Raw genomic sequence first — 56,485 nt, 5'->3', positions numbered from 1 at the left:
GACCTCCTCAGGGTGCGCGAGGAGCCGCCGATAGAGCGGATTGACCTCCAGCTCCGCCACGGTCGTCCGCAGAAACCGGCGCAGCGAGTCCCGGGTGTCCTCGCCCCGGCTCAGCCCTTCGTCGATCACCCGCCGCCTGACCTGCTCGCCCTGCCGGAGCATGGCCTCCAGGTAGAGGTCCTCCTTGGAGTCGAAGAAGGCGTACAGGGACGTCTTGGCGATTCCGGCGGGCTCGGTGAGCTCCTGCAGGGACGTCTTGCGCAGTCCTTGGGCCGCGAACAGCCGCGTAGCCGCCTCCAGTAGCTGCTCGGTGATCCGTGCCCGCTCACGCTGGTTGAATGCCGGCGGCATGCGCAGCGCCTCCTGTGAACAAAAGTCCGTATCGTTCACAGCGTACCGCGCCACCGCCCCGACGACCGCACACCCCCGCGCCGGCCACAACGCACCGTTCCAACAAGATCGACTACGCGACTCACACAGGGCAGAGCGCGATCCGGCAGGCCCGCGGACGCCCGTACCTGATAAGGGTCGTCCATGGGCTCCTCACTGATCAACATCACCCCGCTGCTGCCCGTCGCGCTCGCCCTGCTGGTCGCCGCGGGCGCGACGGTCGCCTGGCTGGGGCGCCTGGGCCACGGTCCCGCCGTGGTGACCGCCTGCGCGCGAGCCGCCGTCCAGCTCGGCGCGGTCTCCGTCGTGATCACCTGGGTGCTGACACTGCCGGCCGCGACAGCCGCGTTCGTCCTGCTCATGTACGGCGTGGCCGCCTTCACCGCCGGCCGCCGCATCACCGGCGGCCAGGGCGGCTGGTGGTGGGCCGGCGTCCCGATCGCCGCCGGCACCGTGCCCGTCCTGGCCCTCCTGATGGCCTGCCAGGTGATCTCCACCGACGGCCTCGTCGTCATCCCGATCGCCGGAATCCTGCTGGGCGGCTGCATGACCGCCACCACCCTGGCCGGCAAACGCGCCCGGGACGAACTGGCCCAACGCCACGGCGAGGTCGAAGCCGCCCTGTCCATCGGCCTGCTCCCCAGAAGCGCCCGGCTGGAGATCTGCCGACCCGCCGCCGCACAGTCCCTGGTCCCGGCCCTGGACCAGACCCGCACCGTCGGCCTGGTCACCCTGCCCGGCGCCTTCGTCGGCATGCTGCTGGGCGGCGCCACCCCACTGGCAGCCGGGCTGGTCCAGCTGGTGGTCCTCATAGCCCTGCTCGCCGCCGAGGCCGTCGCCTGCGTCACCACCATCGAACTGGCCGCCCGCGACACCTGGCCCCGATCGTCAGCTCACCAAGAGTAACGACCGGCTCCCTCGCAAATCACTTCCCCCCAAAACCACACATCGCCACAAAGCGACTACCTTTGGCGCCGTTCGGGCACATAAATGCATATATGTCCGATTAGCTGAGGAGGCCCGCCGTGCGACGTCTAACGGGAACCATCGTGGCCACCGCGGTCATCACCGTGGCCTCATGGGCAGCCCCTCCCGTCGACGCCCGAACGCTCAGCGCACACTGCGACACGGTGACAGCCACCTCCACCGCCCAAGGCGAAGCCCACCAAGCCAAACGCTGCCAGTAACCCGAACCCCCGAATCAGCCCACTCCACCACCGCGCGGCGCCGGAAAGCACCGGGGTGCACCGGCCGGGCACGCATCTCGGAGGCCCCCGGCGCTCACCACGGGGGCGGAAGGAGGAGGGCGTCCTGGTAACGCGGAGGCCCCGCACCCCCACAAGGGGTACGGGGCCTGCGAAAACCAGCTGACTAGTCCAGGTAGTCCCGCAGGACCTGGGACCGCGACGGGTGTCGCAGCTTGGACATCGTCTTCGACTCGATCTGGCGGATCCGCTCCCGGGTCACGCCGTAGACCTTGCCGATCTCGTCCAGCGTCTTCGGCTGCCCGTCGGTCAACCCGAAGCGCATCGACACGACGCCCGCCTCTCGCTCCGACAAGGTGTCGAGAACGGAGTGCAGCTGCTCCTGCAGCAGCGTGAAGCTGACGGCGTCGGCCGGAACGATGGCCTCGGAGTCCTCGATGAGGTCACCGAACTCGCTGTCGCCCTCCTCGCCCAGCGGCGTGTGGAGGGAGATCGGCTCGCGGCCGTACTTCTGGACCTCGACGACCTTCTCGGGCGTCATGTCCAGCTCACGGGCGAGCTCTTCCGGCGTGGGCTCGCGGCCGAGGTCCTGCAGCATCTGCCGCTGGACCCGGGCCAGCTTGTTGATCACTTCGACCATGTGGACCGGGATGCGGATGGTCCGCGCCTGGTCGGCCATGGCGCGGGTGATCGCCTGCCGGATCCACCACGTGGCGTACGTGGAGAACTTGTAGCCCTTGGTGTAGTCGAACTTCTCGACGGCGCGGATCAGGCCCAGGTTGCCCTCCTGGATCAGGTCCAGGAAGAGCATGCCGCGGCCGGTGTAGCGCTTGGCCAGCGAGACCACCAGGCGGAGGTTGGCCTCCAGGAGGTGGTTCTTGGCGCGGCGGCCGTCCTCGGCGATCCACTCCAGCTCCGCCCGCACGTCGACGGGCAGGTTGTCGACCTCGCCGCCGAGCTGCTCCTCGGCGAACAGGCCGGCCTCGATGCGCTTGGCCAGCTCGACCTCCTGCTCCGCGTTGAGCAGGGGGACCTTGCCGATCTGCTTGAGGTAGTCCTTGACCGGGTCGGCGGTGGCTCCCGCGGCGGCCACCTGGGCGACCGGGGCGTCATCGTCGTCGTCGGAGAGGATGAGGACTTCTTCCTCGTTCTTCTCCGGCACCGCGGCGGCGGCCGCGGCTTCGGCCTTGGGCTCTTCCTCGGCGTCGTCGTCGGACTCTTCGCCCTCGGTCTCGGCCTCGGCGACGATCTCCTCGTCGTCGACCTCGATGTCCTCGAGGTCTTCGAGATCGACATCGCCCTCAAGGTCGATGTCCTCGTCGTCGGCGCCTTCCTGGGCCTTGGGCTTGGTGTCGGCCGGGCCGGTGTTGTTGTTCTCCGGCTTGTCGGCCTTCTTGGCAGGTGCGGCCTTCTTGGCCGCCGGGGCGGCCTTCTTGGCAGGAGCAGCCTTCTTGACGGGCTCGGCTTCAGCCGCGCCCACGACCGCGGTCACGGTCTCGGGCTGCTGCTCCTTGGCGGCCGCTGCGGTCTTCGTCTTGACGGGGGCAGCGGTGCGGCGCTTTGCTGGACCACGAGACTTCTTCGGTGCCGCCGAATCCGCGGCGGTCACCACCACGGTCACGCCCTCTTTACTGAGGTTCCGCAAGAACGCGGCGGCGTGCGACATCGGGATGTCCGCCTCCTCGAAGGCTTGGCGGACATCCTCAGACTCGAGGAAACCCTGCGAGCGCCCACGCTCGAGCAGTCGCTGAATGACGGGCTCGTTCAGCTCTTGTGGCTTCGAGCGAGTCGAACTTGCAGGCGACACGAACACCTCTCGAACGAACGCGTGGCGACAATGGACCCAGATCCCCGCTGGGGGGCTATGCCTCTCTAGGAGTACGGCGAGGCCGTGCGAAGCGCAAACGGACCATCCAGCATTCTGGCATGACCCAGCACTTCATACGGCCACCTCCCGGCGGTTGACCTCCACCCTAGGCCGACCCGGACAGTAGTGCGTACGTAAGGGCGGCACTGATACCCGAAAGCAACCCTTATGACTGTTTCATTCAGTCACTCTTCGTGGCCGGCGGAACATGAATGGCCAGCGCGGTAACGTCATCATCCTGTTCATATCCCGACAACATCCGGTCTACCAGGAAGTCCAGCAGCATATGCGGACTACTGACCACCTCGGGCGGAGCTTCGGTCACAACAGAGCAAAGTTCCGCGAGACCGGCGTCCAGCCCGCGCTTCCTGTTTTCCACCAGACCGTCGGAGTAGAGCACGGCCGTATGGCCAGGCGGCACCACGAACCGGAACTGCCTTCGGCTGGTCGGCCAGCCTAGCGGAGTACCGGGCTCGGCGTCGCACAGAATCGCCGTACCCTGCGGTGAAACCAGCACGGGCGGCGGGTGACCGGCCAGCGCCAGCGTCCCCTCACCCGTCACCGGCTCGACCACCATGTACGCCAATGTCGTGACCTGCTCCTCCTCTTCGGTGGCCTCGAAGACCCGGTCGAGACCGGTCAGCACGGCCGCCGGAGGCGGGTTGGTCAGCGCCAGCGCGCGCATGGCGTTGCGGATCCGGCCCATGCCCGCGGCGGCCTTGACGCCCTTGCCCATGACGTCGCCGACCACCGCGGCCACCCGGCCGTCCTGGAGCACGAAGGCGTCGTACCAGTCGCCGCCGACCTGCACGTGGCGGCTTCCGGAACGGAAGCGCTGCGCCAGCACCAGCCCCTTGACCACGGGCAGCCGGTCGGGCAGCAGGCTGCGCTGCAACGTCTCGGCGGTGCGGTGCTCGCGCTCGAACAGCGTGGCCCGCTCGACGGCGAGCGCGCACTGCCCGGCCAGCGCCTCCAGGAAGACGCCGTCCTCCTGTGAGATCTTCTGCGGCCGCGTGAAGGAGAAGCGCAGCGCGCCCAGCGCCCGGCCCGCGGCCAGCAGCGGCAGGCCCACCCAGGCCCGCTCGTCGCTGTGCTTGAGGTAGGCCGACAGGACCTCCTCGCTGCCGCCGGCTTCCAGCAGCTGCGACTTGAGGCTCTCCGGCGACTCGGCGAAGACCGGCCTGCGGCTGTTGACCGCGATCGTCATCACGCTGGTGTGGGCGAGCGGGATCTCCTCGCCCGCCGCCCCCGGCACCTCGGGCACGCCCTCGCCGTTGATCAGCTGCAGCATGGCGCGGTCGGGATCGAGCAGCGCCACCGCGGAGCGGTCGGCGGCCAGCGCGGTGCGTCCGACGTCGATGATGACCTGGACCACGTGCTCGACCGTCAGCGCCTCGGCGAGCAGCGCGGTCGCGCCCTGCAGCCTGGCCGTGCGCAGCGCGGCGGCGCCCAGCTGGTCGGTCAGCCTGCCGCGCATCTCCTCGGCCTCGCGCTGCGGGGTCACGTCGGTGTTGGCGCCGACCCACTCGACCACCCGGCCATGCCTGATGATCGGTACGGCCCGCACCTCGAAGTGCCGGTAGCCGCTGGCCCGGGTGCGCACCCGGTAGTTCCACTCGAACATGGTCCGCCCGCGCAGGGCCTCGCGCCAGGCCTCCTCGGTCTGCTGGCGCTCGTCGGGATGGACCGCGTCGAGCCAGCCCTGCCCCAGGTACTCCTCCAGGCCCTGGCCGGTGATGGCGCGCCACTGGGGCGCGTCCTCGACCACCGCGCCCGTGGGCGAGGTGATCCACACCAGCTGCGACTGCGCCTCGACCAGCGAGCGGTAGCGCTCCTCGCTGCGGCGCAGCTCCTCCTCGGTCTGGCGGCTCTCGGTCACGTCGAGCCCGACCAGCGCGACGGCACGCAGCTCGCCGCCCTCGTCGTGGATCGGCGAGAACGACAGCGACCAGTGCCGCGAGTCACCCTCGGCCGAGCGTACGCGCACCCGGCTCTCCGTGACGGGCCCGTCGCTCTCGATCACGGCCTGCACGGCATGCGTGATCAGCTGGCTGAGGTCGGCGGTGAGCGTCTCGACCGGCGGCTTTCCGATCAGCTTGTCCGCGGGCACGCTGACGACGTCGGTGAACACGTCGTTGACCCGCTGGACGCGGCCTTCGACGTCGAAGAAGGCGAAGGCGAACTCCGCCTCGGAAAGCAGGCCCTTGAACAGGCCGGAGTCTGAGATGTCCACATCCGACTCCCGGGGACGGGGAACGGAGGTCTCGGCGCTCATGGTCGGCACCTCCGTCGCGTGCCAGGGTCTCCCACGCGGCACATCTCCATAACTGTGTATCGGCGTAGCGCAGCTCCGGGCGACCGGATTCTGCTGTACATCATCGGCGATGGGTGTGCGCGGACGGAAGCCCCCGCCACCCGCGGGTCTCCACTATGGACAACGCATCCTGTCAAAATCGCTCCACATTACGCAGCAAGATCAGGCTACTTGGCCTTCGCCGCCCTTTTGGCCTCTTGCTTGGTTGCCCTGACCTTGCCCAGGCTCTCCGGGTCGGTGACGTCGGCCACCGACCTGTGGGAACCCTCCTCGCCGTAAAGTCCGGCCGCCTCGCGCCAGCCGGGTGGCCGCACGCCGAGCTGCTTGCCGAGCAGGGCCAGAAAAATCTGTGCCTTCTGCTTGCCGTAGCCCGGAAGATCTTGCAGTCGCTTGAGCAAGTCCTTGCCGTCCGCGGCGTCGGCCCAGATCCGCTCGGGCTCGCCCTCGTAGCGTTCCACGAGGTAGGCGGCGAGCTGCTGGACGCGGCCGGCCATCGCCTTCGGATAGCGGTGCACGGCGGGTTTCTCGGCCAGCAGCGCGGCGAACGCCTCGGGGTCGTAGGAGGCGATCTCCCCGGCCGTGAGGTCGTGCCCGAGCCGCTCCGAGATGGTGTGCGGGCCGGTGAACGCCCACTCCATCGGGATCTGCTGATCGAGCAGCATGCCGACGAGCAGGGCGAGCGGGCTGCGGCCGAGCAGCTCGTCGGCCTCCGTCCGCTGGGCGAGCTGGATGCGCATGGCACCAGCTTCGCACGAAAGGGTCTCTCACGTTCGGTGGTCGGCATCGGTGGACCTACAGCTAGGCGAGAACGTCTAGTAAACGTAGGGAACACAGTCGGCCTGGAGGCTTGACACCGGCCCGAGAACAGATGAAATGAGAGCGCAAGTCGCCCGCGTCCGTCTCCGGGGGGTTTGCCCTCGGGCTTGCAGAGGAATCTCACGACTATGCTCGCTCTGGCCACACGCATGCTCAAAGAGCCAGTTAGTCATCGGCTGGCCGAAGAGTTTCTCACCGTGCCTGTCGACACGATCGACCGATGTGTGGCCGATGTGTGCGCCTGCGCGGAGCACCTCGGCATCGAGGCGACTCCCCAGATCGTGGAGCGCATCGCGCGCGAGCACCTGCTCGCCATCGTGAACTCCGCGCCCCCGCCCCGTAGCGCCCGATAACATCGGGGTCACCAGGCTGCGTGAAACGCGCCGTTTGTGCCTGGAATGCGAGAGAGTGAGGGCGTGCGCCGACATCGAACCGATCCTGATGAAGTCTTCCAGGAGATGCTGCAGGCGGCGCGCGAACTTCTCGCCGTACGGACGCCGCTCGACGCGGAGCTGATGGTCTCCGACATGATCGGCGCCTGGTGGGGAAAGCGCGTCAAGGGCGGCGACGTCGAGCAGGTGCTCGGCGAGGGGCTGGTCGACTACGCGGCCAAGGCCGGCACGCCCGCCTCGCTGACGTTGCTCATCTGCCTGGCCTACCTCGGCACCGCGCGTCAGGGCGCCAAGGCCGAGGGCGCGGCGCTGGCGATGATGGAGGGCGGCGTGGCCAGGCCCGGCTGGGCCGACCGGGTGGGCGCGGTCAAGCCCACCGGCTGTTACGTCTCCCGCGACGCCTACGGCGACCAGGACACCGTGATCTGCACCTTCGCCTACCGGTGGGGCGAGGCCGCCGCCGACCGCCCTCAGGACCGGCACGCGCTGGTCATGGTCGTCGACCACAACATGAACGGCATGGCACGCGACGCCTGGGTCTCCTCCCACGTGGAGAAGCTCCTGGACCAGGCCAGGGCCGAGGCGGAGGCCGACCCGATGCTGCTGTTCGAGGAGATCGAGCCGCAGCAGGCGCGGGCGCTGCTGGAGTCGGCGATGAAGGCCACCGGCGGAGCGCAGGAGCTCGACGGGAGAGAGCGAGGCACGAGCCAGCGAGCGGCGAAGCGGGCGCGACCATCACACACCGTGCCCAAGACGCCGCCGCCGGTCAGCGACAGCTACAGCGCCTACCACGCCTTCGCCCGCTCCCGGCTGAAGGCGCTGCCGCCCGGCCGCAAGCGCCCGGCGCCGCTGCACATCGAGGCGCCCTACAGCCGCGAACGGCGGGCCATGCTGGCCGCGGAGTTCCTGTCCTCCGACGCCGCCGAGCACCTGTCGGACCCGTCGGCGGCCTCGCGCTGCGCCGACCACATCATCGACTACGGCTGCGAGCGGGACTTCAACCGGCCGATGCGGGTCAGCCCGGTCAAGTGCGAGACGTTCCTGCTGGACTGGCTGCCGCGCAAGGTGATGCTGAGCCGGGCCGAGCAGGAGGCGATGCCGCACGTGCTGTCGGCGTGGGTGCGTTTCGCGGCGGGCCGTACCGGACTGCCGGAGCGTGGACTGCGCGCGACGCAGGACGCGGTGTGGGAGGCGACGGCGAAGTTCCCCGAGGCCTACCGCGACCCGACCTCCTTCGGCCTGGACCTGCCGCTGCTGGAGCGGCTGCTGCCGGACGGCGACCTGTCGGCGCTGGCCAGGCGGGTCTTCGCCTTCCCGTTCCTGCAGGGCGTGCACGGTGACATCGACCTCGACAAGCTGGATCCCGCCGACCAGGCCGACCGGCGCACGCTGCTGCGCTTCGACCACGTGGGCGAGATCGACGAGGAGCACCTGGCCTGGCACGAGGAGATCGCGACCAGGCTGTGGGACGGCGACCCGCCGCAACTGTGGGAGGCCGCCCAGCGCCTGCTCGACCTGGGGCACGACCGCCACGACGTGCTGCACGTGCTGATCGAGATCGCCGAGCGCATCGGCGGCGACCCCGAGGAACTCGCCGCCGCCCTCGACGACATCGCCGACATCCCCGACGAGATCTAGAACCATGCCGATGTACTCCTGGCTGGGCCCCGGCCGCTACCTCGCCACCGAGCACACCCAAGGTCCCTGGCACCCGGGCTTCCAGCACATGGGCCCGGTCACCGCCCTGATCGCCTACGAGCTGGGCCGCACCGCGCCGGTGCCGGGGCTGGAGCTGTCCCGGCTGGCCGCCGACGTCTTCGGCCCCGTCCCCGTCGGTGAGCTGGAGGTCAGCGCGGAGGTCATCCGCGACGGCAGGAGGGTGCAGTGCCTGGCCGCCACCGTCCGGGCCGGCGGGCGCGAGTACGTCAGGGCCACCGCCTGGCGCATCCGCGAGAGCGACAGCCCCGAGATCGCCGCCTCGCCGCCGCCGGCACCCGTCCCGGACGAGCCGGGCCCGCCGTCGTGGCTGTCGACCGGTTTCGGGTACGGCAGAGCCATGGACTGGCGCTTCGTCAAGGGCACCCCCATGGAGACCGGCCCCGCGACGGCGTGGATGCGCATGCGCGTCCCCCTGGTGGAAGACGAGCCCACGACCCCGCTCGAACGCCTCCTGGCCGTGGCCGACAGCGGCAACGGGATCAGCCACGCCCTGCCGTTCGAGACGCACATGTTCGTCAACCTGGATCTCACGGTCGCGTTGTTCCGCACGCCCGCCACCGAGTGGATCTGCATGGACGCCGAGACCGTCGTCGGCCCGTCCGGGCGCGGCCTCACCCGATCGGCCCTGTTCGACGAACACGGCGAGGTCGGCGCGGCCACCCAGACGCTCTTCGTCGCGCCACGGTAGAAGATAGGGCCATGGTGATCGACCTCAACGCGGATCTCGGCGAGGGATTCGGCATCTGGCGGCTCGGCGACGACCTGGCGCTGCTCGACATCGTGACCAGCGCCAACGTGGCCTGCGGCTTCCACGCCGGCGACCCCGTGACCATCAGGCGTACCTGCGCCGCCGCCGTCGACCGGGGCGTGTCGATCGGCGCGCAGGTCTCCTATCGCGACCTGGCCCACTTCGGGCGCAGGGAGATGGAGGTCGAGCCGGAAGAACTGTGCGCCGAGGTGCTCTACCAGCTCGCCGCCGTCGACGGCATCGCCCGCGCGATGGGCGGCCGCGTCTCCTACGTCAAGCCCCACGGCGCCCTGTACAACCGCATCTGCCGCGACCCCGGCCAGGCCGCGGCGGTCGTCGACGCGGTGGCCGACTACGACCCCACGCTGCCGATCCTCACGCTGCCCGGCTCCGTCGTCCACGACCTCGCCGCCGCCGAGGGCGTACCCACGATCACCGAGGCCTTCGCCGACCGCGCCTACACGCCGGCGGGCACGCTGGTCCCCCGGCGCGAGCCCGGCGCCGTGATCCACGACCCGGCCGCGGTCTCCGCGCGCGCCGTGCGCATGGCCGTCGACAAGAGCGTCCTGGCCGCCGACGGCACCCAGGTCGCGGTCAGCGCCCGCTCCATCTGCGTCCACGGCGACACCCCTGACGCGGTACGGCTCGCGCAGGCCGTACGCGATCGGCTGCTTGAGGCCGGTGTGGTCCTGCAGGCGTTCGCATGACCGCGGCGGCGCGGTGAGTGGCGCGGTGATCAGGGCGGCAGGTGAGCACGGGCTGCTCGTGGAGACCGGGTCGCTGGAGGTGTCCCACCGGCTGGACGCGCTGCTGCGGGCCGAGCGGCCGGGCTCCGTCGTGGAGATCGTGCCGGGGCCGGAGACCGTGCTCGTCGTCGCGCCGGGCGCCGACCAGCTACGGCTGCGCGAACGGCTGGCGGACCTGGCGCGGGCCGCGGCGGAGCCGCCGTCCGGCGACCGGGCGGACGCGACCCCGGTCGTCGTGGTTCCGGTCGTCTACGACGGCGCCGACCTGGCCGACGTGGCCGGGGAGACCGGGCTGACACCGGCCGAGGTGGTGGCGCGGCACAGCGGGCGGGAGCTGGTGGTGGGGTGGCTGGGGTTCGCGCCCGGGTTCGCCTACCTGACCGGGCTCGACCCGGTGCTCCACGTGTCCAGGCTGGCCACGCCCCGCACGTCGGTTCCGGTGGGCTCGGTGGCCATCGCCGGGCCGCACTCGGCGGTGTACCCGAGTGCCTCGCCCGGCGGGTGGCGGTTGCTGGGGCGTACCGATCTCCGGGTGTGGGACGTGCGGGCCGAGCCGCCGTCGCTGTTCCGGCCCGGCACGCGCGTGCGGTTCGAGCCCGCATGATCGAAGTGATCAAGCCCGGTCCTTACGCGACCGTCCAGGACCTCGGCCGCCCCGGATACGCGCACCTGGGCGTACCGCACTCGGGCGCCGCCGACGCCGCCGCGCTGCGGCTGGCCAACCGGCTGGTGGGCAACCCGGAGGGGCACGCGGGCATCGAGCTGACGTTCGGGGGCGCGCGGCTGGCGTTCCCGGCGGGCGGGTGGATCTCCGTGACCGGCGCGCCCTGCCCGCTGACGGCCCCGCCGCCGGCCGGCGCGGGGATGGGGGCGCCGTTCTGGGTTCCGGCGGGGGGCGAACTGCGGTTCGGGATGCCCGTCAGTGGCCTGCGCACGTACGTGGCCGTCCGGGGCGGGATCGCGGTCGAGCCGGTGCTCGGCAGCCGCTCCACCGACTCTCTGTCCGGCCTCGGGCCCGCCGTGCTGCGGGCCGGGACCGTCCTGCCCGTCGGCCCGGCGGACGGGCTGGCGGAGATCTCGGTCGACGTGGCCCCCCTGCGCGAGCCGGGGGCGGCCGTGCTGCGGGTGGTGCCGGGGCCGCGTGACGACTGGTTCGTGACTGGGGCGCTGAAGGAACTCTGCGGACGGCCCTACCAGGTGAGCCAGGACAGCAACCGGGTCGGCGTACGGCTGAGCGGGCCCGTCCTGGAGCGTGCCCGGCAGGGGGAACTGCCCAGCGAGGGCATGGTGGCGGGGGCCGTCCAGGTGCCGCCGAGCGGCCAGCCGATCATCTTCCTGGCCGATCACCCGCCGACGGGCGGCTACCCGGTGATCGCCGTCCTGTCCGCCGCCGACCTCTCAACCGCCGCCCAACTCCGCCCGGGCGCCACCACCCGCTTCACCCTCCACAAACCCCGAACCTGACCACCTGACCACCTGACCACCTGACCACCTGACCACCGGAAAGGATCGGGCCGGACCACAGGGGGCGCGGCGGCTAGGTCGCACACGGGGTCCACCCGGTCACGGGCAAACCCCAACGCTGCCTGACCTGGGCCGGGCGATCTGGTCGGCGTGGGCCGTGACGGCGGGGACCACGTCCGACGTGAGAAGCGACCCCCACGATCGGCGCCCGCCGACGACGGCGGGTGGCGTGGGGGCGGCTCGCCGTAACGAAAAAGAAAGCGCCCGAACGAAAGAGAGAGAGCTAGAGAGACACGACGCCACGAACGCAGGTGACGCAGGCGCCGCCGACCCAGATGACATCCGCCTCGGTGGAGATGTGAACGCGGCCGGCGCGGCCCAGGGCGGTGCCCTGGGAGGCCGTGTAGGGGGCGGTGGCGCGGCCGGTGCGCAGGAGCCAGCGGGCCAGGGACGCGTTCAGGCTGCCCGTGACCGGGTCCTCCGCCGTGGCGCCGTGCAGGGGGAAGAACGCGCGCACCTCGAACGCCTGCGGCGACCCCTCCGGGTACGGCCCCGCCACCCCGATGTCCAGGTCCACGACGCCGGGCCGCACCTCCAGCACCTCCCGCGCGCTGCCCAGCAGCACCGCCACCCACCCGGGCCCGTTGTCGGCCCACTGCGCGTCCACGATCGCGGTGCGGTCGATGCGGAGCGTCTCGGCCAGGCGTTCGATCAGTTCTTCCTCCACCGGCCCCTCGCGTAGCAGCGGCGGCGCGGCGAAGGCCAGCCCGCCGGCGGTGCGCCGCACGTCGACCAGGCCCGCGCCGCACTCCTGCACGATCGTGTCCCCGCCGGCGGGCTTGCCCCCGGCCTCCAGCCAGGCGTGGCAGGTGCCGAGCGTGGGGTGGCCGGCGAACGGCAGTTCGGTGGTGGGGGTGAAGATCCGGACCCGGTAGTCGGCCTCGGGGGTGGTGGGCGGCAGGACGAACGTGGTCTCTGACAGGTTCGTCCAGTGGGCGAAGCGCCGCATGTCCTCGGTGCTCAGCCCGTCGCCGTCGAGGACCACGGCCAGCGGGTTGCCTCGGTAGGCGGTGTCGGTGAAAACGTCGACCTGCGCGAAGTCTCGGGTCATGACTCCAGTGTCACAGCTCGGCCAGCAGCGCCCGCATCCCGGTCACCGCTTCGGCGAGCGGGCCCGCGGGGACGTCCTCGAACAGTTCCACCTTCATGTCCTTGGGCTCCCACACCCCGGCCACCCGGCCCTGGTGGACCACCACGGGCGAGATCCAGCCCGCCGCACGGCTGACCTTGGGCTTGACCGCGGGCGGGACGAGCGCCGCCAGGTTCCGGGGCGCGGCGAGGATGTACTGGTCGAAGCCTGGCAGCAGGTGGACCTCCTCCGACGGCCGGGTGGCGGCCAGGTCGTCCAGGTGCTCGGTGAGGGCCTGCAGGGGTTCGCCGTCCACGTCGATCTCGGTCAGCTCGGGCGCCAGGTCGCGGAACCAGCCCTTCAGCACCGACTTCTTCGCGACGCCGCCGAACAGCCACCTGTCGAACGTCTCCGGCGAGGCCGGTCCGTGGGCGCCCAGGTAGTCGCGCAGGACGCGGACGCCGGCCTCTTCCTGGGGCGGCGGTTCGGCGGGCCAGGACGGCAGCCAGTCGCGCGGCGTGGTGAAGGTGACCTTGCCGTCGCGGGGCGGGCCGTAGCACAGCTCGCCCAGCCTGCTCAGGGGTTTCAGCAGCGCGCCCCATCCCGAGGTGAGCGCCTCGCGCAGGTGGGCGTCGCCGGTGCCGGCCACGACGGCGTCGACCAGTTCCTCGCGGGTCAGCGGGGTCTGGCCGCCCAGCGCCTTCGGGACCGCCTCGACGATCGCCGTGATCTCGGCCGCGCTCACGCCGTGGCCGCGCTGCCACACGCCCTTCTCCCAAAACCGCAGCGTGGCCAGGGCGGCGCAGTAGTCGGGCAGCCGGTCGCCCGGCACCAGGTGCAGGGTGCCGCGCATCACCCAGGTCTTGGCCAGCGTGCGCTCCTGCCACAGGGCCCGGTCGACGGCGCCGGGGTCGGGGCGCGCGCTGCGTACCGCGACCGCCTGCTGGGCCGAGGAGGCCACCTGGGTCTGTATCCCGCACAGGCGCCTGGCCACCGCCACGGGGTCGTCGGCGCCGGGGCCGCTCACGTGCTGGCGCCGCAGCCGCCATGCCAGTACCTGCGACCAGGTCACCGCAACATTCACGTGCCCCTTTCTACACCTGACCCGCCTAGACGCTCATCTTGACTGAAAGTCGCGAGAAGTAGTCAAGGTGTCACAGTGCGGCTACTGGCCCGCCCCCGCGGGCCACGGAGAACATGGCGTCCCTGGCCGCGACGGTGCGGCCGAAAGGAGAGCGACGTGAGCAGAGAACCGATCACCACGGAGACGCGGCGCGAGGTGGAGCGATTGCTGGATTTTTCCGCCCATGTTGGCGGCATCAGCGAGGAGGACGTCCTGGAGGTGCTCAGCGAGCGCGGCATCACCACGCTGCCGGAGTTCGTCGGCCACGCGCTCACCCAGCCTCCGCCCGCCCAGCCCAGCCGGGTGAGCGGCCTGAGCACGCTGCACGGGCCGGCGAGCGACCCCGCCATCGTGCACCGGCCGCCGCGGATGGCCCTGGTGGTGGACGGCGTGGCGTACGACCCGGCCGACATCACGCGCTTCAACGGCCAGCCGCTCACCTTCGCCCTCGACGACACCGGCCCCACCCTGCACGCCTTCACCGACGGCCGGCACCTGCGCGCCGCCGCCTGGGCGGCCGCGCAGACGCGCCCGCGCGTCCAGGCGGCGGCGAGGGAGGTACAGATGTTCGAGCACCACCACTACGGCGGCGACTGGTTCTGGCTGCAGGCCGGCTACTACTGGCCCAACCTCGCCATCAAGCGGCGCGGCGGCTGGCCCACCTCGCCGTCCTGGAACGACACGATCAGCTCCATGAGCACCAACGACTGCCACGTGGCCTACTACGACCACATCGATCTGGGGGGCGCCTCGCTGCACGTCCAGCCGTACCAGGAGATGCGGGAACTCGACAGTCTCGGCTGGAACGACCGCATCTCCTCCGTCATCAACTACGGCTAACCGTCACTTGGTGAAGCCGATGTCCTGGTAGCGCAGGTCGTAGAAGCCGCGGGCGCCCGCGTTGGCGAGGTTGGCCTTGGTCGCCACGTTCTGCGGGCGCTGATACAGCGGCAGCACGTTGACCTCCTGCCAGATCAGCTTGTCGGCCTGGTTCGTCTCGGTCCGCGCCTGTGCGGGGTCGAGCGCGGACCCGGCCTTCTGCATGGCGGCGTCGATGGCCGCCGAGCCGGTCCTGCCAAAGTTGGCGTTCCAGGTCTTGCCGCCGTCGGGCGAGTTCACGTAGATGCCGTAGCTGCTCGACACCGGGTACGGCGTGCCGATGTAGGCGAACGGCGTGATGTCGAAGTTGCCGGGGATGACGTACTTGGTGAAGAAGTCGTCGCTCGGCACCGCCTTCAGCGTGAGCTTGACGCCGATCTGGGCGAGCATGTTCTGGGCCAGCTCGCCCTCCGACTTGCTCAGCTGCACCCCGGTCGGCACGACGAACCGCAGGTCGAGCGGCTTGCCGTCCTTCTGCCTGACATTGCCCACGAGCTTCCACCCGGCGGCGTCCAGCATCTGCTTGGCCTTCTCCGGGTTGTAGACGCCGAGCTCGCCGGCGTTGTCCTGGTAGCCCTCCTGGGTGTTCATGAAGAAGTGGTTGTTCAGCAGCGTGATCGGCCAGTCCAGGCCCTGCAGGTCGGACTGGGCGATGGCCTGCCGGTTGATGCCGAGCTGGATCGCCTGCCGGACGTTGACGTCCTTGAGCGGTTCGCTGGAGCCGTTGAAGGTGAAGTGGCGGAAGTCGGGGCCGGCGGCCTGGCGTACCTCGGCGCCCGAGGTGGACCTGGCGCGGGCGTAGTCGGGGGCGGAGGGGCCGACGTCGGTGATGTCGAGCTCGCCGTTGCCGAACGCGCCGATCAGGGAGTCCTGCTCGGAGGCGCGGTAGATGATCTGGTCGAGCTTGGCCCGGTCGCCCCACCACGTCTCGTCGCGGACGATCGTGATCGTCTTGGCGGTCTGGTCGAAGGCCTTGAACGCGAACGGCCCCGCCGTCACCGGGATCTTGTTGAGCCAGCCGGTGTTGAAGGCCTCGGGCGAGCCGTTGGCGGACTTCGGCAGCAGCGGCCCGAACAGCGACTGCCAGTCGGCGAAGGGCCGGGCGAACGTGACGACCACCTCGTAGTCGTCCTTGCCCTTCCTGACGCTCTCGATGTCCTGGTAACCGGTCGGCGAGACGATCCGGAAGGCGGTGTCGCGGCCGTTGAGCGCCTTCCACTGGGCCGCGTAGTCCTCCCACGTGATCGGGTCGCCGGTGGACCACTTGGCCTTCGGGTTGAGCGTGTAGGTGACCACCTGCTTGGGAGCGCTCTCGGTGATCTTCGCATCGACGAGGTAGTCGGGGTTGACGGAGATCTCGGCCTTCTCGTTCGAGCGGAAGGGCCACGGGAGCAGGGCGTTGCTGACCACGGAGGCCATGAGGAGGTTGCCGTCGACGTGGTTGCGGTTCCACTGCGAGGGAAACTCGTTGAGCCCCCAGCGCAGTGTGCCGCCGTCGCGGACCCGCTCGCGCGGCTGAAGGTTGATGTCGAACGCCTTGACCGCGGCGCCGTCGCCGGACGGTCCGGCGCCGCTGCCGCCCGCCGATCCGCCGCTGCCGCCGCCACCGCAGCCCGCCAGAGCCAGCGAGCCGGTCAGCACGGCGGCGAGGGCGAGACGTGATGCCTTCATGGATGTGACTCCTCGTGGTTCTGTACGACTTCGAGCTTCTCGGCGTAGTGGCAGGCCACGCCGTGGTCGTGGGCCAGCGCGCGTACCTCGGGCTCGCTTTCCACGCACCGGGACCGCTCGCTCTCCGCGAGCGTCCTGAACTTGGGGCAGCGGGTACGGAAGCGGCACCCGGAGGGAGGGTCGGCGGGGCTGGGCAGGTCGCCGTCGAGCAGGATCCGGCGCCGGGTGCGCTCGCGCCGCGGGTCGGGCAGCGGGATCGCCGACAGCAGCGCCTGCGTGTAGGGGTGCATGGGCCCGTCGTAGACGGTGTCCACCTGGCCGATCTCGGCGATCCGGCCCAGGTACATGACGGCCACCCGGTCGGCGATGTAGCGCACGACGGCCAGGTCGTGCGCGACGAACAGGTAGGACAGGCCGAGCCTGGACTTCAGCGCGTCGAGCAGGTTGATCACGCCGGCCTGGATCGAGACGTCGAGCGCGGAGACCGGCTCGTCCAGGACGACCAGCCTGGGTTCGAGCGCCAGCGCGCGGGCGATGCCGATGCGCTGGCGCTGGCCGCCGGAGAAGTCCTGCGGGTAGCGGGCGGCGTGGGACTCGTCGAGGCCGACCAGCCGCAGCAACTCGCGCACCCGCGAGCCGGTGTCGCCGCGCCGGTGGGTGCGCAGCGGCTCGGCCAGGATGTCGTGCACGGTCATCCGCGGGTCGAGCGAGGCCAGCGGGTCCTGGAAGACGACCTGCATGTCGCGCCTGATCGCCATCCGGTCGCCGGCGGCCATGCGCGCGGTGTCCCGGCCGAGCACGACGATCCGGCCGTCCTGCGGCTTGACCAGCTCCAGGATCTCCATCAGCGTCGTCGTCTTGCCGCAGCCGGACTCCCCGACCAGCCCGAGCGTCTCGCCCTGGCGGATGTCGAAGCTGATCCCGGCCACCGCCTGCACGGTGCCGACCCTGCGCTTGAACAACGAGCCCTTCATCAGCGGATACTGCTTGACCAGCCCGTCCACGTGCAGGACCACCTCCTGCGCGCCCCGCCCCCCGCGGACGGCCGCCGCGCCCTGGGCGGCGTGCCGGCCCGGCGGCCTGACCCCGACGTCGGCCCAGCGGATGCAGGCCGCCTCGTGGCCGTGCCCGACCTGGAGCAGCGCCGGTTCGGCCACCGAGCACTCCTCGACCGCCATCGGGCAGCGCGGCTCGAACGGGCAGCCGGGCGGCAGCGCGGCGGGCGAGGGCGGCGCGCCCTCGATGGGCACCAGCGGCTGCCGCGCGCCCCGGTCGACGCGCGGGATCGAACCGAGCAGCCCCACCGTGTACGGCATGCGCATCCGGTAGTAGATGTCGTCCACCGCCCCCACCTCGACCGGCCGCCCCGCGTACATCACCAGCACCCGGTCGGCGAACCCGGCCACCACCCCGAGATCGTGGGTGATCATGACGATCGCGGCGCCGGTCTCCCGCTGGGCCGTCTTCAGCACCTCCAGCACCTGCGCCTGGATGGTGACGTCGAGCGCGGTGGTCGGCTCGTCGCAGATGATCACGTCGGGGTCGTTGGCGATGGCCATGGCGATGACCGCCCGCTGGCGCATGCCGCCGGAGAACTCGTGGGGAAAGCCCAGCGCCCGCTGACCCGGGTTGGGGATGCCGACCAGGTCGAGCAGCTCCACCGCCCGGACCATGGCCTGCTCCTTGGTGACCTTCTGGTGGACGCGCACCGCCTCGGCGATCTGGTCGCCGACGCGGTAGACGGGGGTGAGGGCCGACAGCGGGTCCTGGAAGACCATGGAGATCGTCTTGCCGCGCAGGGCGGTCAGCCGCTTCTCCGGCGCGCCGATGAGCTCCTGGCCCGCGAGCCGGACCGAGCCGGTGACGGTGGCGCTCGGGGGCAGCAGTCCCATGACCGCGGCGGAGGTGACGGACTTGCCGGAGCCGGACTCGCCGACGATGCCGAGGACCTCGCCGGGCCGTACGGCATAGCTGACGCCGCGCACGGCGCGCACGTCGCCGAAGGTGACGTGCAGGTCGCGCACCTCCAGCACCGGCTCCCCCGCGGTCATCGCCGCCCCTTCCGTGCGGCGGACGGGTCGAACGCGTCGCGCAGGGCGTCGCCGATGAGGTTGACGGCCAGCACGGTGACCACCAGCAGCGCGGCCACGAACCAGAACGTCCACGGCGCGTAGACGGCGGTCTTGGCGCCGTCGGCGATGAGCGTGCCGAAGGAGACGTCGGGCGGCTGGATGCCGAAGCCGAAGTACGACAGCGAGGTCTCGGTGAGGATGGCGGCGCTGACGTTGAGCGTGGCGTCGACGATGAGCAGCGACGACAGGTTGGGGATCACGTGCCGGAAGATGATCGTCACGGGCGGGACGCCCATGAAGCGGGCGGCCTGGATGTACTCGCGGTGCTTCAGCGAGATCGTCATCCCCCTGACGATCTTCGAGGTGACCATCCAGAGGAACAGCGCCAGCATGACCACGAACAGCACCCACTGCCCGTCGCCGAACAGCGGCGACATGATCGCCAGGATGAGGAAGGCGGGCAGCACAAGCAGCAGTTCGGTGATCCAGCTCAGCGTGCGGTCGGTCCAGCCGGCGAAGTAGCCGGCGAAGGCGCCGACGATCGCGGCCAGCGCCGTGGACAGCAGCGCCGCCAGCAGACCCACGATCAGCGACTTCTGCATGCCGCGCAGCGTGACCGCGTAGACGTCGGCGCCGGTCTGGAGCGTTCCGAACCAGTGCCGCGAAGAGGGCGGCTGCAGGAAGGCGGTGAAGTCCTTGTCGGTGTAGGTCCACGGGCTGAACAGCGGCCCCACGAAGGCCAGCAGGAACATCAGCGCCAGTACGGCGAAGCCGATCCGCCCCTGCGCGGAACCGAAGAAGCGGCTGCCCACCATCCGCAGCCGCGAGGGCGCGCGCGGCGGCTGCCGGAGCTCTTCGGCGAGCTCCTCCTCCTGCAGGCTCATGCCGTTCTCACCCGCGGGTCGAGGGCGGCGTGGAGCACGTCGGCCGCGAGCGAGGCGGCCAGGACGGCGATGGCGGCGAGGAAGGCGATGGCGGCCACGGTGTTGACGTCGTTGGTGAAGATCGAGTTGATCAGCTGCTCGCCGAGCCCGTGCCAGCCGAAGATCTTCTCGGTGAACGTGGCCCCGGTCAGCAGCGTGCCGAAGGTGAAGGCGAAGTAGGTGACGACGGGGATCAGCGCGGTGCGCAGCGCGTGCCTGGTCAGCGCCTTGCGCCTGCTCAGCCCCTTGGCCACGGCGGTGCGGATGAAGTCGGCGCCGAGCACGTCGAGCATCATGTTGCGCTGGTAGCGGCTGAAGGTGGCGATCAGGCCGAGCGACAGCGAGACCGTCGGCAGGATGAGGTGCTGCAGCCGGTCGAGCACGCCGCCCCAGAACCCGGTGTCGAGGCCGTCGGAGTACTCGCCGCTGACCAGGAAGACCTGGGCGCCGAAGAGGTTCTCGTTGAGCCAGGTGCCGACGAGGATGAGCATGGTGGCCAGCACGACCACGGGGATCGCGAGGACGAGGAACGACATCCCCGTCGAGAGCCGGTCGAACAACCCGTACTGCTTGACCGCCGCGTACGCGCCCACCAGCACGCCGACCAGGCTGCCGCAGATCAGCCCGAGCAGGACCAGCCGGAAGGTGACGCCGGCCCGCCGGGCGAGGTCCTCGTTGACGGAGGTGCCGGTGACGGTCTTGCCGAAGTCGCCGTGGAGCACCCCGGCCGCCCAGGTCGCGTAGCGCTGGATGAGCGGGGTCTTGTCGTTGAGGTTGAGCGCGGTCAACTGGGCGTCGACGACGGCGGGCGGCGGCTTGGGGGTGCGGTCGGCGTAGTTGGAACGCGGGTCGAGCGCGCCGGCCGCCAGCATGTACGCGAGACTCGACGCCACCGCGACCAGCACCAGATAGTTGAGCAGCCTGCGAGCCAGGAACCCCGCCATCCACACCTCCCCTCCGTAGTCATAGTGCTACACCATGTAACGGAGAGGCCGCAGCCAAGTGTCAAAGAGGAGTTACGTTAGCGTCCGGATAGTTCGTCCACCGCTGCCCGGACATCCTCGCTGGTGATAGTGGTCAGCTCGGCGGAGCTGGCGTCGACGCCCAGCGCGGCCAGGCGCACGTCGCGCCGGAGCGCGGCCCGCTCGAACAGCGAGCGGGCGAAGCGGCCGTTGCCGAGCCCGTCGATGAGCTTCTCCCCGCACACCCAGGCGAACACCTCGTCGAGGTCGCGCAGGGCCGCCTCGTCGAAGCGGTCGCCGGCTTTGTCGGCCAGCAGGGCGGCGATCTCCGACAGCTCACCCGGGCTGTAGCTGGGGAAGGCCACGCGCTGGTTGAAGCGGCTGGCCAGGCCGGGGTTGGTGGCCAGGAAGGCGTCCATCTCGCGCTGGTAGCCGGCCAGCACGATGACGATCCGGTCGCGGTCGTCCTCGGCGCGCTTGAGCAGCGTCTGCACGGCCTCGTTGCCGAAGGCGTCGCCGCCGGAGTAGCCGGGGTTGACCAGGCTGTAGGCCTCGTCGATGAACAGCACCCCGCCGAGCGCCCGGTCGACCAGCTCGTTGGTCTTGATCGCGGTGGCGCCGAGGTGCTGGCCGACCAGGTCGGCGCGGTGGGCTTCGACGACGTCGGGCCTGGCCAGCAGGCCGAGCGCGGCGAAGATGCGGCCGATGACGCGGGCCACGGTGGTCTTGCCGGTGCCGGGCGGGCCCGCGAAGACGAAGTGCCGGGTCTGCGGCGGCGTGGGCAGCCCGCGCTCCTGGCGCATCCTGGCCACCTGGAGCTGGGCGGCGATCGCGTGGACCTGGCGCTTGACCGGCTCCAGGCCGGCCATGCGGTCGAGGTCGCCGAGCGCCTCCTCCAGCGTGGGCGTGGCCTCGTAGCCGCGGAAGCGGGCGGTCAGCTCGTCGAAGGCCTTGGTGAGGTCGGCCGTGGTGGTGGTGACGAGGTCCTCGGTGGTGGGGGTGCCGCCGGCGCCGACCACGCGCACGTCGCGGGCCTGCGCGGCCGCCTCGACCAGGCTGCGTACGAAGCGGGCGTTGCCCAGCTCGTCGACCAGGCCGCGGCGCTGGACGTCCTCGAACAGGCCGAGCAGCGCGGCGGGCGCGCCCACCCCCATGCGGTCGCCGCGGCGGCCCTGGAGCAGCTCGGTGATCTCGGCCAGCTCGGCCGGCGAGTAGCTGGGGAAGCGCACGCGGGTGGCGAAGCGGCTGGCCAGGCCCGGGTTGGAGGTCAGGAAGCCGGCCATCTCCTGCTCGTAGCCGGCCAGGATGATGATCAGCCGTTCCCGGTCGTCCTCGGCCCGCTTGAGCAGCGTCTGCACCGCTTCGGCGCCGAAGCGGTCGGGCTGGCCGTCGGAGGAGTTGATCAGGCTGTAGGCCTCGTCGATGAACAGCACCCCGCCGAGCGCCCGGTCGACCAGCTCGTTGGTCTTGATCGCGGTCGCGCCCAGGAACTCGCCGACCAGGTCGGCCCGCTGCGCCTCGACCACCTGCGGCGTCTCCAGCAGGCCGAACGCGTAGAAGATCTTGGCGAGGGTGCGGGCGACGCTGGTCTTGCCGGTGCCGGGCGGGCCGACGAAGACGAAGTGGCGGGTGGGCCGCTCGGCCGAGTAGCCCGCCTCGGCGCGGAGCCTGGAGGCCTCGATGGAGGCGGCGATCGAACGGACCTGGTCCTTGACCGGCGACAGCCCGATCATGCTCTCCAGCTCGGCGAGCGCCTCCTCGACCGAGATCGGCTTCTGCGGGGCGCCGCGCTCCGGCTGCGCCTCCTGCCTGCCGTCGCGGCCCCTTACGCGTACCTGCTCCTCGGAGGTCAGCTGGGCCTTGGCCTGGCGGGCCGCGACGAAGCGGTAGAGCAGGACCGCGCCGGCGGCGCCGTAGGCCGCCCACAGGGCCACGCTCTCGGAGACCGGGGCGAGCGCGGCGGCCAGGGAACCGGCGGGCACGAGCGCCATGAGCGTGGTGAGCCACGGCGGCACCCAGCGGATGAGATGGGCGATGCCCACCACCGGCACCACCAGCACCATGAGGAGCATGGGCGCGGCCGAGCGCGGCTCGAACACCATCGTCGAGTAGACCGGCAGCAACGCCAGCCAGCCCACCGCCACCAGCGCGGTGGCGGCGGCGCGTGGGAAGCGCAAGGTCAGAGCCGTGAACGCCAGCAGCGCCACCGTCACCAGGAAGGTCTGGAACAGATCCCAGCCCAGCGCCGCGGCGATGCCCACGGCGGCGACGAGCACGCCGATGTAGAGCACCCGGCGCACGGCCGGGGGAAGCTGGAAATATCGCAACCTCACCTGCTCGAACAGATCCCGTGCGGCGGCTCTGCCCGCCGGCCGGGTCCTGTCGGACTCCCGCATCACGCCTCCCCGGTCCGACCCCGGTTATACCGCACCGGACCGACGATTGGGCGCACCTGACACGCCAGGTGGCGGTGACGAATGCGGCGATGCGCCGGCCCAGCTCCGCCCCCGCGTCCTCCTGGAGGTAGCGGCCGGCCCCGGCGATCACGGGATGCTCCAGCCCGGCGGCCCCGGCCATGGTCCGCTTCAGGATGGGCGCCATGCCGCCGGTGATGGGATCTCCGTCGGAGAAGGCCACGAGGAACGGCAGGCCGAGCGTGGTGAGGATCTGCCAGGCAGCGCGGTTGGCGGGCGCGGCCGGATCTTCGGGCGTGTCGGGGACCAAGCCGGGCATGGCGCGCGGACCGGACTTGTAGCTCTCGCCGGGGACGGGCGCGTCGTAGGCGTCCCGGACGGCCGGCGAAAGCTCGCTCGCGCACCCGGACTGGACGAATCTGGCGATGTCGAGCACGGGCGCGGTCGTGACGGCGTCCTTGAAACGGTGCCGGACCTCGGGCATGGGAATGTCACCGGTCGGCAAGCCCGTGTTGGCGGCGACGATCCTGGCGAAGCGCTCCGGGTGCTCGGCGACGACGCGCAGCCCGATCAGCCCGCCCCAGTCCTGGCCGACGAGGGTGATGCCGGTCAGGCCGAGCTCGTCCAGCAGGAGGCGGCGGGGCCCGCCTCGTACCAGGACCTCGGCGTAGCGCGGTTCGTAGGGGAAGTCCGGCACGTTCGCGAAGCGCGCTTCGGGGGTGCGCAGCAGATCCATCTCCTGGCGTTAGCGGCGCTGGTGCCGCCCGGGGAACTCCCCCACCAGAACGTGGCTCGGTGTCACCCGCAGCGCGTCGGAACCGGCCAGGGCGATGCCGCGTACCTCCACCCAGAACCGGCGCTGCAGCGGGTCGGCGGCGAACACCGACACCCTCGGGTCGGCCTCGACCGCGGCCCAGGCCTGCGGCTCGGCGATCAGGCGCAGTTCGCCGGCCCTGGTCACGGAGGCGACCGCGCCCACGACGCGTGGGCCCGCCGGGTCGGCGTAGGAGAGCACCACGGATCTGGCATAGGCGAAGGCCTGCCGTACCTCGGGAGAAAGGGTCACCGACGGGGCGTCGCCGAGCAGCGGCTCGCACATGATCAGAGAGGCCCGCCACGGGCCCGGGGCGCCGCGCCACCAGGCGCGCGCGCCGCGCAGCGCGAAGAGCGCCACGACCGCGCCGAGCGCGCCCAGGCCCGCCCACCAGGCCCAGGCCAGCGCGAACACTCCCCCGGCCGCGCACGCCGGCGCCGCCACCACGACCAGCAGCGCCGCCGCCAGCAGCCACCGGTCCTCGCCGTGGCGGGCCTTGCGATAGGCCTCCATCAACGGGTACGGCACCGCCAGCGCCACCACCGCCGCCCGGGGCTCCAGCACGAGCGCCCCGAGGACCAGCGGCACCAGTACCGACCAGACCCGGCCGAGAACGATCCACAGCACGACCCCGGTGTTCCGCCGCCCCTCGCGCTCCCCGCGGGCCAGCGCGAACTCCTCCAGCGCCCGCAGCGGACGCCCCCGCCAGACGCCGCCGAGCCCGTGCAGGACGGCCAGGGCGGGCCAGCCGAGCACGAGGATGCCGGTCAGTCCGGCCCAGACCGGGTCGAGCGCGGAGGTGAACGCCGGTAGCACCAGCCAGGCGGCGAACGCGGCCACCGCGACCAGCGCCGACACCACCGACGTGCCCAGCCAGGGCGCGCGGCCGAACATGGCGGGCACGTGGGCCCACACGCCGATCCTGCGCGCCTGCCGCACCGTCAGCACGGCCACGGCCACCAGGACGGCGGCGCCGCCCAGCCGGGCCTGCGGCCCCAGGTCGAGGCTCAGGGCGGCGAAGCCGATGGCCAGCGTGGCCACGGCGAGGAGCAGGCGGGTCTGGCGCGACCACACCTCCAGGGCCCGCCGGGCGCGGCCGCTCTCGCGCGGGTCGAGCGGCCAGGCGGGGTCGTGGTGGGCGCGGGGGCTGTCCCAGCGCAGCCAGGCGAGGCCGAGGTTGACGCGGGTCTGCGGGTGGGCGATGTCACGCTCCAGAGCGGCGGCGTAGGCGGTCCTGGCCCGGCGGTGCTCGCCGCGGATCAGGGCCAGGTCGCCGAGCTGGAGGTGCGGGGTCAGCTCTTCCGGGGCGAAGGCGCGGGCCAGCTCCGCCTGGCGGACCGCCTGCTCCCAGCCGCCGGGGGCGCGGCGCTGGGCGGCGGACAGGCGCAGGCGGGCCGGCCAGGATCCGGGGGCCAGCCGTACGGCGTGCTCGGCGTGCGCGAGGGCCTCGGCGTCGCGGCCGAGCCGTTCCTCGGCGAGGCTGATCAGTCGGTGGGCCCATTCGGCGTCGGGGTCGAGTCCCGCGGCCTTCTGGGCGGCTTCGAGCGCGGACTCCGGGCGGCCGTCGCGCAGCCGGGCCGCCGACAAAGCACACCATTCGCGCGGGGATCGATCAGGGTCGTCGCCCGTTTCGTCTTTCCCCACACGGTCATGATCGGTGGGTTGGTAGAGCTTTCATAGATCCGGACATATGCCTGTATCTCTCTAGAGAGGTCGGGGCGAGATGTGGATCATCCGATACCGCTATGCCAAGTGCCGCACATCGCCTAAGCTGCCACGCATGCTTACGCGGGCCCGTTGCGACCGAGGCGGCCCGCAGGGGGTTCCATGACCGTCACCCAGGCCGCGCCCATCGTCAAACGGGCCCAGCGGGTCGGAAACGACAACCGCTGGGCCGTGCTGGTGCTGCTGTGCCTGAGCCTGTTGCTGATCACCGTGGACGCCACGGTGCTCCACATCGCGGTGCCCGCGCTGACGGCCGCGCTGGAGCCCTCGGCCGTGCAACTGCTGTGGATCATCGACGTCTACTCCCTGATCGTGGCGCCGCTGCTCATCCTGTTCGGCACGCTCGGTGACCGCTACGGGCGCAAGCGGCTGGTGCTGACCGGGTTCGTGATCTTCGGCGTGGCCTCCGCGCTGGCCTCGGCCGCGACCACCCCGGCCATGCTCATCGGGGCCCGCGCGCTGCTCGGCGTCGGCGGGGCCATGATCATGCCGGCCACGCTCTCGATCATCCGCCAGGTCTTCACCGACCGGCGCGAGCGCGCCGTCGCGCTGGGCGTCTGGAGCGCGGTGGCCGCGGGAGGCGCGGCGGTCGGCCCACTCGTCGGCGGCGTACTGGTCGGCTGGTGGTGGGGCGCGGTCTTCCTGATCAACGTGCCCATCCTGCTCGTGCTGCTGCCCGCCGCGACCCGCCTGCTGCCGGAGTCACGCGAGCGCGGCGGGCGCCGCTGGGACGCGCTCAGCGCCGCCCTGTCCGTGTTCGGCATCCTGGCGCTGGCCTTCGGGCTCAAGGAGGCGGGTTCTGGCGGCCTGATGCCGTTCGGCGCCGCCCTGCTGGTCTTCTCGGCGGGGGTGGCGCTGCTGGTGTGGTTCGTCAGGCGGCAGAGCGGGCTGGCCGCGCCGCTGCTGGACGTCGGGCTGTTTCGCCGCCGGGAGTTCACCACCGGGGTCGCCGGGGTGCTGCTCGGCGTCTTCGCCCTGGTCGGGCTGCAGCTGATGCTGGCCCAGTACCTGCAGCTCGTGCTCGGCGACAGCCCGCTGCAGGCTGCCGTACGCATGCTGCCGCTGGTCGTCGCCGCGATCTCCGGCGGGCTGGCCGCCGCGCGCATCCTGCCGAGGATCGGCATGCGGGCCACCATGAGCGGCGGCCTCGCGCTGGTGGCGCTCTCCCTGTCGCCCACGCTGACCTGGGGCGTCGAGGGGCATCCCGTGATGCTCGCGCTCTGCTTCGTCGGCATTGGGTTCGGCGTGCAGGTGGCGCTGCTCGCGGCCTCCGACACGATCATGTCCGCCTGCCCCGAGTCGCGGGCGGGCGGGGCGGCGGCCATCGAGGAGACCGCCTACGAGCTCGGCGCCGGGCTCGGCGTGGCCGTGCTGGGCACCATCACCACCCTCGCCTACTCTCCCGCGCTGCCGGCCGTACCCGGTGTGCCGGAAGGCGGCATGGACCAGGCCAGGCAGTCGCTGGCGGGCGCGGCCCACGTCGCCGACCAGGTCGGCGGCGACGCCGGACGCGAGTTGCTCGGCGCCGCGCGCTGGGCCTTCGTCAACGCGCTGCACACGACGGTCGTGGTCAGCGTGGTCCTCCTCAGCCTGACCGCCCTCGCGGTGGCCACGCTGCTTCGCCGCGATTGAGGTGTGTGATGTCCCGTTCAGGGCAGGCATCAACCGTGAGACAGGCAATGCGAGACATAGCCGCTTTAGTGGCCCGCGTCGGCGTGGGCGGCCTCTTCTTCGCCAACGGCTGGAGCAAGCTGCAGGTCGGGCTGCTGGCCACGGGCGAGGCTTTCTCCAGGCAGGGCGCGCCCGCGCCCGGAGCCTGGGCCACCGTCACCATGCTCACCGAGCTCATCGGCGGCGCGCTGCTCATCGCCGGGCTGGCCGTGCCGGTCACCGGGCTCATCCTCTTCGTCGAGGCGCTGGCCGTCTTCCTGATCGCGCCGCCGCTCAACCCCGTCACCACCAACGAGCTCATCGCCCTGGGCGCCGCCGCGATCCTGCTGGCCGTCGTGGGCGCCGGGCGCATCTCCGTGGACCACATGGTGGTCATCAGGCGCAGGGAGTCGGAGGCGGCCTCGGAGTTCGCCGCCGACAACGAGGCCGACCAGGTCATCGCCTCGCTGCGGGAGCCGTCGGCGCCGGAGATCGCCGCCCCGGCCAAGGAGGAGCCGCAGAAGCCCGCGGACCCGCCCGGCGCCACCGAGGACACCGCGCCGCATCCCCGGCCGCGCCGCCGTAACGGTGGCCCGGACGAGACGGCGCCCGGCGACACGCTCGTGGCCGGGCGCAAGAAGCCGCCCGCCGCGCGCGGGCGCAAACCGCCGGAGGAGTGAGCGCTCAGGCGTCCGCGCGGGTCTTCACGGGCCCGTCCAGGGGTACGGCGCCGCCTCGCCCCAGCCGGATCGCCCCCTGGGTCAGCGCGATGGCCACCAGGATGACCACGGCGCCGACCGGCTGGTTCCAGGTCAGCGCCTCGCCCAGGATCACCAGCCCGGACAGCGCCGCGACGACCGGCAGCAGATAGGTCACCGTCGAGGTGGTCGTCACGCCCGCCTGCCCCTGCACCCAGTACAACAGCAGGTAGGCCACGCCGGTCCCGAGCCCGCCGAGCGCGAGCATGCTCCACCACACCCCGGCCGAGACCGTGGTGTCCACCAGCGGCACCCCGGCGACGAGGGTGATCACGCCGAGCTGCGCGGCCCCGCTGAGCAGTTGTCCCGTGGCCAGCACCACGGGCGCCTCGGTGCGCCGCCCGGTGATGAACCGGCCCATGTACGCGCCGCCGACGCCGTAGCAGAGCGCGGCGGCGAAGCAGGCGAGGCTGCCGCCGAGCTGCCCTCCGGCCATCGGCTGCCAGACGCCGAGCACCACCATGACCCCGGCGAACCCGAGCCCGAGCCCCGCCACCCGGCTCGCGGTCGGCTTCTCGGCGCGCAGCAGCAGCGTGAAGGCGAGCGTGCACAGGGGCGTGGTGGCGTTCCAGATGGCGGCCACGACGGAGGAGACGTACTGCTCGCCCCAGGCGAACAGCGTGAACGGCAGCGTCGTCAGCACGACCGAGGCCACCTGGAAGTGGCCCCAGAGCCGCGGGTCGCGCGGCAGCGCCTTGCGGCTGATCGCCAGCGCGGCCAGCAGCGTGGCCGCGCCGATCACCATGCGGGTGAACGACACCTGCAGCGGATGCAGCTCGCCGACGGCGACTTTGATGAAGAAGAAGCTGTTGCCCCAGACGAGCGCCAGCATGAGGTAGGCGGGCAGCCAGCGCCGCATCGGTCCCTCCCGGTCTGATGGATCGGCAGGAGCGTAGCGGCCTTTCTTCTCGGCGTATGTAGGGATATCTCCCTATCTCACAGCTCGAACTTCGCGACCCTTCTGAGCTTGTTGACCGCGTCGAGCGCGGCCACCTTGTACGACTCGGCCAGCGTCGGATAGTTGAAGACCGCGTCCACGAGGTAGTCGACGGTGCCGCCGCAGCCCATGACGGCCTGGCCGATGTGCAGCAGCTCGGTGGCGCCGGTGCCGAAGACGTGCACGCCCAGCAGGGAGCGGTCCTCGGGCGAGATCAGGAGCTTGAGCATGCCGTACGTGTCGCCGATGATCTGGCCTCTGGCCAGCTCCCGGTATCGGGAGATGCCCACCTCGAACGGGACGTGGGAGCGGGTCAGCTCGTCCTCGGTCTGCCCGATGAAGCTGACCTCGGGGATCGTGTAGATCCCGATCGGCTGCAGCGACGACAGCCCGCGCAGCGGCTCCCCGCACGCGTGGTGGGCGGCGATGCGGCCCTGCTCCATCGACGTGGCGGCCAGCGAGGGGAAGCCGATCACGTCGCCGACGGCGTAGATGTGCGGTACGGCGGTGCGGTAGAAGGAGTCCACCGAGATGCGCCCGCGGTCGTCGGCCGCCAGCCCCGCGGCGTCCAGGCCCAGGTCGTCGGTCATGCCGTGGCGGCCGGCGGAGTACATGACGGTCTCGGCCGGGATCTTCTTGCCGCTCTCCAGCAGCGTGATCGCCCCGCGGGGCCGCTTCTCGACGGCGGCGACCGTCTCGCCGAACCGGAAGGTGACGGCCAGGTCGCGCAGGTGGTACTTGAGCGCCTCGACGATCTCCAGGTCGCAGAAGTCCAGCATGCGCTCGCGCCGTTCGACCACGGTGACCTTGGTGCCGAGGGCGGCGAACATCGAGGCGTACTCGATTCCGATCACCCCGGCGCCCACCACGACCAGTGAGTCGGGGACGGCAGGCAGGTTCAGGATGCCGTCGGAGTCGATGATCGTCTCTTCGTCGAACTCCACGGACTCGGGGCGCGCTGGGCGGGTGCCCGTGGCGATGATGATCTTCGCGGCGCTGACCTTGACGTCACGCCCCTGCTCGTCGATGACGTCCACGGTGTAGGGGTCCACGAACCGCGCCGAGCCCGTCAGCACCGCGACGTGGTTGCGGGAGAGCTGGCTGCGGATCACGTCGACCTCGCGGCCGATCACGTGCTGGGTCCTGATGCCCAGGTCCGCGACCGTGACATCGTCCTTGACCCGGTAGGACTGGCCGTACATCTCGCGCTGGTTGAGTCCGGTGAGGTAGAGCACCGCCTCGCGCAGTGTCTTGGAGGGGATCGTGCCGGTGTTGATGCACACGCCGCCGATCATGTTGCGCCGCTCTACGACGGCGACCCGCTTCTCCAGCTTGGCGGCCGCGATGGCCGCCTTCTGCCCGCCAGGCCCGGAACCTATGACAAGCACGTCAAAGTCGGTCACACGACCCACAGTACGGTTCCCCTCCGCGCCGGTCACCAGCCCCAAGCCGGCGGTTTCCCCGGCCCGCGCGGCGGCACGGGCCGGGGAACCGGCGATCAGCTGTAGAACGTGGTGGAGCTGTGGGTGACGGTGGTGCCGCGCTCGCCCCAGTAGGAGGTGATGTCGGCGCGGTAGCGGGTGTCCTCGTAGGCCGTGGCCAGGCTGCCGCAGGTGCTGCCCGGGTGGCCGTAGTAGTTGTTGTTGTCGGTGATCGTCGGCGAGGGCCCGGGGCGGGACAGCGGGACGAGCTTGACCTTCACCCAGCGGGCGCCCTCGGTGTTGAACGCCGCGACGCAGAGGCTGTCGGTGCCGTCGTTGTAGCTGACGGTGCCGTCGCCCACGTTCCTGGAGAAGGAGTTGGCCAGCGCGGGCTGGGCGAGAGCGAAGCTGGCCGCAGCAACGGTGACGCCCACCACAGCGGTCTTGAGGAGGTTCTTCATCATGGCCCTTCGATCGGGAGCGGTGCGGGTTCCACCGCCCTCGCAGCGATCTTGGCCAACGGCTCGTCCGTGACAACAGGTCCTAACGGGAGAATTCTCCAGTTAGTCATGTATTCGTAGACAGCTATTCGTCCGGCACGTATCGATGATCAGAGGCACATCTTCCGGCAGAGGAGACGGCGACATGCTGAACGTGATCGGCGCGGGCTTCCCGCGCACGGGAACCTCTTCGATGAAGGCCGCACTGGAACGGCTGGGCTTCGGTCCCTGCTACCACATGTTCGAGATCCTCACCCACCCGGATCACGTGGACCGCTGGCTGCCCGTGGCCGAGGGGCGCGCGCTCGACTGGGACCACGTCCTCGAGGGCTACCGCTCGGCCATGGACTGGCCGGCCAGCCACTTCTGGCGTGAACAGGCCGAGGCCTACCCGGACGCCAAGGTGGTGCTGACCGTACGCGACCCGGCGCGCTGGCGCACCAGCATGCAGGCGCTGGTCTCCCACGGCCCCAAGATGCTGGCCGCCACCGGCCTGCCCCCCGGGGCCGAGGAGGTCCTCGGCTCGATGCGCCGCCTGAACCCCGTGCTGGACATGATCGGGCGGGCCGCGTTCGGGCCGGAGTTCGCGATGGCCCACGACATGCCGCCGGTCGAGGTGGCCACGGAGTTCTTCGAGCTGCACACCGAGACCGTCAGGCGCACGATCGCGCCGGAGCGGCTGCTGGTCTTCGACGTGCGCGAGGGCTGGGAGCCGCTGTGCGCGTTCCTGGGGGCCGAGGTGCCGGACGAGCCGTTCCCGCATCTCAACGACGCCGACGCGATGAAGACCATGCTGACGCGGCTGACGACGGAGGGAGTGGTGAACTCGCCGTTCGGTGGCGGTTAACCCCCATCGGACTCGACGGTCCGCCCCCATGGCCTCTCACCTGGGCTTTCCCTAGCGTTGACGCATGATCACACTACGCGGGCTGACCAAGCGCTACGGCGCGCGCACCGCGGTCGACGACCTCACCCTGGAGGTACGGCCCGGCGCCGTGACCGGGTTCCTGGGCCCGAACGGCGCCGGGAAATCGACCACGATGCGCATGATCCTCGGACTCGACCGGCCGGACGCGGGCACGGCGCTCGTGGGCGGCCGGCCGTACCACAGGATCGAGAACCCGCTGCGGACGGTCGGCGCGCTGCTGGACGCGCGCGCCGTGCATCCGGGGCGCTCGGCGCGGGCGCATCTGCTGGCGCTGGCCCGCAGCAACGGCATCGGCCGGTCCCGGGTCGGCGAGGTGCTGGAGACCGTCGGGATGGACCGCGCGGCGGGGCGGCGCGCGGGCGCGCTGTCGCTGGGGATGAGCCAGCGGCTCGGGATCGCGGCCGCGCTGCTGGGCGACCCGGCGGTGCTGATGTTCGACGAGCCGGTCAACGGGCTCGACCCGGACGGCGTGCGCTGGATCAGGCGGCTGATGCGCGGCCTGGCCGACGAGGGCAGGACGGTCTTCGTCTCCAGCCATCTGATGAGCGAGATGCAGCTGACCGCCGACCATCTGGTGGTGATCGGGCGCGGGAAGCTGATCGTGGACGCGCCGCTGAGCGAGGTGGTCGCGGCGGGCGCGGTGCGGATCCGCTCCCCGCACGCCGGAGATCTCGCGGTACGGCTGCGCGCCGCCGGCGTCGAGGTGTCCAGGACGGGCGAGAGCCAGCTCGTGGCCACCGGCGCGACGACCGAGCGGATCGGCGACCTGGCCCACGAGGCCGGCATCAGGCTCCACGAGCTGAGCACCCAGGAGGCCTCGCTTGAGCAGGCCTTCCACGAACTGACCGCGGACAGCACCGAGTACGGGAGCCGGGTATGAGACGGGCGATCTCCGCCGAGTGGGTCAAGCTGTGGTCGGTCCGTTCGACCTGGTGGTGCCTGATGGGCGCGGCGGCGCTGATGGTGCTGGCCTCGGTCACGGTGGCCGCGGCCCTGGGCTCGCACAACGGGCAGCCGCGCACGGAACGGCTGGCCGCCACGGAGCCGGTCGTGTCCGCGGCGATCTTCGCCCAGTTCGCGCTGGTGGCGCTGGCGATGCTGGTGGTGACCTCGGAGTACTCCTCCGGCGGGATCCGGGTGGCGTTGCAGGCGACGCCGGTCAGGGGGCGGTTGCTGGCGGCGAAGGCGCTGGTGGTGGCGCCGGTGATGTTCGTCACCGGGGTGGTGAGCGGGGCCGTGGGGGCGGTGCTGACGTACGTGCTGCTGCGGATGGAGCCGTTCGGGGTGCCGGTCACGCTGGCGGCCGGTGAGACGGCGGGTGACCTGGTCAGGCTGGGGGCGTTCTGCGCGCTGGTGGGCGTGCTGACCGTCGGCGCCGGCGCGGCGCTGCGCAGCGCGGCGGGGACGCTGACCGTGGTGTTCCTGCTGATGATGGGGCTGCCGCTGCTGATCATGATGACCGGCGCGCCGGCGCTGATCGACGCCTCGATGCGGCTGCCGATGTTCGCGGGGCTGGCGTTCATGGAGAGCGTGGAGAACATGACGGGCGGGCCGATGCCGTACGCGCCGGGTGAGGGGCTGGCGTGGCTGCTCGTGTGGACGGCGGCGGCCCTGGCCGCCGGGTACGTCGTCCTACGCCGGCGCGACGCCTAGACTGCGCAGCCGTGGCGGGAGTCATCGGAAAGAGGCTGGCCGGCGTGCTCGCCGGGCTGCTGTCCGGCTTGCTCGAACTCGTTCTGCTGGCCGTCGCCTGGCCCGCCAGGCGGCGGTGGGGCCCGGCGGTCATGCGGCTCGAACACCGGCGGCTGGCCTGGCTCGGCCTGGACGGCGTCCCGCGGCCGCCCTCCTACCCCTACCTCGCGCTGCGGTCGCTGCTCGGCGTCACCGGCGGATACGCGGTGTTCGCGCTGGTCTTCGTCGCCGGGCTGTTCCTGGCCGGCTCGGCCTGGTCGCTGATCACCGGCAGCTCCGACGTCGTCTCGCTGTCCTTCCCAGGCCTGCACCTGGAGACGCTGAGCTGGACGATCGGGCTGAGCGGCGGGCTGGTCGTGCTCGCGCTGACCGCCGGCGCGGTGGAGCTGGTCGCGTGGGCGGAGCGGCGGCTGGCCGTACTCTTCCTCGGGCCTGGACCGGAGGAGCTGATGCGGCGGCGCATCGCCGAGCTCACCGACACCAGGCTCGGCATCGTGCGCGCCGTCGACGACGAGCGGCGCAGGATCGAGCGGGACCTGCACGACGGCGTGCAGCAGCACGGCGTGGCGCTGGCCATGCTGCTCGGCCGCGCCCGCCACAGCCCCGCCGGCGCGCCGGAACTCGTCGACCAGGCCTACGCCGAGTCGCGCAGGCTCCTCGACGAGCTGCGCAGCGTGGCCTGGCGCGTCTACCCGACCGCGCTCGACGAGCTCGGGCTGAGGGCCGCGCTCGACGGAGTCGCCGAGCGCGCGGGCGTCCCCGTCACCGTCCGGTACGGCCTGCGCGCCCGCCCCGTCTCCGAGGTGGAGACCGCCCTGTACTTCGTGGCCCGTGAGGCCATCACCAACGCCGTCAAGCACGCGCACGCCCGTGACATCCTGGTCGATCTGCGCGAGGAAGGTGAGGCGATGGTGGTGATGACGGTCTCCGACGACGGCGGGGGCGGCGCCGACCCGGCGGGCGGCGGCCTGTCCGGGCTGGCCAGGCGGGTGCGGGCGCTCGACGGCAGCTTCGAGGTGGTCAGCGGCGCGGACGGGACGACCGTGCGGGCGGTGCTGCCGTGCGGCTGATCCTGGCCGACGACGCGGTCCTGCTGCGCGAGGGACTGATCAGGCTGCTGGAGGACGCCGGTCACGAGGTGGCGGCGGCCGTCGGCGACGCCGGGGCCCTGCTGGCGGCGGTCGAGGAGCATCGGCCGGAGGTGGCGGTGGTGGACGTGCGGATGCCGCCCACCCACACCGACGAGGGCCTGCGGGCGGCGCTGGAGATCCGTTCGCGCCGGCCCGAGGTCGGCGTGCTGGTCCTGTCGCAGTACGTGGAGAAGACCTACGCGGCCCGGCTGCTGTCCGGCACCGGCGTCGGCTACCTGCTGAAGGACCGGGTCTCCGAGGTCGGGGAGTTCCTGGACGCGCTGGAGCGGGTGCGGGCGGGCGGGACCGTCCTGGACCCCGAGGTGGTCAGGCAGTTGCTGGCCCGCACCTCCCACGCCGACCCGCTGGCCCGGCTGAGCGCGCGCGAGCGCCAGGTCCTGGAGCACCTGGCGCAGGGCCTGGCCAACACGGCGGTCGCCGAGCGGCTGCACGTCTCGCTCAGCACGGTGGAGAAGCACGTCAACGCGATCTTCGACAAGCTGGAGCTGCCGCAGCACGCCGACTACAACCGCCGCGTGCTGGCCATCCTGCGCTACCTGGACGACTAGCCGCGACGCCGCCGCTTGGACGTAGGCGCCTAGACGTAGGCGTCTGCGCGGTCGACGATGCCGGTGGCGCCTTCCTGGCGGGCGCAGTGGGCGCAGCAGTACCAGGCGCGCTCCACCTGGACGCCGTGGCCGATGACGCGCGCGCCGCAGTGCTCGCAGATGGGCGCCATCGCCTGGATCGCGCACTGGAAGGAGTCGAAGGTGTGCACCGCGCCCTGCGCGTGCACCTCGAAGCTCATGTCGTAGTCGTTGCCGCAGGTCTCGCAGGCAGCCATGGCCGTGCTCCTCTCGTTGATCGATGCGTGGCGGAAATACCCCCTTCTCCCTCGCCTCTTCCCCAACGGCGCCCCATATTCTTCACCGCCGGGCAGCGGCCACCAGCAGGGGAACGGCGAGCAGGGCCAGCGAAGCCAGCGCCACCGGCAGGCCGGCGGCCGCGGACAGGGCGCCGACCAGGAGCGGGCTGGCCACGAAGCCCGCGTAGGAGATCGTGGAGATCGCCGCCACCAGCGAGCCGCCCGGGTCGTCGGCCGCCGCGCGGCTCAGCAGGGCCGGGACCGGCGGGCCGAGCGCCAGGCCGGTCAGCGCGAAGCCGGCCAGCGCCCAGGCGGGCGAGGTCGCGAGAGCGGCCAGGACGATGCCCGCGCCGCCGCCCAGACCGGCGGCGGCCAGCAGCGCACGGGTGCCGAGCCTCGGCCAGGCCTGGGCCAGCAGGCGTCCCACGGTCAGGGCGGCCATGTAGACGGCGGGGGCGGAGCCGGACAGCAGGGCGGTGGCGCCCAGGCGGTCCTCCAGGAGCAGGGCGGACCACTGCTCGACCGCGTTCTCGATGATCAGCACGCAGGCGGCCAGGGCGCCCAGGAGTGCCGCCCGGCGCCACGCGGTGGTGGTGCGGCTCGCCGTACCGGCGGGCGGGCCCGGGGGGAGGGACAGCGGCGCGAACGCCGCGCCGAGCACCACCACCGCGACGGCGGCGAGCACGGGTCCCGGGCCGGCGCCGAGCTCCCTGGCCAGGCCGGTGGCGGGGGCGGCCACGATGACGGCCGGCGGGAAGGCGGCGTACACCGGCTGGAACAGCCTGCGCCCGCTCTGCCGCTCCGCCCGCCCGGTGGCGAGGTTCAGCGTGACGTCCAGCGCGCCGCTGGCCGCCCCGAGCAGCACCAACGCCCCCGCCAGCAGGTACGGCGAGCGGCTGACGGCCCAGGCGAGCGCCAGGATGCTCAGCCCGAACAGTGCCGTGGCGGTGGTGAGCCCGGCGCGCTCCCTGCCTCTGGCCAGGCGTCCGGCCAGGGCCATCGCGGGGATCGCGCCCACCGGGACCCCGCTCAGCGCGAGCCCGAGGTCGGCCGTGGAGATCGCGAGCTGTTCCTTGATCGCCGGCAGCAACGCCGCCCACGAGCCCCAGAACACCCCCCACACAGCGCAGACCAGGATGAGCGGCACGCCTACCGATGCTGCCACACCGCGGCCCGGCCGCTTTCGCCCTCGCACGCGCGTTGCCACAGGACGGGCCAGCCGCCTCTTCCCAGCCAGGCGGCGGGGGCGAGCAGGCCGTGGGTGGCGATCCGGTCCCAGAAGGCGTCGAGGTCGGCGCCGAGCTCCAGGGCGCCGGGGCGGGCGCCGTGCCAGGGGCCGTCCTCGTCGGCCAGGCTGGAGGCGGGGTATCCGGGGATCTCCACGGCCGCCGGGCGCGCTACCGCCGCCAGGCCGTCGGAAGGTCCCCAGGAGGTGACGGCCGTGGTCAGCGCGCACAGCACTCCGGTTCCGGGACGGCGGGCCATCGCGCGAGCCAGCCGCGGGTCACCGGCGCCGGCCAGCTCGCCCAGCGCCCGCCGCAGCCGGACCGTCACCAGCTCGGCCGTCCTGGCCCGCGCGATCGCCTCGTGCCTGGCCAGCTTCCGCAGCGAACCCGGCACCGGCTCGTCCCTGGCCAGCGGCGCCACCCGGGCGGCCAGCGCGGGCTCCAGCCCGCCGATCGCGGTGCTCATCGGCCGGACGCCGGTCAGCGCCCAGAGCCCGGCGGCGCCGAACGTGTCCAGCGCGCCGCCGCACGCCCGCGCCATCTCCTCCCGGCCGGCCCGCCGCAGAGCCACCAGCCCGGCCTCGGTGTCCGCACTGAGCACGAAACCCTTGACGAGCGTGGACAACGCGGGCAGCGCATCGGCGAGAGCCCGCTCGGCCAGGGCCGTCAGGGGCTCCCCGACCTCGCGGAACAACCGTCCGGGCCGCCGTCCGGGCCCTTTGACCGGCCGGGGCGAACGCTCCGGCAGTCGTGCCGACGGCACCGGCAGCCGCCCTGCCCACGCCCGTACCCGGCGCTCCAGCTCCGCCTCCGGGTCGGCGTTGAACCTGGCCCGGATCTCCCCCACGCGCCACCCGTGCCGTTCGGGCTTGATCTCCAGGTTGGCCGTGATCTGCCCGTCGCCGTCGATGAGCGCGGCCAGCACGGCGCGTCCCGCCGACGCCTCCTCCAGGTAGTACGGCCCGGCGATGCAGTTGCCCATGTAGGCGGCCCACTCGGCGGGGGCCCGCGGGTCGCGCGCCCAGCGGACCGTGACCGTGGTGCCGGGCACCCGGGCGCCCTCCAGCCGGGCCAGTTCATCGGGCAGCGGGAAGACGCCGGTCAGGGCCTCGGCGACAGCCGTACCGGCGAGCAGCCCGTCGACCAGCTCCGCCCAGGTACGGCAGCGCGAGACCCGCCCGCCCAGCGACACGAGCCGCGCCGCGCCCGCCAGGGCCAGCGCGGCGGACTCCACCCGGGGCACCAGCGGCGCGGGCTCGGCGGGCTCGGGGTCCCAGTCGACATGGGGGACGATCGGCCCGTGCGCGATCTCGGCGGCGTCGTGGCCGTGCGCGGCGGCGAGGGCGTCGGCCAGGTCGGCCAGCCAGAGCAGGTCGCCCACCACCTCGGACCCGCCGTCCCGCTCGGACCGGGCGGCCAGCGGCTCGGCGCCGCCGCACAGGACCGGCTGGGCCCAGGTGCGGGGAGAGCGGGCCCGGCTCAGGGGTACCGCGGCGCGCCAGTCGCCCAGGTCGCGGCCGGTCCAGTGCCTCAGGTCCTGGTCAAGGTGCTCGGGGATGTCGACCAGCAGGTCCTCGACCGCGTCCAGCACGACGACGCCGTAGTCGCGGGCCCTGGCCAGCCGCTGGTGGGCCAGGTCGGGGCGGTCGGGCCGCCTGGCCAGGTCGCGGACGTAGAAGCCGGGCCGAGGCGGCAGCCCCGCCTGCCCGGACAGGCGGCGCGAGCCCTTCGCCGTTCCGGCGGCCGCGCTCAGCTGCGCGGTCATGCTCGCCAGGCCCGCCCGGGTCCCGAGATCGGCCACGGCCACCGCGGTACGCAGCAGGACGGTCGCGGCCATCGCGTCCTCCAGCGCCGTCTGCAGCATGACCGCCCAGTCGGTGGGGCCGGGCGTCCAGCGTGCGGCGTCGGCCAGCGACGGCTTCGAGCCGACGGTCATCGCGAGGCGGCGCAGAATCAGCTCGTCGGCGCCGCGCCGGTAGAGCTCGCGCAGCTCGTTCTCCCGGTCGACCTTGCCGTGCGCCGCCAGCCTGGCCGCCCGCCGCTCGATGGCCGCGTGGTGCGCGGCGACCCGCTCCCACAGGTCCATGAGCGGTGCCGTCCTGCGGGGCCGCGGCACGTCCGCGAAGATCTGTCCCAGATGTACGGCCAGCCGCGACGCCCGTTCCCGCCCGGCGATCCCGTCGGGCCCGGAGCACGCGCCCAGCAGGGTTTCCAGTTGCTCGGGCCCCAGGATGTCGCTGGCCGCCGAGGCCAGGGTGAGCGCGTCCCAGCGGCCCTCGGCGACGGCCGCGGCTGCCGCGGCGCCGACCGGCTTGGTGGCGGCGGGACCGAACAGCGCCACCAGGATTCCCGCGCGCTCCCCGAGCAGGTGCGCCCGCTCGGGCCCGAGCACGCGCAGCGCGGCGAGGACCGCGTCCCTGCGGTCACCGGCGGCCCCGGCCAGCCGCGCGGAACGGAACCCGTCACCCAGGTCCACCCCCGCCCCGGCGGCGTCCTCGCCACCGGCGGCCACCAGCCGCCGCAGTTCCGCCAGCGCGGGAGCCGGGTCCCGCCCCTCGGGCCCCACGACGACCGCCGCGCCCTGCCGTGGGCGCGCGGGGTCGAGCACCCGGACCAGCAGGCCCGGGTGGGTCACCACGCCAAAGGCCAGCCGTGTCATGATCCTCCCTCCGCTTTCCACGGTAGGGATCACATATCCGGAAAACACCTGCTTTTCGGCGCCACCCCCGGCTCCCGGCGTGACCGTACGCGCACGCGCCGGTAGAGGAGATCTACCGGCGCGCGCCTGCCGGATGGATCAGCGGAACCGGGCCTTGCCCCGCTTGTTCCAGCCGCCGTTGACGTCGAGGTACTCCCTGGAGTGCCAGTTCTTGAACTGCTTGAGCGCGCGGGCCGCGCCGCCCGCGTATTCGACCTTGTCGGGGTTCCAGAGGCCGAGCTTGTGGTAGCGGTAGAGCTGCGTGCCGGCCTGCTCCTCAGTCCTGGCCGGCGGGGTCGCGCCGGTCCTGAGGTCGTTCCAGGCGCGGCCCTTGGCGGTCAGGTCCCCGTCGCGGCCGATGAGGTCGTGCTTGCAGTAGGTACGGTGCTGCCGCTTGGCGACCTTGGAATTGTCGGAGTACTCGACCCGGTTCGGGTCGAAGGCGCACTTCTCCTTGGCGGCGGAAGCCGTACCAGGGAAGAGGACGAGAGCGCCGAGCGCACCGGCGGCGAGGGCGGCCGTGATGATCGTTCTGGTGTTCATGCAGATGAAGATGCCCGCCCAGTTCCAAGACCGTTTCCCGGTCACCACCCGGTTGCGTAACGGAAGTCCAGGAGAAATGCGTTGTGGGTGGCAGCGGGCGGCGGTTAGGTTGCAACTGCCTGCCAACCCGGCGGCAACCGGGCCGGGTGACCGTGGAAGCGAGAGGGGGCAGACCATGCGACGCGTCAGGAAGATCAAGCCATCGACCAAGAAACGCCCTGAGCTGGACCTGCGCACCCCGTCGGGGCGACGACTTCCTTACTGATTGTGGTCCTTACGACCAACTTACGGGTGGTTCTGTAGATAACATAGGTAACAGAAACATCACGCCGGGGGGCTTGAGGATGAAGAGGCTAATGGTGGTGCCGCCGCGTATCGCCAGGCACAAGGTCCGCGACATCCGTTCGGGCGGCCGCCGCGGGCCCGTGGTCGCCGACCCCAAGGTCGTCGACCTTCGTGCCTACAGCGGCCGCAATGTGATCCTTTTCCCCGGCGGGCCGACGCCCGCCGCGTGATCACACCTTGTAGAGCTTGTCGGCATAACCCTTGCTGTAGTACGCCTCCAGCTGCTCGACGCTCTCGGTCACCGTCTGGACGTCCTTGACGATCCGGGCGTGCGAGGGCAGCTCGTCGGGGCTCCACGACTCGGGCTTCCACAGGGACGAGCGCATGAACGCCTTGGCGCAGTGGTGGAAGATCTGCTCGATCTCGACCACGAGCGCCAGGTGGGGCCGGTGGCCCTTGACGATCATCTCGTCGAAGAACGGCGCCTCGCGGATCAGGCGCGCCCTGCCGTTGATGCGCAGGGTCTCGTTCCTGCCGGGGATCAGGTAGATCAGCCCGACGTGCGGGTTGCGCAGGACGTTGACGAAGCCGTCGGCGCGGCGGTTGCCGGGCCGGTCGGGGATGGCGATCGTGGAATCGTCGATCACATGGGTGAAGCCCGCCGGGTCCCCCTTCGGGGACACGTCGCAGGTGCCGTCGTCGCTCGAGGTCGCGATCAGGCAGAACGGCGAGGCCGCCAGCCACGCCCGGTCGAGCTCGTGCAGTTTGGGGCGGTCCTTGGTCGCCGCTCGCGGCATCACCTCGCCCAGCAGTTCACGGAGTTCTTCGGCTGATTCGATCTCCATCCAGGTCATTGGCCCATTCTTGACCATCCGCCGGCGAAGCGGGCAACGGGGTCTACCATCGGCGGGCCCGCGCCATCACGTCCAGGAGGGCGTCGCGCTCGGCGGCGAAGGACTCCAGGTCCATGCGCTCGCGTTCGGCGCGCACGTGCAGCATGGTCAGTTCGGTGGCCGCCTGCTGGTAGTCGGACATCGCCCGGCCCAGCCCCGCCTTCTTCGCCCATGCCCGCGCGTGCTTGCGCGCCTTCAGCGTGGTCAGCATGCCGAGATCCTGCGGGCTGAGCAGACCGGTGCCCTGGTAGCGGGGCAGCACGTCGCCCATCCTGGCCAGCAGCGCCCGCCGCTCGCGTACCGTGACCAGGATCAGCACGACGAGCACCGCCATGATCACGAGGTAGGCGAGGCCGAAGAAGGGCAGGGAGCCGGTGGTGGCGCTGCCGTTCCAGAGCATGTGCAACGACACCGCGCCCAGGTACCCCAGCGGGATCGCCCAGTACCGGCGGCGCACCGCCGCGTACGCCACCCCGATGCCGATCAGCGAGGTGTAGACCGGATGCCCCAGCGGCGAGATCACGCCGCGCAGCACGAACGTCGCCACGGCCCCGTCGACCCCGCCCTGCCCGAACGAGCCCAGGTAGTAGCCGACGTTCTCCACGGCGGCGAAGCCGAGCCCGGCCATGCCGGCGTAGATGATGCCGTCGGTCAGCCCGTCGATCTCGCGCCGCCTGCGCAGCAGCGCCAGCAGCGCGGCGCCCTTCAGGGCCTCCTCGATCACCGGCGCGAGCACGACCGTGCCCACGTCGTCGGTGACGCCCGCGCTGTAGCCGAGCCCGGCGACGACCGCCTGGCCCGCCATCGTGAGCGCGATCCCGAGCACGATCGCCACCCCCGCGCCCCACGCGAAGGCGAAGCCCAGGTACAGCCGGGGCTCGGGCTCCAGCCGGTCAAGCCCGAGGACCGCCGACAGCAGGATCGGCAGCGGCGCCAGCGCGAGCAGCATCGACAGGCCCCAGCCGACGGGGCCGCCGCTGAGCAGCAGGACGGTGAGCACGAGCGCGGCCAGCGCGCTGGACACCCCCAGGCCGAGCAGCAGCCGCAGGCTCGGCCGCGGCGCCAGGGCGGGGGGACGGAGGTCGACAGCCATGCCTCACTGTGCCCCCGTCCTGTCAACGTCCGCTTGACAGCCGCTTGAATCTTTACTCGATCGCTTTCAGGACGGCGTCGGCGATGGAGCGCGGGTCCACGCCGAAGTGCTCGCGCACCGCCTCGCGGGTGTCGGACAGGCCGAAGCCGTCGGTGCCCAGCGAGGTCCAGGGGCGCTCGATCCACGGCGCGATCTGGTCGGGCACCGCCCGCATCCAGTCACTCACCGCGATCACCGGCCCGTCCGTCCCGGCAAGGGCCTGCTTCAGGTACGGCACGCCGTCCGTGGCCATCGCCTCCCTGCGCAGCTCGCTCCAGGAGGTGACCGACCAGACGTCGGCGCCCACGCCGTACTCCTCGTCGAGCATCTTCTGCGCGGCCAGCGCCCAGTGCACGGCGGTGCCGCTGGCCAGGATGTGCGCCTGCCCGCCGCCGGCCGAGTACCGGTAGATGCCCTTGACGATGCCTTCCTCGACGCCCTCCGGCATGGCGGGCTGCGGCAGCGGCTCGTTGTAGACGGTGAGGTAGTAGAAGACGTTCTCGGGGGCGGGGCCGTACATGCGGCGCAGGCCGTCGCGCACGATCACACCCACCTCGTAGGCGAAGGCCGGGTCGTAGGACAGCGCGGCCGGGTTGGCCGAGGCCAGCAGGTGCGAGTGGCCGTCGGCGTGCTGGAGCCCCTCCCCGGTCATCGTGGTACGGCCCGCCGTCGCCCCGACCAGGAAGCCCCGGCCGAGCTGGTCGGCCAGCGCCCACATCTGGTCGCCGGTCCGCTGCCAGCCGAACATCGAGTAGAAGATGTAGAACGGGATCATCGGCTCGCCGTGGGTGGCGTAGCTGGTGGCGGCGGCGGTGAGGGAGGCCATCGAGCCGGCCTCGGTGATGCCCTCGATGAGGATCTGGCCCTGCTCCGACTCCTTGTAGGCCAGCAGGAGCTCCCGGTCGACGGAGTCGTAGCGCTGGCCGAGCGGGGAGTAGATCTTCGCGGTGGGGAAGAGCGACTCCATGCCGAACGTCCTGGCCTCGTCGGGCACGATGGGCACCCAGCGGCGGCCGGTCTCCGGTTCCCTCATCAGGTCCTTGACGAGGCGGACGAAGGCCATCGTGGTGGCCACCGGCTGCGTGGACCCCTTGGCCAGGGCTTGGAACGGCTTGTCGCCCGGCAGTTCCAGATTTTTCTGGATATATGCGCGCTTGGGGATGGGGCCGCCGAGGGCCTCGCGGCGCTCCAGCGCGTACCTGACCTCGGGCGAGCCTGGGCCCGGGTGGAGGAACGGCGGGAACTCGCCCTCCAGCGGCGGGACCGGCAGGCCCAGCCGCTCGCCCATCTCCCGGAACTCCGCCAGGGTGAGCTTCTTCATCTGGTGGTTGGCGTTGCGGGCCTCGACCCCGGCGCCGAGCGTCCAGCCCTTGACCGTCTGCACCAGGATGACGGTCGGCGCGCCCTTGAGGGAGGTGGCCCGCTCGTAGGCGGCGTACACCTTGCGCGGCTCGTGCCCGGCCCGGGAACCGCCGACGATCCGCCGCAGTTCCTCCTCGCTCGCGCTCGTGCGCAGCCCGTGGAACAGGTGCTCGCGGATGTAGGCGCCGTCGGAGGCGGCGAACGTCTGGAACTGGCCGTCGGGGATCTCCCCCAGCCGGGCGACCAGCTCGTCGTCGTGGAGCAGGCCGTCCCACTCCCGGCCCCACAGCGCCTTGACCACGTGCCACCCGGCGCCGCGGAAGACGCTCTCCAGCTCCTGCACGATGCGGGTGTTGCTGCGTACCGGGCCGTCGAGGCGCTGCAGGTTGCAGTTGATCACGAAGGTGAGGTTGTCGAGCCCTTCGCGGGCGGCCAGGGTGAGCGCCGCCGTGGATTCGGGCTCGTCCATCTCGCCGTCGCCGAGGAAGGCCCAGACGTGGCTGTTGCTCGTGTCCTTGATGCCGCGGTTATGGAGATAGCGGTTGAACCTGGCCTGGTAGACCGCGTTGAGCGGGCCCAGGCCCATGGAGACGGTCGGGAACTGCCAGAAGTCCGGCAGGGCGCGCGGGTGCGGATAGGAGGGCAGCCCGCCGAGGGTCTCGCGCCGGAAGGCGTCCAGCTGCTTCTCGCTCAGGCGGCCTTCGAGGAAGGCACGGGCGTAGATGCCCGGGGAGGCGTGGCCCTGGAAGTACACCTGGTCGTCGGCGCCGTGGAAGAAATGGTTGAACCCGATCTCGTACAGCCATGCCGCGGAGGCGTACGTGGCCATGTGCCCGCCCAGGCCCAGTTTGCTGCCCCTGCTGACCATGGCCGCGGCGTTCCAGCGGTCGTAGGCCGCGATGCGCTCCTCCAGCTCCAGGTCACCCGGGTAGGGCGGTTCCTCGGCCGTGGGCACGGTGTTCACGTAACGGGAGGACGTGGCCAGCCTCCGCAGCAGGTAGTCGGCCCGTTCGGGACCGGCAGCCCGCCTGACCGCGTCGAGCGACTCCAGCCACTCGGCGGTCTCCTGAGGATCCAGATCTTTCTCCATACCTACCATTAAACACCCAATGATCGATCATTGGGTGTTCGGGTGACTGGATTCGCGATGTAATCTTGGGTGTGAAACCCGTAGTGCGATCCCCGCTCCGCGACGACATCCGTCAGCAGTTGCTGGACGGCCTGATCACCGGCCGCTGGGCCCCCGGCGAGCGCATCGTCGAACGCCGCGTGGCCGCCGACCTCGGCGTCAGCCAGGCTCCGGTCCGCGAGGCGCTGCGCGAGCTGGAGTCGCTGCGCCTGATCAAGTCCTCACCCAACAAGGGCGCGCGCGTACGCCCCGTCACCCGGGCCGACCTGCGCGAGGTCTACCAGGTGCGGGCCGGGCTCGAAGAGACCGCGGCCCGCCTGGGCGCCCCCGCGGTGGAGGCGCTGGAGGCCCACACGGCCCGGCTCGAAGCGGCCGCGGCGACCGGCTCGCTGTCGGGTCAGGTGTCGGCCGGGATCGCCTTCCACCGGGAGATCGTCGCCGCCTCGGGCAACGCGTTGTTGCTGTCGGTGTGGGACGGCCTGGGCCTGGAGGTGTGGACACACCTGTCGATCCGGGTGTTCCGCGCCGAACTCCACGAGAACGCCGCCGACCATCAGCCGCTCGTGGACGCCTTCCGCGCGGGCGACCCCCGGGCCCCGGGCCTCCTGCGCGAGCACATCCTCAGCTACGCGCCGTGAGAAAGGCCGCGATACGCGCGGACCAGGTGCGGATGCCGGCCACGGTGTCCGAGACGTGCAGGGTCGCGGCCGGGAGCAGGCGGGCGAGCGCCTCGGCCGTGGACAGCGGATGGCCGTCGTCGGTGTCCCAGGCCAGGATCAGCGCCGGGTGCGTCAGCGCGGACAGCTCCGCCGGCGCGGGCAGGTCGGAGGCGGCCAGACCGCGCATGACCGAGGGCAGCAGGTCCCAGGAGACGTCCGGCAGCGGGAACGCGGGCCCCTCGGCGAAGATCGCGGGCGGCTCGCCACCGGCCATCAGCTCGGCGAACCCCTTCGGCCCCCGGGTCTCCAGCGCCTCGGCCGCCTCCAGGTAATGGGCGGCCACCGCCTTCCTGGTCTCCCACGCGGTCGGCGGGATGATCAGCACGAGCCGCTCGAACGCCTCCGGCCGCTTCAGCGCGGCGTGCAGCACGGTGGCCGTGCCCATCGAGGCGCCCATCCCGGTCACCGGGCCTGCGTCCACATGGTCGATCACCGCGAGCAGGTCGTCGGCCAGGTTCGTGAAGACATAGTCCCCGGGTACGGCCCGGCCGGTCGACTCCCCGTGGCCCCGGGCGTCATAACGGACCAGCCTGGCCACCTCCTCCACCGGCTCCCACACGAACAGCCCGTGCCTCCGCTCACCGGCCCGGCTGGACATGGCGCCGTGGACGTGGACCGCGAGCGGCCCGCCCTCCCTGCCGCTCACCGCACCGGCCAGGTCGGCTCCCTCTCGGGCGACGGTTACCATCACTTCCTCCTCAGCGTGGTGTGGATGCCCACGGCGGCGACCGTACAGACCACCGCGATCGCCCACAACCGGCCACCGAACGGCAGACGCGCTAAGGTCGCGCCAACCACACAGAACCAACCGCAAAAGAACCGACAGCATCGACGAAAGGCCCGCGACCCATGCCCCGTACGATCGCCACCGCGACCCGCGTCGACCTGCCCGAGCTGCTGGAGTTTCTGCGCCCGCGCCACCACGGGCTGCTGTCCACGACCCGCGCGTCCGGCCGCCCCCAGCTCTCCCCGGTCGCCTGCGGCGTGGACGAGTCCGGGCGGATCGTCGTGTCCACCTACCCGGACCGGGCCAAGGCGCACAACGCCCGGCGCGAGGAGCAGGTGTCGATCTGCGTGCTGTCCGACGACTGGAACGGCCCGTACGTGCAGGTCGACGGCCGCGCCGAGGTCTTGGACATGCCGGCCGCCGAGGACGCGCTGGTGGAGTACTTCCGGTGCATCGCCGGCGAGCACCCGGACTGGCAGGAGTACCGCGAGGCCATGCGCCACCAGGACAAGTCGCTGATCCGGATCACCATCGACTCCTGGGGCCCGATCGCCACCGGCGGGTTTCCCGCGCGACTGGCGGACTGACATCGGGGATGCTGGAGGGGTGGCGGAAGGCATCTTCATCCGGCTGCTCGGATCGGTGGACGCGCGGGACGGCTCGCGCGCCGTCGAGCTCGGGCCGCCGCGCAGGCAGGCCGTGCTGGCGATGCTGGCCGCGCACGCGGGCGCGCCGGTCACGGTGGACGGGCTGGTCGACGGGGTGTGGGGCGAGAGCGCCCCGCGCAGCGCGGTACAGAACGTCCACACCTACATCGCCGGTCTACGGCGGGCACTGGAGCCCGAACGGTCCCCGCGCGCCCCGGCCGGGCTGCTGAGAGGTGTGCGCGGCGGCTACCTGCTGGCCCTGGACCCCTCGTGCGTCGACTCCCTGGTCTTCGCCGACCGCCTGGAGCGGGCCCGCGCCCTACCGGCGGACCGGGCGCTGGCCCATCTGGACGAGGCGCTCGGGCTGTGGCGGGGTCCCGCGCTGTTCGGCCTGCCGGGACCGTTCGCGGAGACCGAGGGGCAGCGGCTGGAGGAGCTCCGGCTGACCGCCGTCGAGGAGAGGGCCGCGCTGCTGCTCGACGCGGGCCGCGACGCCGACGCGCTGGACGGTCTCGAACAGGTGGCCCACGCCCATCCGCTGCGCGAGCGGCTGTGGGAGCTGCTGATCCGGGCCCAGGCGGGCAGCGGGCGCCGGGCGGAGGCGGTCAGATCCTTCGAGCGGGCGCGCCACAACCTGGCCGAGGAGCTGGGCGTGCGTCCCGGGCAGGGATTGCGCGAGGCCCTTGAGGGGCTTGAGCAGGTCCGTGAAGGCCTGGGGCAGGTCCGTGAGGGGCCGGGGCAGGTCCGTGACCGCCGCGCGCCGCAGCAGTTGCCGCGCGACCTGCGCGCCTTCGTGGGCCGCGAGGCCGAGACGACGGCGCTGTGCTCGCTGCTGGCGCCGCCTCCCGGCACGTCGCAGGCGTCCGTGGTGGCCGTCACCGGCGTGGCGGGGGCGGGCAAGTCCGCGCTCGCCGTCCACGTGGCCCACCTGCTGCACACCCGTTTCCCCGACGGCCGGCTGTTCACGAACCTGCGCGGCGCCACGCCCGGGGTTCAGGAGGTGAGCCCGCTGGAGGCGCTGGGCCGGTTCTTACGGGCGCTGGGCGTGGCGGCCGAGGACGTACCGGTCGATCTGGACGAGGCCATCGCCCTGTGGCACAGCCGCCTGAACGGCCGGCGCCTGCTCGTCGTGCTCGACGACGCCAAAGACCCGGCCCAGGTACGGCCGCTGCTGTCGGTGCCGGAGGGCAACGCCGTACTGCTGACCAGCAGGGAGTCCTTCTCCTGCGTCGACGACTGCGCGCAGGTCGGCCTGGCGACGCTGCCGGAGCCGGAGGGCGCGGCCATGCTGGCCGAGCTGGTGGGCGGTGATCGGGTACGGGCCGAGCCGCGGGCGGGCCGGCGGCTGGTCGAGCTGTGCGGCGGGCTGCCGCTGGCGATCCGGGTCGCGGCGGCGCGGCTGCTGGACGACCCGCACGCGGGCCTGGCCCGGCACGTGGCCCTGCTGGAGGACGAGCACTCCCGGCTGGAGGAGCTGCAGGCGGGCGACATCGCGGTGCGCTCCAGTCTGATGGGCAGCTGGAGCGCGCTGGCCGGCAGCGAGCACGAGCGCGACCGGCAGGCCGCCGCCGCCCTCGCCGCCCTGGGGCTGCTCGACGTGGCCGAGTGGTCGCCGCGGGTGGTGGCGGCGCTCATGGGGACGGACGTCGCGGTCGCCGAGCGGGCGCTGAACCGGCTGGCCGCGGCGCATCTGATCGACCGCCTGCGGTCCGGCCGCTACCACCTGCACGACCTCGTACGGCTGTTCGCCCGCGAGATCGCCCCGCCACAGCGCCGCGAACCGCTGCGCAGAGCCCTGGGCTTCTACGCCGCCACCGCCCGCGCGGCCACGGTCCTGCGCGACCCGCACCGGGTGCAGCCCGCGGGCCCGCCGGTCACCGCCGCGCCGCAGCCCTTCGCCGGCCGGGACGAGGCGTGCGCGTGGCTCGTCGCCGAGGATCCCAACCTGGTCGCGGCGGCGTGGCAGGCGATGGGCGAGCCCGACGACGAGATCGCCGCGCTGGGCGTCGCCGTGACGTTCGCGCTCCTGTGGCACCAGGTCGACGCGTGCGCCATGGCCGACATGCGACGGCTCAACGAGCGGGCCCTGGCCGTGTCCCGGCGGCTGGGCCAGGACCGGCTGATCCTGGAGTGCCACAACCACCTGGGGCACGCGGCCAACTGCCACCACCGGACGCCCGAGGCCATCTGGCACTACGAGCGGCAACTCGACCTGGCCAGGCGGCTGGCTGACCCGTTCTGCGAGCAGCGCGCCCTGGGCAACATGGCCTCCACCCAGCACACCGGCGGCCTGTTCGCGCAGGCGCTCGACTCCGCCCTGGCCCAGCTGGCCCTCGCCCGCCGGGAGGGGTTCGCCGTCGGGGAGCGCTTCGCGCTGTTCATCGCCGGCTCCGCCTACCGCGGCCTGGGCCGGTCGGCCGAGGCGCGGGACCTGCTGACGCGGGCGTTCGACCTGGCCGTCGAGGCGGGCGACGACTTCCAGGTCCTTTCCACGGGCCGCGAGCTGGCCGAGCTCTACCTGGACCTGTACGACTTCGAGGAGGCGCTGGAACGGCTGACGCGCACCCACGCGCTGGCCGTGGCGCTCAACAGCAAGAAGTGCACGATCGCCTGCCTGATGGCTCTGGCCACGGCCTACCGGCGGCTCGGCGACCCGTCCAAGGCCCACGCCCACCTGACCGAGGCCGCCGCCCTGATCGAGGAGACCGGCGACGCCTACCACCTCGAACGCCTCCATCAGGAGGAACGGGCGGTCCGCCTTGATCTCAGCTGAGGTTGAGGTTCTACCGTGGGGGTCGTGAGACGTGGACGGATGCTCGCCGTGCTGCTCGTGGCCTGGTTCATGGCGCAGTTCGACTTCTTCGTGGTCAACGTGGCCGCGCCGGCCTTCGAGCGGGAGCTGGGCGCGAGCCAGGCGCAGCTTGAGCTGATCGTGGGCGGCTACGCGTTCACGTTCGCCGCCGGGATGATCACCGGCGGGCGGCTGGGCGACCGCTACGGCTACCGCAGGATGTTCGTCGCCGGGATGACCGCGTTCACCCTCGCCTCGGTCCTGTGCGGGCTGGCGCTCGACCCGGCCCAGCTCATCGCCGCCCGGCTCCTGCAGGGGCTGGCCGGCGCGATCATGGTGCCGCAGGTGCTGGCGATGATCCCGGTGATCTTCGAGCCGCGCGAGCGCCCCAAGGCCGTCGGCTGGTACGGCCTCGCGGGCGGCGTCGGCGCGATCGCCGGGCAGGTGCTCGGCGGGCTGCTGCTCACCGTCGACGTCCTGGGCCTGGGATGGCGGATCGTCTTCCTGCTCAACCTGCCGATCGGCGTGGTCACGGTCATCCTGGCGGCCCGCCTGCTGCCGAAGGCCGGCTCGGGGACGTACGCGCGGCTGGACCTGCGCGGCGCCGCCGGGCTGGCGATCGGGCTGGCGTTGCTGCTGGTGCCGCTCGGGCTCGGGCACAGCCTGGGCTGGCCGGTGTGGGCGTGGGTGTGCATGGCCGGCGCCGTACCGGTGCTGGCGCTGACCGGGCGGTGGCAGCGCGTGCTGGCCGCGCGCGGCGGTCAGCCCGTGCTGGACCTGGCGTTGCTGAAGGTGCGCTCCTACGTCGCCGGGGTCGGCGCGGTCACCGCTTTCACCGCCTATTTCGTGTCGTTCATGTTCACGCTGACGCTGCTGCTGCAGGGCGGGTTCGGGCTGGACGCGTTCCAGGCGGGGCTGGCGTTCGCGCCGATGGGGCTGATGTTCTCGATCACCTCGCTGCTCGGCAGCCGCCTGGTCCGCCGGTACGGCCCGCGGGTCGTCGTGATCGGCGGCTGCGTCACCGCGGCCGGGCTGACCGGGATGCTCTTCGTGGAAGGGGTGCCGTGGACCATCGCGGCGCTCATGGTGGTCGGCACCGGCAACGGGCTGGTGCTGCCGCAGCTCATCGGCACCGCGCTGGTCGAGGTGGAGCCGGGTCAGGCGGGCATCGCCTCGGGCTTCCTGACGACGGCCCAGCAGTTCGCCGGCTCCGGCGGGGTCGCGGTGATCGGCGCGGTGTTCTTCGCGGCGGCGGCGGGACCGGGAGGTTACGCCGCGGGCATGCGCTGGTCGGCCGCGATCGATCTGGCGCTGATCCTGGTCGTGGTCGCCGTGGTGGCCTACAACGGCCGCCGGGCGCTCAACCGAGCTGAGCTTCCAGTCCCTTCACGTCGGACATGACCCAGTACTCGGCGAAGCGGCCGCCTTCTGCCCGCAGGATGTCGTGGCCGCTGAAGGCGACCGGCCTGCCCTGATGGTCGCCGCTGAACGTCCAGCGGGCGGCCACGAGGTCGCCGGTGACGATCGGGCCCACGTCGAGGGTGACCTTCACGCCGGTGAAAGGTTCGTGCCCCTGCTTCAGCACCTCGATCAGCTCGTCGGGGCCCCGTACGTCCATGCCGGGCCAGTGGCCGGCGAAGTCGTCCGTGACGAGTTCCCGGGCGAGTTCGAAGTCGCCGTTCCACATCTCCAGGAGCCAGCGTTCGTACAGGTTGATGACCATATCCAGCGACGTACCCACTAGGTTGCCCTTCATGAACGTTGCGATTACCGGGGGTTATGTCGTGCCCGTGACGGGCGCGCCTGTCGAGAACGGCACCATTCTCATCCAGGACGGGAAGATCACCGCCGTCGGCGCGGACGTGGCCGTGCCGGACGGCGTCGAGATCGTGGACGCGGGCGGCGCCTGGGTGCTGCCCGGCTTCGTCGAGGCCCACGGGCACATGGGCGTCCACGAGGAGGCCGACGGCTGGGCCGGCCAGGACACCAACGAGATGACCGACCCGAACGGCGCCCGCCTGCGCGCGCTCGACGCGATCAACCCGGCCGACCTCGGCTTCGGCGACGCGCTGTCCGGCGGCGTCACCACCGCGGTGATCAAGCCGGGCTCCGCCAACCCCATCGGCGGGCAGACCGTCGCGCTCAAGTGCTGGGGCAGGAGCGTGGAGGAGATGCTCCTGCGCGAGCCGGTCAGCGTGAAGAGCGCGCTCGGCGAGAACCCCAAGCGGGTGTACGGCGACCAGAAGAAGCTGCCCTCGACCCGCCAGGGCGTGGCCGCGGTGATCCGCGACGCGTTCATGAAGGCCCAGGACTACCGGGCCAAGCGGGCGGCGGCGGCCGACGAGGGCAAGCCGTTCGACCGGGACGGCACGATGGAGGTGCTGGTCAGGGTGCTGGATGGGGAGCTGCCGTGGTGCCAGCACACCCATCGGGCCGACGACATCGCGACCGCCCTGCGGCTGGCGGACGAGTTCGGCTACCGGGTGATCGTCAACCACGCCACGGAGGGGCATCTGCTGGCCGACGTGCTCGCCGAGCGGCGGATTCCGGTGATCATCGGGCCGCTGTTCACCAGCCGGACGAAGGTGGAGCTGCGGCAGCGGTCGTTGCGCAACCCCGGCATTCTGGCCAGGGCGGGCGTCGAGCTGGCCATCACGACCGACCATCCCGTGGTGCCGATCCACTTCCTGGTGCACCAGGCGACGCTGGCCGTCAAGGAAGGGCTCGACCGGGAGACGGCGCTTCGGTCCATCACGGTGAACCCGGCCAAGATCATGGGGCTGGACGACCGGGTCGGGGCGCTGGCGCCGGGGCTCGACGGCGATGTGGTGATCTGGTCGGGGGATCCGCTGGACGTCATGAGCAGGGCGCTGCGGGTGTTCGTGTCCGGGCGCGAGGTGTACACGTTCTCCGATGAGCTGGGCGAGGGTGTGGTGGCTGACCCCTACTACCGCGAGTCCTGATTTTTCACTTCTTAACGCGCCGCGTCCTGGTTGGGGGCGCGGCGCGTTGGTTTGCGGCATGCCGTACAGTGAAAAAATCTAACACTCGTTCAATTTGTTTGCGGAGGCTTCTCCCATGGCCAACCCCTATGCGGCGTTGTTCAGGACGCCCGGCGCCGTGGCCTTCTCCCTCGCCGGATTCGTGGGGCGCATGCCCATCTCGATGACCGGTATCGGAGTGCTGACGATGTTGTCCCAGATGCGGGGCGGCTACGCGCTCGCCGGAGCCGTGGCCGCGACCTTCACGCTGTCCACCGCCCTCGCGGGGCCGCAGGTGTCGCGGCTGGTGGACCGGCTGGGGCAGGGGCGGGTGCTGCTGCCCGCGGCCGGGCTCAGCGTCGCCGGGCTCGCCGCCCTGCTGCTGTGCGCCCGCTCCGGCGCGCCCGCCTGGACGTTGTTCGTCTTCGCCGCGCTGGCGGGGACGCTGCCCAACCTGGCCGCGATGGTCCGCGCCCGCTGGACCCACGCGCACCGCGGCTCCCCCCACCTGCACGCGGCCTTCTCGCTGGAGTCGGTGGTGGACGAGCTGACCTTCGTCGTCGGCCCGGCGCTGTCGGTGGCGCTGTCCACGGCGTTGTTCCCCGAGGCGGGCCCGCTGGTGGCGGGCGTGCTGCTGGTGGCCGGGGTCCTGCTGCTGGTGCCGCAACGGCGTACCGAGCCGCCCGTCCAGAGGTACGACGCCGCCGCCGGCCCGAGCCGCTCGGCCATCCGGATCCCGGCGGTACGGCTGCTGGCGCTGCTCCTGGCGGCGGGTGGCGTGATCGCGGGCACGGTCGACGTGGTCAGCGTGGCCTTCGCCGCCCTGGCGGGCGCACCGGCGAGCGCCGGGTTCGTCCTGGCCGCCTACGCGGGCGGGTCGGCGCTGTCCGGGCTGGTGTTCGGGGCGCTGCGGCTCGCGGTGCCACTGCCCCGGCTGCTGCTCGTCAGCGTGACCGGGACCGCGCTGACCACGGTGCCGCTGCTGTTCGCGGGCGGGGTGGCGGCGCTGGCCGCGGCGGTGTTCGCCGCCGGGCTGTTCTTCGCCCCTACGATGATCGTGGTGATGAGGCTCGTGGAGCGCGCCGTTCCCGCCTCGTCGCTCACCGAGGGGATGACCTGGGCGATCACCGGGCTGAGCGCGGGCATCGCGCTGGGCGCGGCGCTCGCGGGCGCGCTGGTCGACCAGTATGGCCCGACGAGCGGGTTCGGCGTCGCCGTCGCGGCGGGAGCGGTCGCGCTGGCGCTGGCCGTCCTGGCCGCCCGTACCCCGGCAGGAAAGGAGGCGGAAGGTGAACGAGCCGCTCACTGACGGGCGCCGCATCAAGGGCGAGCAGCGCAAGCGGGAACTGATCGAGGCGACGATCCGGGTGGTCGCCCGCGACGGCGTGGCCGGCGTCAGCCACCGCACCGTCGCCAAGGAGGCCGGCCAGCCCGCCACCGCCGCCGCCTACTACTTCAAGGCCATCGACGACCTGCTCACCGCCGCGCTGACCTCCTGCATGGACGAGGACGCCGAGCGCATGCGCCGCCTGGCCGACGTGGACGACCCCGAGGAGGGCCTGCGGGCCCTGGCGGAGCTGATGTGCCAGGTCGTGGCCGCCCCCGCCCACCTGCTCGCCGAGTACGAGCTCTACCTCCTGGCCGCCCGCCGCCCCGAGCTGCGCGAGCCCACCCGGCGCTGGCTGGCCGCCGTCGAGCGCTTCGGCCGCCGCCACACCGACGATCCGGTACGGCTGCGCGTCCTCGCCGGCACGATCGACGGCGTGCTGATGCAGGCGTTGCTGACCGACACGCCGCCCGGCCGGGAGGAGTGGGAAAGCATCCTGCGGGCCGTACTGCTCACACCCGGTCCAGAAACCGGGCGATGAGCGGGGCGATCTCCGGCAGGTCCTCCTCCAGGGCGAAGTGCCCGGTGTCGAAGACGTGGAGCTCGGCGCCGGGCAGGTCGCGCAGATAGGCGCGGGCGCCGGGCTCGGGGAAGAACGGGTCGTTGCGGCCCCACACGATCAGGGCGGGCGGGGTGTGCTCGCGCAGCCACGCCTGCCACCTGTCGTACTGCCCGACGTTGGAGTGGTAGTCGAAGGCCAGCGCGACCTGGGCCTCCTTGCGGCCGGGCAGGTCCAGGAAGTGCTGGTCGAGGGTCCAGCCGTCGGGCGAGAGGCGCTCGGGGTGCCGGGTGCCCGACTCGTACTGACCGCGGGTGCCTTCCAGGGTGAGCAGGCCGCGGATCGTCTCCTCGGCGCCGGGCGTCTCCGGCCGCAGGGCGACGAAGTCGCGGGCTCCCGCCGACAGGCCCTCCTCGTAGGCGTTGCCGTTCTGGATCACGAGACCGGCGATCCATTCGGGGTGCCGCAGCGCGAGGCGGAAGCCGATCGGGGCGCCGAAGTCGAAGACGTACATGGTGAAGCGGGTGAGGCCGAGCTCGCGCACGAACCCCTCGGTGATGTCGGCGAGCCGGTCGAAGGAGTAGGTGAAGTCCTCGGGCGCCTCGGTGTGGCCGAAACCCGGGTAGTCGGGGGCGATCAGCCGGTACCGGTCGCCCAGTTCGGCGATCAGCTGCCGGAACTGGTGCGAGCCGGACGGGAAGCCGTGCAGCAGCAGGAGCACGGGCGCGTCGGGCGTGGCGGGGACGGACTCGCGGTAGAAGACGCGCACGCCTTCGACGTCGGCATACATGCTGGCTAATGCCTTTCTCTAAAGAAGATGCATTAGTTCTAGCGTGTCGCGATCTAATGCGTCAACCCGCAGATATAGAATTAGTGACATGACGGATCCGCTGACCGGCGAACATCTGGCCCTCGACCTCGTCAACACCAGGCCGAGCGTCGGGGACCTCCTCGCCACCCCCGCCGACCTGCGCCATTGGCTGGTTCTCCAGCGGGGCAGGCTGCGGGACGAGCCGGTCGCGGAGCGCGACGTCGCCCAGGTGCGCGAGCTGCGCGAACTGGTGGCCGTCGCCGTCTCGCACCTGCGCGCCGGCACCGCCCCGCCCGATGAGGTCCTGCGCGCCCTCACCCAGGCGCAGCGAATGGCGCCCGCCTACCGCGAGCTCTCCTGGCGCGACGGGGCCGTCGCCGCGCTCCCCCGGCGCTCGGGCACGCCCGGCGAACGCCTGGTGGCCCAGCTCGCCGAAGCCGCCGCCGACCTGCTCGCCGGGCCCGACGCCGGCCGTATCCGGCAGTGCGAGGGACATGACTGCGTGATGTTGTTCGTCCCCGCGCACCCGCGCCGCCGCTGGTGCTCGACGGCCCGCTGCGGCAACCGCGCCCGCGTGGCCCGCCACTACCAGCGGCACAAGCCCGCCTGAACTCTTCCGAATTCTCGAACCATCGATCAGGTCCGGGCGTCAAACGAGATCACAAGCATCTGGAGTGGTTCATGTGATGATCCGGCCGAACCCCGCCGCCGGGAGTGTGTCTTCGGCATGGTGAGCCGCAAGCGCGCCGCACGTTCCCGGCGGAGCATCGACGTGACCCGGCTTCCCGAGGACGTCGTGGCGCTCCTCGACGACCTCCCGCCAGGCGAGAACCTGGTCGTCACGCGCGACGGCGCGCCGATCGCGACGATCGCCGGCACGGTCGACGTGGTCGAGGGCGCCGTCGTCGACCGCGGGGCGCCCGACGAGGTCACCGAGCAGGCGCCGGCCGACTACGACGGCGTGACCGTCGTGGCCACCGCGATGGAACTGTCGGCCGCGGCCCGGGTGGCGCTGTCCACCCAGCTCGGCCCGGACTACGTCGTCCTCGACATGAAGGCGGCCCCGTTGACGGCCGACGTGCTTCTGGCGCCACCGGGCAGCCCGCAGCTCATCGGGGCGCTGCGGGGGATGTTCACGAAGGCTCGCATCATCGTCACCGAGATCGAGGACGACGAGCTCGGAGTCCAGTACCACGGTCCCGTCCGGCGGCTGCTCGACGCCGGGGCCGAAGCGTATCTGCCGCCGGCGAACCTCCCGCGCCTGGCCATGCAGCTCGACTACACGCTCAACCACGGGCGCGAACTCTCCGGCGGGACCGCCGCGCAGCCGCAGATCGCCCCGGCGGCGGACTGAAATCAGCTCCGTTCGGAGACGCCGGACGCCCGGCCCCCGTGCGGGGC

The 56,485-nt window shown here is 72.0% G+C and carries 50 protein-coding genes and 1 pseudogene (1 of these 51 cut by a window edge); 25 read left to right on the top strand and 26 right to left on the bottom strand.

From position 1 onward, the window contains the following. A protein-coding gene (locus ACFWYW_RS03710; protein ID WP_379609494.1) for a TetR/AcrR family transcriptional regulator crosses the window boundary here: on the bottom strand, positions 1-351 show its 5' portion. It extends 237 nt beyond the left edge of the window; only the first 351 of its 588 coding nucleotides appear in the window; the start codon lies at positions 349-351; its stop codon lies beyond the left edge, outside the window. A gap of 183 nt (positions 352-534) precedes the next feature. Here ACFWYW_RS03710 and ACFWYW_RS03705 point away from each other — a divergent pair, with 183 nt between their 5' ends. After that, positions 535-1,296 carry an ABC transporter permease gene (locus ACFWYW_RS03705; RefSeq protein WP_379609493.1) on the top strand — a complete coding sequence of 254 codons (762 nt, stop codon included), beginning with the start codon at positions 535-537 and terminating at the stop codon, positions 1,294-1,296. A 465-nt stretch (positions 1,297-1,761) separates the two neighbouring features. Here ACFWYW_RS03705 and ACFWYW_RS03700 read toward each other — a convergent pair whose 3' ends face one another. From ACFWYW_RS03700 to ACFWYW_RS03690, 3 genes are all read right to left on the bottom strand, one after another. After that, positions 1,762-3,402, bottom strand: a complete 1,641-nt coding sequence (locus ACFWYW_RS03700) for an RNA polymerase sigma factor (protein WP_379609492.1) — start codon at positions 3,400-3,402, stop codon at positions 1,762-1,764. A gap of 241 nt (positions 3,403-3,643) precedes the next feature. Continuing rightward, positions 3,644-5,737, bottom strand: a complete 2,094-nt coding sequence (locus ACFWYW_RS03695; protein WP_379609491.1) for a SpoIIE family protein phosphatase — start codon at positions 5,735-5,737, stop codon at positions 3,644-3,646. 206 nt (positions 5,738-5,943) lie between these two features. Beyond that, positions 5,944-6,513: an HhH-GPD-type base excision DNA repair protein gene (locus tag ACFWYW_RS03690; protein WP_379609490.1), complete on the bottom strand. Its 570-nt coding sequence runs from the start codon at positions 6,511-6,513 to the stop codon at positions 5,944-5,946. 276 nt (positions 6,514-6,789) lie between these two features. On the opposite strand from ACFWYW_RS03690, the gene ACFWYW_RS03685 reads away from it, so the two are divergent. The 6 genes from ACFWYW_RS03685 to ACFWYW_RS03660 all read left to right on the top strand — a co-directional run bounded on the left by ACFWYW_RS03685 (position 6,790) and on the right by ACFWYW_RS03660 (position 11,661). Further along, positions 6,790-6,945, top strand: coding sequence for a hypothetical protein (locus ACFWYW_RS03685; protein WP_379609489.1), 156 nt, complete (start codon positions 6,790-6,792; stop codon positions 6,943-6,945). A 105-nt stretch (positions 6,946-7,050) separates the two neighbouring features. Further along, positions 7,051-8,622 carry a hypothetical protein gene (locus ACFWYW_RS03680; RefSeq protein WP_379609742.1) on the top strand — a complete coding sequence of 524 codons (1,572 nt, stop codon included), beginning with the start codon at positions 7,051-7,053 and terminating at the stop codon, positions 8,620-8,622. Positions 8,623-8,632: 10 nt separating this feature from the next. Then, on the top strand, positions 8,633-9,391 hold the full coding sequence (locus tag ACFWYW_RS03675) for a thioesterase family protein (RefSeq protein ID WP_379609488.1): 759 nt from the start codon (positions 8,633-8,635) through the stop codon (positions 9,389-9,391). Between the two features lie 11 nt (positions 9,392-9,402). Then, on the top strand, positions 9,403-10,158 hold the full coding sequence (locus ACFWYW_RS03670) for a LamB/YcsF family protein (RefSeq protein ID WP_379609487.1): 756 nt from the start codon (positions 9,403-9,405) through the stop codon (positions 10,156-10,158). Positions 10,159-10,183: 25 nt separating this feature from the next. Then, a complete protein-coding gene (locus ACFWYW_RS03665; RefSeq protein ID WP_379609486.1) occupies positions 10,184-10,801 on the top strand; it encodes an allophanate hydrolase subunit 1 in 618 nt (205 codons plus the stop codon). Then, positions 10,798-11,661 carry a biotin-dependent carboxyltransferase family protein gene (locus tag ACFWYW_RS03660; RefSeq protein WP_379609485.1) on the top strand — a complete coding sequence of 288 codons (864 nt, stop codon included), beginning with the start codon at positions 10,798-10,800 and terminating at the stop codon, positions 11,659-11,661. Before ACFWYW_RS03665 ends, ACFWYW_RS03660 begins: the two co-directional genes overlap by 4 nt. Positions 11,662-11,944: 283 nt before the next feature. Here the strand turns inward: ACFWYW_RS03660 and ACFWYW_RS03655 are convergent, their stop codons facing one another. Beyond that, positions 11,945-12,772, bottom strand: a complete 828-nt coding sequence (locus tag ACFWYW_RS03655; protein WP_379609484.1) for a PhzF family phenazine biosynthesis protein — start codon at positions 12,770-12,772, stop codon at positions 11,945-11,947. Positions 12,773-12,782: 10 nt separating this feature from the next. After that, complete coding sequence (locus tag ACFWYW_RS03650; protein WP_379609483.1) at positions 12,783-13,874, bottom strand: winged helix DNA-binding domain-containing protein; 1,092 nt, start codon at positions 13,872-13,874, stop codon at positions 12,783-12,785. Between the two features lie 156 nt (positions 13,875-14,030). Between ACFWYW_RS03650 and ACFWYW_RS03645 the strand changes: the two genes are divergently transcribed. Next, positions 14,031-14,753: a hypothetical protein gene (locus tag ACFWYW_RS03645; RefSeq protein WP_379609482.1), complete on the top strand. Its 723-nt coding sequence runs from the start codon at positions 14,031-14,033 to the stop codon at positions 14,751-14,753. A gap of 3 nt (positions 14,754-14,756) precedes the next feature. On the opposite strand, the gene ACFWYW_RS03640 is transcribed toward ACFWYW_RS03645, so the two are convergent. The 7 genes and pseudogenes from ACFWYW_RS03640 to ACFWYW_RS03610 form a co-directional block, all read right to left on the bottom strand. Further along, on the bottom strand, positions 14,757-16,463 hold the full coding sequence (locus ACFWYW_RS03640) for an ABC transporter family substrate-binding protein (protein ID WP_379609481.1): 1,707 nt from the start codon (positions 16,461-16,463) through the stop codon (positions 14,757-14,759). Further along, a complete protein-coding gene (locus ACFWYW_RS03635) occupies positions 16,460-18,514 on the bottom strand; it encodes a dipeptide ABC transporter ATP-binding protein (RefSeq protein WP_379609480.1) in 2,055 nt (684 codons plus the stop codon). The genes ACFWYW_RS03640 and ACFWYW_RS03635 overlap by 4 nt, the downstream gene beginning before the upstream one ends. After that, positions 18,511-19,419, bottom strand: coding sequence for an ABC transporter permease (locus tag ACFWYW_RS03630; RefSeq protein ID WP_379609479.1), 909 nt, complete (start codon positions 19,417-19,419; stop codon positions 18,511-18,513). Before ACFWYW_RS03630 ends, ACFWYW_RS03635 begins: the two co-directional genes overlap by 4 nt. Beyond that, positions 19,416-20,402, bottom strand: a complete 987-nt coding sequence (locus tag ACFWYW_RS03625; protein WP_379609478.1) for an ABC transporter permease — start codon at positions 20,400-20,402, stop codon at positions 19,416-19,418. Before ACFWYW_RS03625 ends, ACFWYW_RS03630 begins: the two co-directional genes overlap by 4 nt. A gap of 77 nt (positions 20,403-20,479) precedes the next feature. Next, a complete protein-coding gene (locus tag ACFWYW_RS03620; protein ID WP_379609477.1) occupies positions 20,480-22,816 on the bottom strand; it encodes an AAA family ATPase in 2,337 nt (778 codons plus the stop codon). 532 nt (positions 22,817-23,348) lie between these two features. Next, positions 23,349-23,570: pseudogene (locus ACFWYW_RS03615) on the bottom strand (alpha/beta fold hydrolase); the annotation flags it as partial. Positions 23,571-23,579: 9 nt separating this feature from the next. After that, entirely contained in the window at positions 23,580-25,292 is a 1,713-nt protein-coding gene (locus tag ACFWYW_RS03610; RefSeq protein WP_379609476.1) for a hypothetical protein, read from the bottom strand. A 183-nt stretch (positions 25,293-25,475) separates the two neighbouring features. Here ACFWYW_RS03610 and ACFWYW_RS03605 point away from each other — a divergent pair, with 183 nt between their 5' ends. Continuing rightward, positions 25,476-27,005 carry an MFS transporter gene (locus ACFWYW_RS03605; RefSeq protein ID WP_379609475.1) on the top strand — a complete coding sequence of 510 codons (1,530 nt, stop codon included), beginning with the start codon at positions 25,476-25,478 and terminating at the stop codon, positions 27,003-27,005. A gap of 47 nt (positions 27,006-27,052) precedes the next feature. Further along, complete coding sequence (locus ACFWYW_RS03600) at positions 27,053-27,703, top strand: DoxX family membrane protein (RefSeq protein ID WP_379609474.1); 651 nt, start codon at positions 27,053-27,055, stop codon at positions 27,701-27,703. Between the two features lie 4 nt (positions 27,704-27,707). Here ACFWYW_RS03600 and ACFWYW_RS03595 read toward each other — a convergent pair whose 3' ends face one another. The 3 genes from ACFWYW_RS03595 to ACFWYW_RS03585 form a co-directional block, all read right to left on the bottom strand. Then, the gene (locus tag ACFWYW_RS03595) at positions 27,708-28,640 is read right to left on the bottom strand and encodes a DMT family transporter (protein ID WP_379609473.1); all 933 of its coding nucleotides are present in this window, start codon (positions 28,638-28,640) and stop codon (positions 27,708-27,710) included. 77 nt (positions 28,641-28,717) lie between these two features. Beyond that, entirely contained in the window at positions 28,718-30,121 is a 1,404-nt protein-coding gene (gene sthA / locus ACFWYW_RS03590; RefSeq protein ID WP_379609472.1) for a Si-specific NAD(P)(+) transhydrogenase, read from the bottom strand. Positions 30,122-30,216: 95 nt separating this feature from the next. Continuing rightward, positions 30,217-30,603, bottom strand: a complete 387-nt coding sequence (locus ACFWYW_RS03585; protein WP_379609471.1) for a hypothetical protein — start codon at positions 30,601-30,603, stop codon at positions 30,217-30,219. A 181-nt stretch (positions 30,604-30,784) separates the two neighbouring features. Between ACFWYW_RS03585 and ACFWYW_RS03580 the strand changes: the two genes are divergently transcribed. From ACFWYW_RS03580 to ACFWYW_RS03560, 5 genes are all read left to right on the top strand, one after another. Next, positions 30,785-31,486 (top strand): sulfotransferase family protein, encoded by a 702-nt coding sequence (locus ACFWYW_RS03580; protein ID WP_379609469.1) that lies wholly within the window; start codon positions 30,785-30,787, stop codon positions 31,484-31,486. Between the two features lie 64 nt (positions 31,487-31,550). Next, positions 31,551-32,447, top strand: coding sequence for an ATP-binding cassette domain-containing protein (locus ACFWYW_RS03575; protein ID WP_379609467.1), 897 nt, complete (start codon positions 31,551-31,553; stop codon positions 32,445-32,447). Then, complete coding sequence (locus ACFWYW_RS03570) at positions 32,444-33,220, top strand: ABC transporter permease (protein WP_379609466.1); 777 nt, start codon at positions 32,444-32,446, stop codon at positions 33,218-33,220. The genes ACFWYW_RS03575 and ACFWYW_RS03570 overlap by 4 nt, the downstream gene beginning before the upstream one ends. Positions 33,221-33,231: 11 nt before the next feature. After that, entirely contained in the window at positions 33,232-34,329 is a 1,098-nt protein-coding gene (locus tag ACFWYW_RS03565; protein WP_379609465.1) for a sensor histidine kinase, read from the top strand. Continuing rightward, positions 34,320-34,958, top strand: coding sequence for a response regulator (locus tag ACFWYW_RS03560; protein ID WP_379609464.1), 639 nt, complete (start codon positions 34,320-34,322; stop codon positions 34,956-34,958). The genes ACFWYW_RS03565 and ACFWYW_RS03560 overlap by 10 nt, the downstream gene beginning before the upstream one ends. Positions 34,959-34,987: 29 nt before the next feature. On the opposite strand, the gene ACFWYW_RS03555 is transcribed toward ACFWYW_RS03560, so the two are convergent. From ACFWYW_RS03555 to ACFWYW_RS03540, 4 genes are all read right to left on the bottom strand, one after another. After that, positions 34,988-35,233: a hypothetical protein gene (locus ACFWYW_RS03555; protein WP_379609462.1), complete on the bottom strand. Its 246-nt coding sequence runs from the start codon at positions 35,231-35,233 to the stop codon at positions 34,988-34,990. Positions 35,234-35,315: 82 nt separating this feature from the next. Then, positions 35,316-36,401, bottom strand: coding sequence for an MFS transporter (locus ACFWYW_RS03550; protein ID WP_379609461.1), 1,086 nt, complete (start codon positions 36,399-36,401; stop codon positions 35,316-35,318). A gap of 2 nt (positions 36,402-36,403) precedes the next feature. Next, positions 36,404-39,139, bottom strand: a complete 2,736-nt coding sequence (locus ACFWYW_RS03545) for a hypothetical protein (protein WP_379609460.1) — start codon at positions 39,137-39,139, stop codon at positions 36,404-36,406. A 138-nt stretch (positions 39,140-39,277) separates the two neighbouring features. Continuing rightward, positions 39,278-39,721: a hypothetical protein gene (locus ACFWYW_RS03540; RefSeq protein WP_379609458.1), complete on the bottom strand. Its 444-nt coding sequence runs from the start codon at positions 39,719-39,721 to the stop codon at positions 39,278-39,280. 344 nt (positions 39,722-40,065) lie between these two features. On the opposite strand from ACFWYW_RS03540, the gene ACFWYW_RS03535 reads away from it, so the two are divergent. Continuing rightward, complete coding sequence (locus ACFWYW_RS03535; protein ID WP_184974622.1) at positions 40,066-40,236, top strand: hypothetical protein; 171 nt, start codon at positions 40,066-40,068, stop codon at positions 40,234-40,236. Here the strand turns inward: ACFWYW_RS03535 and ACFWYW_RS03530 are convergent, their stop codons facing one another. From ACFWYW_RS03530 to aceE, 3 genes are read right to left on the bottom strand one after another with little or no spacing between them, the layout of a single operon-like run. Beyond that, positions 40,237-40,860 (bottom strand): pyridoxamine 5'-phosphate oxidase family protein, encoded by a 624-nt coding sequence (locus ACFWYW_RS03530; RefSeq protein ID WP_379609457.1) that lies wholly within the window; start codon positions 40,858-40,860, stop codon positions 40,237-40,239. It lies immediately after the preceding gene. A 43-nt stretch (positions 40,861-40,903) separates the two neighbouring features. Continuing rightward, complete coding sequence (locus ACFWYW_RS03525) at positions 40,904-41,992, bottom strand: PrsW family intramembrane metalloprotease (RefSeq protein ID WP_379609456.1); 1,089 nt, start codon at positions 41,990-41,992, stop codon at positions 40,904-40,906. Between the two features lie 52 nt (positions 41,993-42,044). Further along, positions 42,045-44,483, bottom strand: coding sequence for a pyruvate dehydrogenase (acetyl-transferring), homodimeric type (gene aceE / locus ACFWYW_RS03520; protein ID WP_379609455.1), 2,439 nt, complete (start codon positions 44,481-44,483; stop codon positions 42,045-42,047). Between the two features lie 71 nt (positions 44,484-44,554). Between aceE and ACFWYW_RS03515 the strand changes: the two genes are divergently transcribed. Next, complete coding sequence (locus tag ACFWYW_RS03515) at positions 44,555-45,160, top strand: GntR family transcriptional regulator (protein WP_379609454.1); 606 nt, start codon at positions 44,555-44,557, stop codon at positions 45,158-45,160. On the opposite strand, the gene ACFWYW_RS03510 is transcribed toward ACFWYW_RS03515, so the two are convergent. Then, on the bottom strand, positions 45,144-45,929 hold the full coding sequence (locus tag ACFWYW_RS03510) for an alpha/beta fold hydrolase (RefSeq protein WP_379609452.1): 786 nt from the start codon (positions 45,927-45,929) through the stop codon (positions 45,144-45,146). The genes ACFWYW_RS03515 and ACFWYW_RS03510 overlap by 17 nt on opposite strands. 161 nt (positions 45,930-46,090) lie before the next feature. Here ACFWYW_RS03510 and ACFWYW_RS03505 point away from each other — a divergent pair, with 161 nt between their 5' ends. The 3 genes from ACFWYW_RS03505 to ACFWYW_RS03495 are packed head-to-tail and all read left to right on the top strand — an operon-like array spanning position 46,091 to position 50,807. Beyond that, positions 46,091-46,555: a PPOX class F420-dependent oxidoreductase gene (locus ACFWYW_RS03505; protein WP_379609450.1), complete on the top strand. Its 465-nt coding sequence runs from the start codon at positions 46,091-46,093 to the stop codon at positions 46,553-46,555. 19 nt (positions 46,556-46,574) lie between these two features. Further along, positions 46,575-49,388, top strand: coding sequence for a BTAD domain-containing putative transcriptional regulator (locus ACFWYW_RS03500; protein ID WP_379609449.1), 2,814 nt, complete (start codon positions 46,575-46,577; stop codon positions 49,386-49,388). A 24-nt stretch (positions 49,389-49,412) separates the two neighbouring features. Continuing rightward, positions 49,413-50,807: an MFS transporter gene (locus tag ACFWYW_RS03495; protein ID WP_379609448.1), complete on the top strand. Its 1,395-nt coding sequence runs from the start codon at positions 49,413-49,415 to the stop codon at positions 50,805-50,807. Here ACFWYW_RS03495 and ACFWYW_RS03490 read toward each other — a convergent pair. Further along, entirely contained in the window at positions 50,767-51,129 is a 363-nt protein-coding gene (locus ACFWYW_RS03490) for an ester cyclase (protein WP_379609447.1), read from the bottom strand. The genes ACFWYW_RS03495 and ACFWYW_RS03490 overlap by 41 nt on opposite strands. Before the next feature lie 31 nt (positions 51,130-51,160). On the opposite strand from ACFWYW_RS03490, the gene ACFWYW_RS03485 reads away from it, so the two are divergent. The 3 genes from ACFWYW_RS03485 to ACFWYW_RS03475 all read left to right on the top strand — a co-directional run bounded on the left by ACFWYW_RS03485 (position 51,161) and on the right by ACFWYW_RS03475 (position 54,255). Beyond that, positions 51,161-52,369 carry an amidohydrolase gene (locus ACFWYW_RS03485; RefSeq protein WP_379609446.1) on the top strand — a complete coding sequence of 403 codons (1,209 nt, stop codon included), beginning with the start codon at positions 51,161-51,163 and terminating at the stop codon, positions 52,367-52,369. Positions 52,370-52,484: 115 nt separating this feature from the next. Continuing rightward, on the top strand, positions 52,485-53,696 hold the full coding sequence (locus ACFWYW_RS03480) for an MFS transporter (RefSeq protein WP_379609445.1): 1,212 nt from the start codon (positions 52,485-52,487) through the stop codon (positions 53,694-53,696). Then, entirely contained in the window at positions 53,677-54,255 is a 579-nt protein-coding gene (locus tag ACFWYW_RS03475) for a TetR/AcrR family transcriptional regulator (RefSeq protein ID WP_379609444.1), read from the top strand. The genes ACFWYW_RS03480 and ACFWYW_RS03475 overlap by 20 nt, the downstream gene beginning before the upstream one ends. Here ACFWYW_RS03475 and ACFWYW_RS03470 read toward each other — a convergent pair. Next, the gene (locus ACFWYW_RS03470) at positions 54,227-55,063 is read right to left on the bottom strand and encodes an alpha/beta fold hydrolase (RefSeq protein WP_379609443.1); all 837 of its coding nucleotides are present in this window, start codon (positions 55,061-55,063) and stop codon (positions 54,227-54,229) included. The genes ACFWYW_RS03475 and ACFWYW_RS03470 overlap by 29 nt on opposite strands. A gap of 88 nt (positions 55,064-55,151) precedes the next feature. On the opposite strand from ACFWYW_RS03470, the gene ACFWYW_RS03465 reads away from it, so the two are divergent. Both ACFWYW_RS03465 and ACFWYW_RS03460 read left to right on the top strand, forming a co-directional pair. Then, positions 55,152-55,694 carry a CGNR zinc finger domain-containing protein gene (locus ACFWYW_RS03465; protein WP_379609442.1) on the top strand — a complete coding sequence of 181 codons (543 nt, stop codon included), beginning with the start codon at positions 55,152-55,154 and terminating at the stop codon, positions 55,692-55,694. A 117-nt stretch (positions 55,695-55,811) separates the two neighbouring features. After that, complete coding sequence (locus ACFWYW_RS03460; RefSeq protein ID WP_379609441.1) at positions 55,812-56,438, top strand: hypothetical protein; 627 nt, start codon at positions 55,812-55,814, stop codon at positions 56,436-56,438. Positions 56,439-56,485 lie beyond the last annotated feature (47 nt).

The organism is Nonomuraea sp. NPDC059023, assembly GCF_042740095.1.
GTDB lineage: Bacteria > Actinomycetota > Actinomycetes > Streptosporangiales > Streptosporangiaceae > Nonomuraea.
The sequence above is the reverse complement of the archived record's forward strand: the minus strand, read 5'-3'. Positions and strand labels throughout refer to the sequence as shown.

Coding starts and splice junctions, on each gene's coding strand:
- ACFWYW_RS03535 (WP_184974622.1), top strand. CDS start 40,066: ATGAAGAGGCTAATGGTGGTGCCGCCGCGTATCGCCAGGCACAAGGTC.
- ACFWYW_RS03545 (WP_379609460.1), bottom strand. CDS start 39,139: ATGACACGGCTGGCCTTTGGCGTGGTGACCCACCCGGGCCTGCTGGTC.
- ACFWYW_RS03625 (WP_379609478.1), bottom strand. CDS start 20,402: ATGGCGGGGTTCCTGGCTCGCAGGCTGCTCAACTATCTGGTGCTGGTC.
- ACFWYW_RS03470 (WP_379609443.1), bottom strand. CDS start 55,063: ATGTATGCCGACGTCGAAGGCGTGCGCGTCTTCTACCGCGAGTCCGTC.
- ACFWYW_RS03655 (WP_379609484.1), bottom strand. CDS start 12,772: ATGACCCGAGACTTCGCGCAGGTCGACGTTTTCACCGACACCGCCTAC.
- ACFWYW_RS03705 (WP_379609493.1), top strand. CDS start 535: ATGGGCTCCTCACTGATCAACATCACCCCGCTGCTGCCCGTCGCGCTC.
- ACFWYW_RS03580 (WP_379609469.1), top strand. CDS start 30,785: ATGCTGAACGTGATCGGCGCGGGCTTCCCGCGCACGGGAACCTCTTCG.
- ACFWYW_RS03555 (WP_379609462.1), bottom strand. CDS start 35,233: ATGGCTGCCTGCGAGACCTGCGGCAACGACTACGACATGAGCTTCGAG.
- ACFWYW_RS03675 (WP_379609488.1), top strand. CDS start 8,633: ATGTACTCCTGGCTGGGCCCCGGCCGCTACCTCGCCACCGAGCACACC.
- ACFWYW_RS03680 (WP_379609742.1), top strand. CDS start 7,051: ATGCTGCAGGCGGCGCGCGAACTTCTCGCCGTACGGACGCCGCTCGAC.
- ACFWYW_RS03460 (WP_379609441.1), top strand. CDS start 55,812: ATGGTGAGCCGCAAGCGCGCCGCACGTTCCCGGCGGAGCATCGACGTG.
- ACFWYW_RS03630 (WP_379609479.1), bottom strand. CDS start 19,419: ATGAGCCTGCAGGAGGAGGAGCTCGCCGAAGAGCTCCGGCAGCCGCCG.
- ACFWYW_RS03690 (WP_379609490.1), bottom strand. CDS start 6,513: ATGCGCATCCAGCTCGCCCAGCGGACGGAGGCCGACGAGCTGCTCGGC.
- ACFWYW_RS03485 (WP_379609446.1), top strand. CDS start 51,161: ATGAACGTTGCGATTACCGGGGGTTATGTCGTGCCCGTGACGGGCGCG.
- ACFWYW_RS03695 (WP_379609491.1), bottom strand. CDS start 5,737: ATGAGCGCCGAGACCTCCGTTCCCCGTCCCCGGGAGTCGGATGTGGAC.
- ACFWYW_RS03585 (WP_379609471.1), bottom strand. CDS start 30,603: ATGATGAAGAACCTCCTCAAGACCGCTGTGGTGGGCGTCACCGTTGCT.
- ACFWYW_RS03595 (WP_379609473.1), bottom strand. CDS start 28,640: ATGCGGCGCTGGCTGCCCGCCTACCTCATGCTGGCGCTCGTCTGGGGC.
- aceE (WP_379609455.1), bottom strand. CDS start 44,483: ATGGAGAAAGATCTGGATCCTCAGGAGACCGCCGAGTGGCTGGAGTCG.
- ACFWYW_RS03540 (WP_379609458.1), bottom strand. CDS start 39,721: ATGAACACCAGAACGATCATCACGGCCGCCCTCGCCGCCGGTGCGCTC.
- ACFWYW_RS03510 (WP_379609452.1), bottom strand. CDS start 45,929: ATGGTAACCGTCGCCCGAGAGGGAGCCGACCTGGCCGGTGCGGTGAGC.
- ACFWYW_RS03525 (WP_379609456.1), bottom strand. CDS start 41,992: ATGGCTGTCGACCTCCGTCCCCCCGCCCTGGCGCCGCGGCCGAGCCTG.
- ACFWYW_RS03530 (WP_379609457.1), bottom strand. CDS start 40,860: ATGACCTGGATGGAGATCGAATCAGCCGAAGAACTCCGTGAACTGCTG.
- ACFWYW_RS03670 (WP_379609487.1), top strand. CDS start 9,403: ATGGTGATCGACCTCAACGCGGATCTCGGCGAGGGATTCGGCATCTGG.
- ACFWYW_RS03635 (WP_379609480.1), bottom strand. CDS start 18,514: ATGACCGCGGGGGAGCCGGTGCTGGAGGTGCGCGACCTGCACGTCACC.
- ACFWYW_RS03490 (WP_379609447.1), bottom strand. CDS start 51,129: ATGGTCATCAACCTGTACGAACGCTGGCTCCTGGAGATGTGGAACGGC.
- ACFWYW_RS03640 (WP_379609481.1), bottom strand. CDS start 16,463: ATGAAGGCATCACGTCTCGCCCTCGCCGCCGTGCTGACCGGCTCGCTG.
- ACFWYW_RS03505 (WP_379609450.1), top strand. CDS start 46,091: ATGCCCCGTACGATCGCCACCGCGACCCGCGTCGACCTGCCCGAGCTG.
- ACFWYW_RS03465 (WP_379609442.1), top strand. CDS start 55,152: ATGACGGATCCGCTGACCGGCGAACATCTGGCCCTCGACCTCGTCAAC.
- ACFWYW_RS03605 (WP_379609475.1), top strand. CDS start 25,476: ATGACCGTCACCCAGGCCGCGCCCATCGTCAAACGGGCCCAGCGGGTC.
- ACFWYW_RS03575 (WP_379609467.1), top strand. CDS start 31,551: ATGATCACACTACGCGGGCTGACCAAGCGCTACGGCGCGCGCACCGCG.
- ACFWYW_RS03570 (WP_379609466.1), top strand. CDS start 32,444: ATGAGACGGGCGATCTCCGCCGAGTGGGTCAAGCTGTGGTCGGTCCGT.
- ACFWYW_RS03480 (WP_379609445.1), top strand. CDS start 52,485: ATGGCCAACCCCTATGCGGCGTTGTTCAGGACGCCCGGCGCCGTGGCC.
- ACFWYW_RS03660 (WP_379609485.1), top strand. CDS start 10,798: ATGATCGAAGTGATCAAGCCCGGTCCTTACGCGACCGTCCAGGACCTC.
- ACFWYW_RS03620 (WP_379609477.1), bottom strand. CDS start 22,816: ATGCGGGAGTCCGACAGGACCCGGCCGGCGGGCAGAGCCGCCGCACGG.
- ACFWYW_RS03600 (WP_379609474.1), top strand. CDS start 27,053: ATGCGAGACATAGCCGCTTTAGTGGCCCGCGTCGGCGTGGGCGGCCTC.